Raw genomic sequence first — 56,015 nt, forward strand, 5'->3', positions numbered from 1 at the left:
CGTCCAGCTCGGGCAGCCGCAGGGCGTGGTCGAGGAAGCGGTCCTGCTCGACGCGGTCGACGGTGTCGCGGGCCAGGTCGCGGAACTTGCCGACGTACTGCTCGCGGCCGAACGGGCGGGCGCCGAGCGGGTGCGCGTCGGCGACGGCGATCTCGTCGACCAGGGTCGACCCGTCGGTGAGGGTGATCTCCACCCGGCCGCCGAACGCCTTCTCCGCGGGGTCGTGGGAGTGGTAGCGGCGGGTCCACTCCGGATCCTCGACGGTCGAGATCGCGTGCCACAGGCGGACCAGCTCGCCGTCGGCGGCACGGTGCGGCGGGTAGGAGCGCTCGTGGTGGAAGCCGCCGTCGAGCAGCGCGACCGCGACGATGTAGGGGATCGAGTGGTCCAGGGTCTCCCGGGACGCCTGCGGGTCGTACTTCTGCGGGTCCCCGGAGCCGGAGCCGATCACGTAGTGGGTGTGGTGGCTGGTGTGGATGACGATGCTGCGCACCGCGTCCGGGCCACCGGCCTCGCGCAGCCGCGGGCCGAGCCGGCGGGCCAGGTCGATCAGCGCCTGGCTCTGGTACTCGGCGGAGTGCTCCTTGGTGTAGGTCTGCAGGATCGCCTGCGGCGCCTCGCCCGGCGCCGGGAGCGGCACCGTGTAGCCGGCGTCCGGACCGTCGAGCAGCCAGGCGATCACGCCGTCCTCGCCCTCGTAGATCGGCGACGGCGCGCCCTCCCCGAGCATCGCCCGGTCGACGGCCTCGATGGCGACCTTGCCCGCGAAGGCGGGGGCGAACGCCTTCCACGACGAGATCTCGCCCTTGCGCGACTGCCGGGTGGCGGTCGTCGTGTGCAGGGCCTGCTGCACGGCCTGGTAGGTGACCTCGGTCGGCAGGTCGAGCAGCGCGCCGATGCCCGCGGCGACCGAGGGGCCGAGGTGGGCGACGTGGTCGATCTTGTGCTGGTGCAGGCAGATCCCGGTGACGAGCGCGACCTGCACCTCGTAGGCGACCGCGATCGCCCGGGTGAGCGCGGCGCCGTCGGCACCGGTGTGCTGGGCGACGGCCAGCAGCGGCGGGATGTTGTCCCCGGGGTGGGAGTAGTCGGCCGCCAGGAACGTGTCGTGGAAGTCCAGCTCCCGCACCGCGACGCCGTTCGCCCATGCCGCCCACTCCGGCGAGACCCGCTCCCGGGTGCCGAACACGACCGAGCCCGCACGGTCCGCGGCCGCCGCGTGCCGCAGCGCCTGCGCCCGGGCGGCGACGACCGGGCCGCGGTCCAGCGACGCCGTCGCCACACCGGCGTTGTCGACGAGCCGGTTCACGACCATGTCGGCGACCTCGGCGGGCGGGGCGACCGGGTCGGCGGCCACCTCCGCGATCTTCCAGGCGAGCTGGTCGGTGCGGGCGAGGTTCTCCTCGCTGCGGTGCACCCGGACCTTGTGGTCGACGGTCATGCGGGCTCCTCCTCGTGAACGGCCGGTCGGCCGTGGGACCGACACTCGCGCAGCGGGGAGGTGGGGGGCCAGGACGTGTACGTGGTGAATCCGAACCGGGTAGCCGGGCCGATCTGCGAAGGGTGCGAAGACCCGGCTCAGGAGCGGCGGCCTCCCGGGCGGGGAAGGACCAGCGGGGTCCCGGTGAGCGGGTCCGGCATCACCAGCGCGTCCACCCCGAACACCGAGGAGACGAGCTCCTCGGTCACGACGGCGGACGGCACCCCCTCCGCGACGATCCGCCCGTCGCGCACGGCGATCAGGTGGTCGGCGTAGCGGGCGGCGAGCTCCAGGTCGTGCAGCACCATCACGACGGTGCGGCCCTGCTCGGCGTTGACCACGCGCAGCAGGTCGAGCACGTCGAGCTGGTGGGCGAGGTCGAGGAAGGTGGTCGGCTCGTCGAGCAGCATCGTCCCGGGCCCCTGGGCCAGGACCAGCGCGATCCAGGCCCGCTGCCGCTGCCCGCCGGAGAGCTCGGCGACCGGCCGGTCGGCCAGCCCGGTCAGGCCGGTCGCCGCGAGCGCGCCGGAGACGGCGGCCTCGTCCTCGGCCGACCACTGCCGGAACCAGCGCTGGTGGGGATGGCGCCCGCGTCCGACGAGGTCGGCGACGGTGATGCCGTCCGGGGTCGTCGGCTGCTGCGGGAGCACCCCGAGCCGGCGGGCCAGGTCGGTCGCCGGGAGCCGCGCGATCTCGGCGCCGTCGAGCAGGACACGTCCCGCGGCGGGCCGCAGCAGACCGGCGAGCCCCCGCAGCAGGGTGGACTTGCCCGAGGCGTTGGGCCCGACGATCACGGTGATCCGCGACGCCGGGACGGTCACGGACTGGTCGTCGATCACGACCTGCCCCGGGTGGTGGCCGAGGGTCAGCCGTTCACCGGACAGGGTCATCCGCTCGCTCCGATCCGGTTGGCGCGCACCAGCAGCGCGATGAGTACGGGCGCCCCGACGACGGCGGTGACGACCCCGACCGGCAGCTCCCGCGGCGCGAACACGGTCCGGGCCGCGAGATCGGCGACGACGACCACGAGCGCGCCCGTCCCGGCCGAGGCGAGCAGGCCGGGGCTGCGTTCCCGGAGCACCCTGCGCACGATCTGCGGCGCGACCAGCGCGACGAACCCGACCGGCCCGGCCGACGCCGTCGCCAGCGCGGACAGCCCCACCGCCGCGGCCAGCATCACGGTGCGGGCCCGCCCCGCGCGGGGGGACAGCGACCTCGCCAGGTCGTCCCCCAGCTCCAGGACCTGGAGCCGGCGGGCCGCGGCGAGCACGACGGGCAGCAGCAGGCACAGCCCCGCGGCGACCGGCGCCACGTCCGGCCACGAGCGGCCGGACAGGCTGCCGACCAGCCAGACCGCCGCCGAGTAGGCCACGTTGACGTCGGCGCGGCTCAGCAGGAACGTCGCGGCGGAGCCCAGCATCGCCGCGACGCCGATCCCGACCAGCACGAGCCGGTAGCCGGAGAACCCGCCCCGCCAGGCGACCGCGTACACGGTGAGCGCGGCGAGCAGCGCGCCGGTGAGCGCACCGCCGGTCACCCACGCCGCCGAGGCCCCCCACACGACGATCATCACGACGGCGCCCGCGGACGCCCCCGCGTTGATCCCGATGACGTCCGGGCTGACCAGCGGGTTGTGGGCGAGCCGCTGCAGCACGGCCCCGGCGACGCCGAAGGCCGCGCCGACCAGGACCCCGGTCAGCGCCCGCGGGAGCCGGTGGGTGACGACGAGGTCGTAGGAGATCAGGGTGCCGTTCCCGGCGAGGGTGTCGAGCACGGTCCCGAGCGGGAGCGGGTACTCCCCGACCGTGACCGCGACCAGCCCGACGGCCACCGCCGCCGTCCACGTCGCGAGGCCCAGGACCAGGCCACGGACGCCGATCCGGGCCGACACCGGCCCGCGGCGCAGGACCAGGGTCGCGCTCACAGGGCCGCCACCCTCCGGGTCCGGACCAGGTACAGGAACGCGGGCCCCCCGAGCAGGGCCGCGGTCACCCCGAGGTGGACCTCCTCGGGGGCGATGACGACCCGGCCGACGACGTCGGCGACCAGCGCGACGCCGGCCGCGAGCAGCGCCGACAGCGGCAGCACCCACCGGTGGGCGGCGCCGACCAGCGCCCGCGCCGCGTGCGGGGCGACGAGCCCGAGGAACACGACCGGCCCGGCCAGCGCGGTCGCCGTCCCCGCGAGGACGACGACGGCGACGAGACCGGCCATCCGCGTCGGGCCGGGACGGGCGCCGAGGCCGCGCGCGGCGTCCTCCCCCAGCGCGACGGCGTCGAGGCGCCGGACCAGTGCGACCGCCAGCACGACCCCCACCAGGGCGAACGGCAGCGCCTGGCCGACGGTGGCGAGGTCCGCCCGGGCCAGCGACCCGATCATCCAGTACCGGTAGCGGGCGAACAGGTCCCGGTCCAGCAGCACGAACGCCGAGGTGACGGCCGTGAGCAGCGCGGAGACCGCGGCACCGGCCAGCGCGAGCTTGACCGGTGTCACGCCGTCGCGGCCCGACCCGCCGATCGCGTACACGGCCACCGCCGCGCACGCCCCGCCGAGGAAGCCGAACCACACGTACCCGGTGAGCGACCCGACCCCGGCGGTCATCGTCGCGATCATCGCCGCCGCCGCGCCGGCGTTGATCCCGAGCGTGTCCGGGCCGGCGAGCGGGTTGCGGGTGATGCCCTGGGCCACCGCGCCGGCGAGCCCGAGGCAGGCTCCCGCGAGCAGACCGCACAGGGTGCGGGGCAGCCGGACGTGCCGGACGACGAAGTCGGTCCGGCTCCCGGTGAAGTGCAGCAGGCCGGTCGACAGCTCGGACCAGGTCAGTGGCCGGGCCCCGACCTTCATCGACAGCACCGTGGCCACGAGGACGACGGCCACCGCGCCGGGCAGGGCCCAGGGCGCGGCGGACCGGACCCGGACCGCGGACGCCGGGCTCACTCCGGATGGACGAGGTCGGCGACCCGCTCCGCCGCGTAGGGCCCCCGGATGCCGGCGGCACGGTCGGCGAACAGGAACGGGTACACGCGTCCCTCGCGGACCGCCGTGCTCCCGGCGAGCGCCGGGTCGGCCCGGATCTGCGCCACGTCTGCCTCGCCGTCGGCGACGGTGGTGGCGGCGTCGCAGCAGGTCGAGGTCAGGATGACGTCCGGGTCCCGGGCGATCAGCTCCTCCTTGGACACCGCGACGTGCCGGCGCTCGGTGAGGTCGCCGAAGGCGTTCTCGGCACCGGCCATCTCGAGGACCCGGGTGCCGAAGTCGATGCCCGAGGCGATCCGGTAGCTGCCGTCGTCGTCGTTGAGCAGGATCGCGACGCGGGGCCGCGGCGCCCCCGCCACCCGCTCCTGCACCGCGGTGACCTTGGCCTGCAGCTCACCGACCAACTCCTCGGACCGTTCCGCGGCGCCGAGGACCCGGCCGAGCGAGCGCAGGTCGGCGTAGACCGTCTCCATCGACACCTGTCCCGGGTCGATGGCCTCGTCGGACAGCCCGTCGGCCGACGGGCACAGCGGTGCGTTGACCCAGGTCCGGACGCCCAGCGCCGCCAGGTCGGCCCGGGTGCTGATCGACTCGTCCCCGGTGGTGGCGAACACGTTGTTGTAGCCGGCGAGCACGAAGTCCGGCTCCGCCGCGAGCAGTGCCTCGCGCTGGGGCAGGTCCTGGGTGTAGGGCTTTCCCTGCTGTGCCGCGGCGTACGGCTCGACGACCTGCGCGTCGAGGAACGCGGTGCCCACCAGCCGGTCGGACAGTCCCAGGGCGTGGACGGTCTCGATCGCGGGCTGGTAGAGCGCGTAGATGCGCTCGGGCGGCGCGGGGACCGTCACCTCGATCCCGCAGTTGACCTCGGTGACGGCACCGGCCGCGTCCGGCGCGGCCGCCGGGGCGGGCGGCCCGCCGCAGGCGGACAGGGCGAGCACCGCGGCGGACAGGACGGCGACCGGCAGGACCCGGCGGGGGACGGACATCGCAGCTCCTCGTCGATCGGCGACAGCCAAAGGTTGACGAACTGTTCATATGTCACGGTGTGGTGCGGGCGCCACCGTTCCCGGATGTCCGGAACATCACTCCTGTCCGGCTGCGGTCAGCCGCTGACCCGCGGGTGGACGTCGGTGGGCCAGTTGTCGTCCGCCGCCCCGCGCGCCTCCTGCCGGGTCGTCCCGTCCCGCGACGGGTCGGTGGACGCGGCGTCGGCGTCGGCGTACTGCTCCCGGATCGCCTCCTGCGCCGACTCGGGAAGCTCGTGCATCATCTCCTGGACCCGCTCACGGCGGCGGTGCACGGCCTGCCGGTCGGGCATCCCGGTCGAGGCGACGAGCTGGGGCTTCATCGGCGGGCGGCCCTCGAGCTCGCCGGCCTCCTCCATCTCGCGGGCGGCCTGGGCGGCGTCCTTCTCCTCCGACATCCCGATCGGCCCCTCGCGACGCCCGTTGAGGAACTGGGCGACGACGGGCTCGTCGGAGGTCAGCAGGACCTCGCGGGGGCCGAACATGGCCAGGTGCTTGCGGTAGAGCAGCCCGATGTTGTCCGGGACCGTCTGCGCCGAGTTGATGTCGTGGGTGACGATCAGGAACGTCGAGTCCGTCATCGCGTTCAGATCGATGATCAGCTGGTTCAGGTACGCCGTCCGCACCGGGTCCAGACCCGAGTCCGGCTCGTCGAACAGAATGATCTTCGGATCCAGCACCAACGCCCGCGCCAGCCCCGCACGCTTACGCATACCGCCCGAGATCTCACCCGGCAGCTTGCCCTCGGCACCGACCAGACCGACCATGTCGATCTTCTCCATGACGATGTCGCGGATCGCCGACTCCGACTTGCGCGTGTGCTCCCGCAACGGGAACGCGATGTTGTCGAACAGGTTCATCGACCCGAACAACGCACCGTCCTGGAACAGCACCCCGAACAGCTTCCGGATCTCGTACAGCTCGGACTCCGAGCACTTGCACAGGTCGACGCCCTCGATCACGATCGACCCCCGCTCCGGCTTGAGCAGCCCGATCAGGGACTTCAGGAACACCGACTTACCGGTACCCGACGGTCCGAGCAGCACCGACACCTCGCCCGCGGGCAGCGTCAGGGTCACGTCCGACCAGATGTTGGCCCGACCGAAGGACTTCGTCAGTCCCTCGACCTTCACCTCGACACCCGTCATGGGGTCACGTCTCCTTCTCGCCTAGAAGTTGCGCAGGTCGGACACGAGCCACCGGCCGTCGACCCGCTGGACCGTGACCTCGGCGCGGCCCGCGGTGGTGCGCGGCGGCTCGCCGGTGCGGGCGGCCTCCTGCGTGAAGTAGACCAGGGCGGTGACCCGGTCGGCGTCGGCGGACACCACGCCGGCCCGGGTGACGACGGTCCGTGTCCCCACCCCGCGGTCCAGGGCCGCTCGGACGACGGAGTCGAGCACCGAGTCGAACTGGCGTCCGAAGTCGCCGGTGACCAGGCCGCGGGCGCGTGCGACGTCGGCGTCCTTCGACGCCGGCTGGTAGCTGAGGACCTGCTCCACACCGGTGCGGGCCGCCGCCAGTCCGTCCACCCGGGCCTGTTCGGTCTGCTGCGCAGGCCGGACGACGGCGGCGTACAGCACCGCCGCGGCCACGAGCAGCAGCACGGAGACCACCGTCGTCGTCCACAGCAGCGTCCGGCGACGCCGGGACAGGCCGCGCCGGGCGGCGCCGAGCGCGGCGCGCAGGCGGGCACCGCGGCCGGGCCGGGTCCCGGTGGTGTCCCCGCCCCCGCCGTCGTCCTCGGCGGGGGTCGTGGCGGGCCCGGGGTCGGTCACCGCGACCGCACCGGTGCGGTCCGTGCCGGTCTCGTCGTCGTGCGTCACGGGGCCACCTCCACGGTCGACACCTTCCACGCCCCGTCCTCGTGCCGCAGCCCGAGCAGCAGCCGGAAGTCGCGCGGGGCGCCGTTGGGGACCTCGGTGTTGCGGACCGTGGTGCTGGCGCTGACCAGCACGGTCGCCGTGTCGGCGTCGATGTGCTCGATGCCCACCGCGTCGATCCCTCCCTCGGCCCTGACCTTCCCCTGCGCCAGGATGGCCCCGAACACCTCCGAGAAGCGACCCAGCTCGGTCCGGAACGGGTCGGTCGCGACGGCGAGCATGTTGTCGACGTTGCCCTTCGCGTTGTCGGCGTCGATGCCGATGAAGTCCCGCACGACCTGCGACGCGACGGCGGTCGCCTCGTCCCGGTCGGCGACGGTGCCGGCGGTGCCCCGCCACGCCAACACCGACAGGACCGCCGCGGCGAGGGCGACGACCAGCAGCAGCGCGACGGCCGCCACGGCGAGCCGCCCGCGCCGTCGCGGGGCGTCCGCGGGAGCGGCCCCGTCCGGCTCCGCACCGACCGGGCCGGCGCCGGCGGGCGCGGTGTCCGTCGGGTCGGTGTCCGTCGGGTCGGCGTCCGTCGGGTCGGCGTCCGCCGTGTCGGCGTCCGTCGGGGCGGCGTCCGCCGTGTCGGGGTCGGTCGCCGTGTCGGTCACACCTGGTCCAGTCCGGCGATCAGCCATCGGCCGTCCACCTCCCGCATCGTGAGCGTCGCCTGGACGGTGTCCACGCGCTCGCCGGCGTTCGTCGTCGTGCTCTGGTTCAGGAACACCAGCACCTGGGCGTCCGAGCCGGACCAGCCGACCCAGCCGGCCCCGACGACCCGGGCGATCGTCCGCGCGCCGAGCCGTTCCGCGTTGGGCCGGACCTTCTCGTCGAACAGACGCCGGTAGTCGTCGTGGAAGTTCCCGGTCGTGGTGTCGTCGACGACGGTGGACGCCGCGTCGAGCTTGCGTCCGTCGTAGGACAGCAGGGTCTGGGCGCCGGCCGTGGCCGCGGCCAGGACGTCGTCGCGGGTGCGCTGGTCGTCCGACCGCGCGACGAGCAGCCACGCGCACACCCCGGCGGCGACGGCGAGCAGCGCGATCACCACGAGCAGCGCCACCACGAGGCCCCGTCGCGAGCGCGGCCGCGCCCCCGGGCCCGGGGTGTCCCCGGCGTCGCTGTCCGGCGCGCCCGCGGTGCCCGTGCCCGTCGTGTCCGCGCCGGTCACGGGACGAACTCCAGCCTCGACACCAGCCATCGTCCGTCCTCCTGCTCGACCGTCATCCGCATCCGGTACTGGCGGGGCTCGCCGTCGGGGACCTGCGCGTTGTGCACCGTGGAGTCGGCGGACACCAGCACGACCGCGCGGCCCGGTCCGCGTTCGGCGACGCCGGCCGCGGACACCTCACCGGTCGAGCTCACCTTCGCGTCGCGGATGGTCCCGGCGAAGGTCCCGGACCGGCTGCCCAGCTGCTCGTGGAACTCCCCCGTCGTCCCGTCCTCCAGCCGGCGCAGCGTCGCGTCCGCGGTGTCCGGGGCGATGGTGAGCAGGTCGGTCGCGGTCTGCCGGGCCGCGACCAGTGCCGGCTCGTCGTCGCCGGTCCCGCCGACGAGACGGACGGCCAGCACCGTGACCAGCGCGGCGAGCAGGAGCGCGACCACGCCCAGCCCGATCGGCAGGGCGAGCGACCGCGGCGGCAGCCGGAACCGGGGGCGGCTCATCCCTCCACCCCCAGCGGGTCGAGCACGATGGCCTGCCACCCGCGGTTCGACGACCGGACCCTGTTCCCGTCGACGATCGGGGTGTTGCTGCCGGGGGCGAGGAAGACGCCGTCCAGCGACGCGGCGTCGGAGGGGGTGTAGCCCTCCTCCCCCGGCGAGAACGGCTGGTTCTCCTCCGGGTTCGTGTTCCCGTCACCGGTGGTCGGCAGGTTCCCGGGTCGCAACGGGTTGTCCTCGACCCGGTCGCTCTGGAGGCCCGCCACCTCGAGCTGGGTCGCGACCGCCGCCTCGCGCGCCGCGGCCGCCTCCTCCGGGCTCTGGAAGCGGAAGCCGCAGGACGCGGCGTCGGGGCCGCGGCCGTCGGGGATCGGGGAGCCCGGCGGGCAGAGGTAGGCCTTCCCGCCACGGGCCGCCTTGAGCGGGTCCGGGTCGGTGCAGCGCACGCCCACGCCCGGGCGGGCCGGGGAGACGTCGGTCGGCGGCCGCCGGTCGACGATGAACCCGTCCAGGCAGGGCGCCGGGTCGTTCACCTGCGTCTGCAGGTTGATCATGATCGTGCCCGGGACGGGCGAGCCGCTGACCGCACCGATCGAGGCGTCGAAGGTCGACGGCAGCAGGGTCAGCGTCTGCTCCAGGTGCGGGACGTAGACGCGGGCGACCTCGCCGACCGAGGTCAGGTTGTTCAGCAGGTCCGGGAGCGGGTCCCCGATCTGCTTCACGAACCCGGCCACCTCGTCGAGCGCCGGCGGGAAGCGGTCGAGGGTGCCGCGCAGCGCGGGGTCGGCCTCGGTCAGCCGCCCGGTGAACGACGCCAGGTTCGCGACGTAGGTGCGGATGTCGCCGGAGGTCGCGTTCTGGGTGGCGAGGACCGGGTCGAGGTCGTCGATCAGCCGCACCGTCGGGTCGAGGTTGGCGGTCGCCTCCCGGGTCAGCAGGTCGAAGGAGTCGATCAGGCGGCCGAGGTCCTCGCCGCCACCGGCGAACGCCTCGCCGAGCTCACCGACCGTGGTGTTCAGCTTCTGCCCCGGCACCGACGCGGCGAGCGCGTTGGCCTGCGAGAGCAGCTCCCCCGTCGTCGTCGGGAGGGAGACCTGCTGCACCGGGACGACCGCGCCGTCGGTCAGGAACGGGCCGCCCGTCGTGCGCGGCTCGAAGTTGATGTACTGCTCGCCGACCGCGGAGATGCTGCGGACCTCGACCGCGGAGTCCACCGGGATCGGGTGGTCGTCGAGCACCTGGATGTCGGCCTCGACACCGTCGCGGGTCAGCCGCACCGCGTCGACCTGGCCGACGGTCACCCCGCGCAGGCTCACCACGCCGTTGACGTAGAGGCCCGCGCCGGCGGGGAGCTGGACGGTGACCGCGTTCCGCCCGATGCCCAGCATCCGCGGGACGTTGAGGTAGGTGACCGCGCCCCAGCCGACGGCGATCGCGGCGATCACCAGGAAGGCGACCAGCTTGCGTGCGGTCGTGCGGGAGATCCGCACCGACGAGGCCCTCATCGGCCACCTCCCAGGAGTCCGCCGAGGATGCCGTCGGACCCGGACCCGGACCCGTCCGGCGGGTCCGCGGGCCGGTCGGCGCCCGGCAGCGGCAGCACGCCGTCGAGCGGCTTCGTCAGGTCCTGGAACGGGGCCAGTGGCGCCGTCAGGGCCGGCGGCGCGCCCAGCGGCGGGACGGCCAGCACGCCGGGCCCGTCCGGGCCGGGCAGCTGGAAGCCGTCGAGCAGGTTGCGCCGCAGGACCTCCGGGGTGAGGTCCAGGGTCAGGAACAGGTTGCCGTAGTCGCCCTTGAACATTCCCGGGAACGCGGTCGACGCCGGGAACGGGAAGGTGAGCAGCAGCTCGATGCCCTGGGTGAGGTCGGTGCCCGCGTCGGCCAGCCGGGCGACGGCGGGCCGGATCTGCCGCAGGTTCGCCAGCAGGTCCTCCTTGGACCGGTCGGACAGCGTCCCGACCGCGGAGTCGAGCCGCTGCACCTGCTCCAGGGTGCGGACCAGGTTCTCCCGGTCCTCGTTGAGCACCTTCAGCGCCCCGGGGATCGTGTCGATGCCGCGGGCGAGGGTGGCGTTGTCGGCGTTCAGCGTGCCGCCGAGCCGGTTCACCGCGTCGAGGGCGCGGACGATGTCGTCGCGCTGGGCGTCGAGCCCGCCGACGAACCGCTCCAGGTTCCCCACGAGGGAGCGCAGGTCGTCCTGGCGACCGTCGAACACCCGGTTGAGCTCGGTGGTGATCGTGCGGACCTGCTGCAGCCCGCTGCCGTTGAGCACGACCGACAGCGCGCCGAGGAGCTCCTCGGTCTCGGGGTAGCGCCCCGACCGGTCGAGCCCGATCACGTCGCCGTCGGTGAGGCGGCCCTCGGGGGCGGCCCCGTCCGGCGGGGCCAGCTCGAGGTACTCGGCGCCGAGCAGGCTCTTCTGCGCGACCCGGGCGACGGCGTTGGCCGGCAGCACGGCGGCCTTGTCCAGGCTGACGGTGAGGACCGCCTTCCAGTCCTTCACCTCGGTGCGCACGACCGACCCCACGGGCACGTCGGCGACCATGACCTCCGCGTTCGGGACGAGGTTCGCGACCTGCTCCATCTCCACGGTGACCTGGTAGGCGTCCGGGCCCGTCCCGGCACGCAGCGGGAGGGGCAGCTCGCCCAGGCTGGAGAACCCGCAGGCACTCGTCGCGACGGCGACGGTGGCCAGGGCCGCCACCACCCGGGCGGTGCGCGCGGCTCGGCGCGTCATCAGTTGCCTCCCAGCGACGGGATGGACGGGAGCGCCGGGGCCGACGGGTCGCCGTACTGCAGCGGGTTGACCGCCACCGGCGGCGAGTCGACCCGGGCGAGGTCGAGCAGCGGGCCCAGGCCCGCCCGGCAGGCGTAGGCCGCGGCCGGGTCGGCCTCGCGGGACGGCGCGACGGCGGCCGCCGCGTCGCAGACGAACGCGGCCGGGCTGCGCAGGTTGGTCACGGCGACGTTCGCGGTGACCGCGCCGGTCTTCTCGTCGATGAAGTTGGCGAAGTTCGACACCAGGAACGGCGCCTTCTGCAGGAGGTCGCCCAGCGCCTGCCGGTTCTGCGACACGGTGCGGACGACGTCGTCGGCCTTGCGCAGGTCCTCGGTGAGCTGGTCGCGGTTGTCGGCGACGAAGCGCTGCACGACGGGCGCGGCCCGGTCGAGGCTCTCCAGCACCCTGGCCAGGGCGTCGCGGTTGTCGGCGAGGATCCCCGACACGTCCGCGAGCTGGCCCTGGAAGCGCTGGACCTGGGCGTCGGCGTCCTTGAGCGCGGTGACGAAGGTCTGCAGGTTCCGGACGGTGGCGAAGATGTCCTCGCGTCCGTTCGCCAGCGTCGACGCCGCGTCGGAGAGCTTCCGGATGGTGTCGCGGATCAGCGGGCCCTGGCCCTGCAGGTTCGCCGAGGTCGTGTCGAGGAGCCGGTTCAGCGCACCCTCGGTCTCGGCGGACTGCGGCGCGAGCGCCTTCGCCAGCCCGGCGACCTCGGTCTTGATCCGGTCGAACTCGACCGGGGCGACCGTGCGCTCGCGGGGGATCTCGGCGTCGTCGGCGAGCTGCGGGCCGCCGTCGTAGGGCGGTCCGAGCTGCACGTACCGGACGCCCACCAGGGTCGGGGAGATGATCGCCGCGGTCGCGTCGGCCGGGAGCGGGACGTCGGCGTCGTAGCTCATGACGACCTTCACCGCGTCCGGCCGCGGCTCCACCGACTCGATGGTGCCGACCTGCACGCCGAGGACGCGGACCTCGTCGTGCGGGTAGAGGTTCACGGTCTGGTCGAAGTACGCGGTGACGGTGCGGGTACCGGGGCTCACCAGGGCCCAGACGGCCGCACCGGCCGCGACGACGAGGACCACCACGAGCAGCAGCACGCGGTTGCGGGTCACGAGGGCCATCAGTTCCCGCCTCCCTGCGGGGTACCCGGCGCCGGGCCGACGGCCGGGGAGACCGGGGTCAGCTGGTCGAGCACCGAGGGCAGGTTCTGCTGGGCCAGGTTCGTGGGCACCAGGTTCGGCACGAGGGCGAAGAACCACGGTCCGCTGGAGATCGCCTCGCCGAGGCTGCCGGCGTAGGTGTCCAGGCCGGTGATCGCGGCGGCGAGGTTGCGGTCGTTGGCCCGCAGCAGGTCGAGGGTCTTCTCCAGCTCGTCAAGCATCGGGCGCAGCTGCTGCTGGTTGTCGCGGGCGAGCCCCTCGACCTCCTGGACGGCGCCGGTGACGTTCAGCAGCAGCGACCGGATCACCTCGCGACGGGCCCGCAGCTCCTCGAGCAGCAGGTTCCCGTCCGAGACGAGCGTGGTGATGGAGCTGCTCCGCTCGGCGAGGACGCCGGAGACGCTCGCGGTGTGCGAGAGCAGCTCCTGCAGCTCCGCGTCCCGCGAGGAGATCGTCTTGGACAGCCTGCCCAGCCCCTCCAGCGCCGAGCGCAGCTCCGGCGGGGTGTCGGCGAAGGTGTCGGCGACGGTGTTCAGGGACTCCGCGACGCGGGGGACGTCGAGGTCCTCGGTCTTGCGGGTGAGGGTGTCCAGCAGCTCCTGGACGTCGTAGGGCGCGGACGTCCGGTCGAGCGGGATCTGCGCCCCGTCGTCCAGCCGTCCCGGCCCGGACGGGCGGACCTCGAGGAACTTCGCGCCGAGCACCGTCGCCGTCTTGATCGACGCGCCGGTGGACTCGCCGAGGGTGCTGCCGTCGAAGACGGTGAACCCCACGTCGACGGCCTTGCCGGCGAGCTCGACGGAGTCGACCTTGCCGACGACGACGCCGGCCAGCCGGACCTCGTCGCCGGTCTTGAGGCCCGCGGCCTCGGAGAACAGCGCGGAGTAGGTGCCGGAGGTGAGCTGGCGGTAGAGGTAGCCGGAGTTCAGCGCGGTGACGGTCGCGACCACCGCGATCACCAGCGCGACGGCCCCGATCCTGAGGAGGTTCATCTCCTCGAAGCGGCGGCGGGTCAGAACTGGCATCTCGCCTCCTGGCTCGCGATGGTGTCGGTCATGATCGGCGGGCCGACCCCGGGGTCGAGGCGGACCTGCACGCCGCAGAGGTAGAACTGGAAGCCCTGCTGGTAGATCCCGGCGCGGCCGAGCAGCTGGTAGTAGCCGGGCAGCTGCTGGAAGTAGACGTTGAGCCGGTCGGAGTCGTCGTTGACCAGCCGGGTCAGGCGGTCGAGCTCGTGCACGGTGCCGGCGACGGCGGGCCGGGCCTCGCGGACCAGGCTCTCGACGGTGCCGGCCAGGTGGTCGGCGCGCTCCAGCGACCGCCCGATCGAGCCGCGGTCGGCGGCGAGCCCGCTGACCAGCGTCTGCAGCTGGGTGACCAGCTCGTGCACGTTGTCCTTGCGCGCGTCGAGCGTGCCGAGCACACCGTTGAGGTTGGTGACGACCTCGCCGATGACGCGGTCGCGGTCGGCCAGGGTGCCGGTCAGCGTGCCGATCTGGCCGAGCAGCGTGCGGACGGAGCCGCCCTGCCCCTGCAGCACCGAGATCAGCGACTCGGCGAGCTGGTTGACCTGCGCCGGCTGGAGGCCCTCGAACAGCGGGGTGAAGCCGTTGTAGAGCTCGTCGAGGTCGATCGCGGGCCGGGTCCGGGACGCCGGGATCACGCCGCCGTCGGCCAGCTGCGGGGTCGGCTGCGCGCCCCGCAGCAGCTCCAGGTAGCGCTGCCCGAGCAGGTTCTTGTAGCGGACCGCGCCCTCCGACGCCTGCTCGACGGGGACGTCGGAGCGCAGCGAGAACTCGACCCGAGCGAGGTTGTCGGCGCCGACGTCGACGGACTCGACACGACCGACGGTCACGCCGGCCACCCGGACGTCGTCCTTGGCCTTCAGGCCGGAGGCGTCGACGAACTCGGCGGTGTAGCGGGCCGTCTCGCCGAACCGGACCGAGCCGTAGGCGACGACGACGAAGGCCGCGCACAGGGCCGCGACCACGGCGAAGACCACGACCCGGACGAGGTTGCCCCGGATGCCGCTCATCGGCCTCCTCCTTCCGCGGTCGGGCCGGCGGGGGCGGTGAGCGCACCGAGTGCGGCCGGGGCCCCCCCGAGGCGTTCCTGGATGGTCGGGCCGAGCTCGTCGCCGCCGATCAGGACCGCGATCGGGGTGTCCCGGACCTGCACCGGTGCGTCGCGGGTGTCCAGACGCGGGGAGCCGTCGGGGTAGAAGGCGTGCCGCGGGAACGTGCCCGGTGCGGGGATCCCGGTGCCGCAGTTGGGCTGGTCGATGCCGAGGGACGGCGCGTTCTCGGGGGTGTAGCCCTGCTCGCCCGGCTGGAACGTGGTGAGCGAGCGCAGGCCCGGCTGGGCGCCGCCGAAGGTCGGCAGCAGCAGCTTCTGCAGGTAGTTGAGGCTGTCGAAGGTGCAGGGGAAGGTCGGCGCGTAGCGGCCGAGCACCTCGGTGGTCGGGCGGAGCGTCTTCAGGGTCCGGTCGAGGCCGTCGGTGTTGGCCTCCAGCACCCCGGAGACGTCGGTCGCGAACATCGACAGCGACGCGAGCGTGGCGTCGATCCCCGCCTGCTTCTCCACGATGGTGCCGCCGGTGGTCGTGACGTTGCGGACCACGTCGAGCAGCTGCGGGCTGACGTCGGCGTAGGTGTCGAACACCGGGGCCGCGGCCTGCAGGTCGCGCTGCAGCGCGGGCAGCGACGGGTTGATCCGCTCCAGGTACCGGTTGAACGACACCAGCGTGGCGCCGAGCTTGTCGCCGCGGCCGTTGAGCGAGGTCGACAGGGCGCCCAGCGCCGTGTTGACCTTCGCCGGGTCGATCGTGGTGAGCAGCCGGTTCAGGTTGTCGAAGACCAGGTTGGCCTCGGTCTGCACCGCGGCGGCCGGGACGACGGCACCGGCGGCCAGGGTCGTCGTCGACGGCGAGGCCGGCGGGACGAGGTCGACGTACTTGGGGCCGAACACCGTCGGCGAGATGATCTGCGCGGTCACGTCGCCCGGGATGAGGTCCAGCTTGGACGGGTCGATCGCGAGGCTGACCACCGCGCCGCCGTTCCCGTCCGGCTCGACGGCCGAGACGCGCCCGACCCGCACGTCGCGCAGGGCGACGTCGGCGTCGGGCTGCATCAGCAGACCGGCCCGGTCGGTGCGGACGGTGGCGGGCACACCCGGGGTGAAGACGTCCAGGTAGGACGCCACCACGAGCGCGGCGCACAGCAGCAGCACCCCGATCGCGGCGAGGCCGCGGACCTCGTGCCGTGTCTCCGCCCCGCTCATCGGGACAGGTGGAGGGTCTCGGGGTCCGCGTAGAGCAGGACCGCGGTCACCAGCGCCGTCACCATGACCGCGATCAGCGACAGCCGGACCGCGCGCCCGACCGCGGCGCCCACCCCGGCGGGACCGCCGGAGGCGGTGAAGCCGTAGAAGGCGTGGATCGACATCACCACGAAGGCGATCAGGGTGACCTGCAGGACCGAGGTGAGCACGTCGGTCGGGACCAGGAAGGTGGAGAAGTAGTGGTTGTAGGTGCCGACCGACTGGCCGTAGCCGAGCACCACGATCAACTGGGTGGTGGCGAAGCAGGCGATCAGCGCCAGCGCGTAGAGCGGGACGATCGCGATCGTGCCGGCCAGGATCCGGGTCGTGACCAGGTAGGGCACGGCGGGGACCGCCATGACCTCGATCGCGTCGATCTCCTCGCTGATCCGCTGGGCGCCGATCTCGGCGGTGAACGCGGCACCGATGGTGGAGACCAGGGCGACCCCGCCGATCAGCGGGGCGGCCAGCCGGATGTTGATGTAGCTGGCGAGGAAGCCGGTCAGGGCGTCGGTGCCGACGGCGTTCAGGGCCTCGTAGCCCTGGAGGCCGACGATCGCGCCGGCGCTCGCGGTCAGGATCGACACGACGACGACGCTGCCGCCGATCAGGACCAGCGCGCCGGTGCCGAAGCTGATGGCGGTGAGCTGGCGCAGTACCTCGCCGAGGTAGCGGCGGACCACGACCGGGATGCCGGCGTAGGCCTTCAGGTAGAACTCGACCTGCTCGCCGACGACGCGCAGGCCGGCCCGGGGGCGGTCCACGGCGCGCCGCAGGGCGGAGCCTTCGGATGTGTTCACGAGCGGGTCCTCAGATCCTTTCCAGCTTCAGCTGGATGTCGACCGCGGTCAGCAGGGCGTTGATGATGAAGAGCAGGACGAAGGAGATGACGACGGTCTCGGTGACGGCCTGGCCGACGCCCTTCGGGCCGCCCTCGGTCTTGAGCCCGCGGTAGGAGGCGACGAGACCGGCCAGGGTGCCGAACAGCAGCGCCTTGAACGAGCTGACCAGGAAGTCACCCTCGTCGGTGAGCAGCGTCAGCGTCGCGACGAACTGCCCGGCCGAGGCGCCCTGCAGCCCGACCGACACCACGTAGGCCACGATCTCGCCGACCACGGTGATCACCGCGTTGAGGCAGAGGGCGACCACCGCCGAGGCCAGCACGCGGGGCATCACGAGCCGGTGCAGCGGGTCGATGCCCATGACGTTCATGGCGTCGATCTCGTCGCGGATCTTGCGGGCGCCCAGGTCCGCCGCGATCGCGGTGGCGCCGGCGCCCGCGGTGACGAGCACCGCGGCGACGGGTCCGATCTGGCGGAGCACCGCGAGGCCGGTCACCGCGCCCGCCACGTCCAGCGCGCCGATCTCGGCGAGCAGCTGGTTGATCAGCAGGATGACGACGCCGACGAACGGGATCGTCACCATGATCGCCGGCGCGAGGGACACCGAGGCGATGAACCGCGTCTGGGACAGGAACTCGCCCAGCGGGAACGGCCGCTTGGTCACCGTGCGGGCGGTGTCCAGGACGAACGCGGTGAAGCTGCCGGTCGTCTGCACGATCCCCCGCAGCGACGGCGCCCGGGTGCCGCTCACCGGCGACCCCCCGTCGTCGCCCCGTGGGGAGTCCCCGTGGGGGCGGTACGCGTCCTCGTCATCGAGTGACCTCCGTCATCGGCCCGGCCTAGTCCTGACTTCTTAAACGAGGATTAGATTCGGGGGTTACGGCGGCCGCGGAGGTTTTTCCGTGCGACCGCTTGTTCACCCGACGGTGTCGCGCGACGGGCCGCCGGTCCGGCGGAGCGGACCCGGACATCCCGGACCCCGCGCCGCACGAGGGCACGTTCCCGCAGCTCGGAGCCCCTGCCCGGAACGGAGGCCGGGACGGCGGCCCACGGCGACGGGCGGCACGGCGGGGCACCCGACCGGGGCCGCGCCGGCACCGGCGTCGGTCCCGCGCGGACGCGACACCCTCCCGCCACCTACCTAGTGAGGATTCACCTACGAGCGATCAGAGCAGGACGAGCAGACCGAGCGCGACGCCGAACACCAGCACCCAGGCGTCGAAGGCGCGGCGCAGCGCCACCGGTGCGTGCCGCAGCTCCATGAACTCCCGTCCGACGACCCAGGCCTTGCCGAACGCCACCGCCAGGACGAGGGCGAACACCGCACGGGCGCCGTCGCCGCCCGCCGGGTGGTGCGCCCCCGCCCACCAGGACAGCAGGGTCACCACGACCAGCCCGGCCCACACGAGTGCCGGTCGCACGGCGCTCATCGCGGGAAGCCCAGGTAGAGCAGGGCGAACAGCACGAGCCACAGCAGGTCGACCATGTGCCAGTAGGCCGCGGCGCCCTCGGTCGTGCGCACCCGGCCCGCGGTCCCCGCGCGCAGCCGCCACCACACGACGCCGAGCAGCACCAGCCCGACCGCCACGTGGAACAGGTGGATCCCGGTCAGCACGAACCAGTAGGTGAACAGCAGCGACGTGGTCGGGGTGTTCCCCGCGGCGACTTCGGCGGCGTACTCACCGGTCTTGAGGACGGCGAAGCCGGCACCACAGGCGACGGTGCCCGCCAGCAGGACACGGGCGACGCCGGCCCGCCCCTCCCGGACCGCGCGCACCGCGTAGGCGACGAGCAGCGAGCTCGTCAGCAGGACCAGCGTGTTGACGCCGCCGGTCGTCGTGCCCAGCGCGGCCGCGCCGTCGGCGAACCCGGCCGGGTCGGCGCGGCCCTGCACGACGAAGGCCACGAAGAACGCGCCGAACAGCGTCATGTCACCGAGCAGGAACACCCAGAGCCCCGCCTCGCCGGGCACGTGGCCGTCCGCCCGGGGCGCCTCGGCGGGCGCCGTCGCCGGGGCGGCGGCCCGGGCCGGTGGGGCTCCGGCCGGGAGGAGGAAGTCGGGCAGGTCCGCGGTCACGACGCGGGCGCCGTCGCGACCGGGGCGGGCGCCACGACGCCGGTCGGGTCGGTGAGCACGGCCCGGCGGACGAGCAGGAACATCCCGGCCAGCCAGGCCCCGTAGACGACGGTGCCGAGCCAGAAGACGAAGACGCCGTTCCAGGCGAACGGGCCGCGGAGGAAGAAGAACGCGAGCACGGCGGGGCAGAACAGGAACGCCGCCCAGAAGTTCGCGTACGCGCTCCACCGCGGGAAGACCTGCACCCCCGAGCGGTCACCGAGGACGGCGAGACCGATCGTGATGTTCTGCAGGGCGAACGGCGCGACCGGGGTGAGGAATAGCAGCCAGGCCGTGTCGTGCAGCAGCTGCACCAGCTCCGGCGCGCGGTCGGCGCGCAGCCCGGCGACACCCAGCAGCAGCATCGGCACGAGCAGCAGCACGACCGTGACCGCGCCCAGGAGGAGCTGCAGGAACGACAGGATCGGCACCCGCCCCTCCATCCGCAGCATCTGCACCGAGATCGCCGCCAGCAGCGGCGCGGGCAGGCACATCCCGACCGAGGTCACGACCAGCCCGGCCCGGGTCGTCGGCGAGCCGTAGAAGGCCACAATCCCGGCGAGCCCGTCGGTGGGCCCGGGTGGCAGCGGGAGGATCCCTGCCAGCGCCCAGCCGCCCAGCGCGACGACCAGCGTCGCCGGGCCGGCCCAGGCGCACAGCAGCTGCACGCGTCGCACGTCGGTCATGGCGGTCACGCCTCCCCGCTCCGGACGGGCCCCGGCACCGTCGCCGACGATCGACCCTTTGTTAACCTACATTAGAATAGCGACGCTCCGGTTCGCCGGATCGGGTGCCGGCGCCCCGGCCCGGCCGCGTCACCACCGGGCCCCGCCCGCCGACCGAGGAGACCCCATGCGCCGAGAGCTCTACACCGACGACCACGAGCAGTACCGCGCCACCGTGCGCGAGTTCCTGGCCCGCGAGGTCGAGCCGCACTACCTGGACTGGGAGCGCGCGCACGCCATCGACCCGGCGGTGTTCCGCACCGCCGCCGAGCAGGGCGTCTACGCGCTCTCCGTGCCGGAGGAGTTCGGCGGCGCGGGCGAGACCGACTACCGGTACCGGATGGTGGTGAACGAGGAGGTCGCGCGGGTCGGCGCGACCTCCTTCGGGATGACCCTGGGCCTACAGGACGACCTGGTGCTCGCCTACCTGCTCGACCTCACCACCGACGAACAGAAGAAGCGCTGGCTGGTCCCGTTCGCCCGCGGCGAGATGCTCGGCGCACTGGCGATGACCGAGCCCGGCACCGGCAGCGACCTGCAGGGCATCCGCACCTCGGCCCGCCGCGACGGCGACGGCTGGGTGCTCGACGGCTCCAAGACCTTCATCTCCAGCGCCCTGTCGGCCGACTTCGTGATCGTCGCCGCGCGCACCGACCCGGAGGCGGGCTCGCGCGGGTTCAGCCTGTTCGTCGTCGAGCGGGACATGTACGGCTTCCGGCGCGGGCGCCGTCTGGAGAAGGTCGGCCTGCACGCCCAGGACACCGGCGAGCTGTTCTTCGACTCCGTCCGGCTGCCCGCCGAGAACCTGATCGGCACCGAGGCCCACGGCCTGATGCACCTCATGAGCCACCTGCCGCAGGAGCGGCTCGGCCTGATCTCCTCCGCGGTGACCGCGGCGCGGGCGGTCTACGAGCACACCGCCCGCTACTGCTTCGAGCGCCAGGCGTTCGGGCAGGCCATCGGCGACTTCCAGAACTCGCGGTTCGTGCTGGCCGAGATGGAGACCGAGCTCGAGGTCGCCGAGTCGTGGACCGACCGCGCGGTGCTGGCGTTCAACCGGGGCGAGCTGACGCCGGTCGAGGCCGCGAAGGGCAAGTGGTACCTGACCGAGCTGCAGAAGCGGATCACCGACCGGTGCGTGCAGCTGCACGGCGGCTACGGCTTCATGCTCGAGTACCCGGTGGCCCGTGCCTTCGCCGACGGCCGCATCCAGACCATCTACGGCGGAACGACCGAGATCATGAAGGAGATCGTCGGGCGGGACATCGCCGCCCGCTACCGCGGCTGAGCGGGTCGCCGGCGGCCGGTCCTCCGGCCGTCGGCGACACCGGCCGGGTGCGCCGAACCCGGCCCGCGGGAACGGCTCGGACTATCCTTCCCCGGTGGCACGGAAGACGAACGCGGTCGCACCGGCCGAGCCGGACGGCACCGACAGCAGCGACAGCAAGTCGGCCCGCACCCGGGCCCGCCTGCTGGACGCCGCGGCACAGGTGCTGAGCCAGAAGGGCTTCGCGGGGACCCGGCTGTCGGACATCGCGCAGGTCGCGAAGATCCAGGCGCCGGCGATCTACTACTACTACCCCTCGCGTGAGGACCTCATCGAGGACGTCGTGGCGACCGGGGCGGCGTCGATGCGCGAGCACCTGACCGCGGTGCTCGGGGCGCTGCCCGACGGCACCCCGCCCGCCGACCGGCTCGCCGCCGCGGTCGAGGCCCAGCTCCGCCACGAGCTGCAGCTCTCGGACTACGCGCGGGCCGTCGTCCGCAACGCCAACCAGCTGCCCGAGCACCTGTCCGCGCGGGCCCGGGAGCAGATCGCCGAGTACCACGAGATCTGGCGCGGGCTGATCGAGGACCTGCGCGCGGCCGGGCAGCTCCGCCCGGACGTCGACCCGTCGATCGGCCGGATGCTGATCATGGGGTCGCTGAACTGGACCGTGGAGTGGTGGGACCCGGAGCGCGGCGAGATCGACCGGACCATCGCCGTCGCCCAGTCGATGATCCTCTACTCGCTGCGCCCCTGATCCCACCTCCCCGGTGGAGCGGGGCCGCTCAGGTGGTCGCGTAGCGGGCGCGCAGCTCACCCTTGACGAGCTTGCCGGTCTCGGTGCGCGGCAGGTCGTCGACGAACCGGACGCTGCGCGGGGCCTTGTACCCGGCGATCCGCGACTTCACGAACGCGATGATCTCCTGCTCCAGCTCCGGGCCGGTCGCGACGCCGGCGCGCGGCTGGACGAACGCGGTGACCCGCTCCCCCATCTCCGGGTCCGGCAGCCCGATCACGGCGACGTCGTGCACGGCCGGGTGCAGGGCGAGGGCGTTCTCGGTCTCCTGCGGGTAGATGTTCACACCGCCCGAGATGATCATGAACGACTTGCGGTCGGTGAGGAACAGGAAGCCGTCCCCGTCGACGTAGCCGATGTCGCCGAGCGTCGTCCAGGTCTCGTGCTCGGGGTGCTGCGAGGCCTTCGTCTTCTCCGGGTCGTTGTGGTACTCGAAGGGCACGGTCTCGCGCTCGACGTAGACCGTGCCGATCTCACCGGTGGGCAGCTCGCGGCCGTCGTCGTCGCAGATGTGCAGGACACCCAGCAGCGGCCTGCCGACGGTGCCCGGCTTGGTCAGCCAGGTCTTGCTGTCGGTCATGGTGAGGCCGTTGCCCTCGGTCCCGGCGTAGTACTCGACCAGGATCGGGCCCCACCAGTCGATCATCGCCTGCTTGACGTCGACCGGGCACGGCGCCGCCGCGTGCACGGCCACCCGCAGCGAGGAGACGTCGGCCGCGTCCCGCTGCTCCTGCGGCAGGTGCAGCATGCGCACGAACATCGTCGGCACGAACTGGGCGTGGGTGACGCGGTGCCGGGCGATCGCGTCCAGTGCGGCGGCCGCGTCGAAGCGGCGCAGCATCACCACGGTCCCGCCGTGCGCGTGCACGGCGCCGCACCAGCGCAGCGGCGCGGCGTGGTAGATCGGGGCCGGGGTGAGGTAAACGGTGTCCGGGCCGACGCCGAACGCCTGGCCGATCAGGCCGACCAGCGGGTCCCCGATCTCGGTGAAGGGCACCGGCGGCAGCGGCGGGCGCACGCCCTTCGGGCGCCCGGTCGTGCCCGACGAGTAGAGCATCGGGGCGCCGTGCGGCTGCTCGGCCGGTGCGACGTCCGACGCCGCGGCCAGCGCGTCCTCGTAGGAGCCGAAGCCGTCGACCGGGCCGTCGTAGGACAGGAGCAGCCCGGGCCGGACGCCGGTGGCCAGCACCGCCTTCGCGACGTCGGCCTTGCCCGCCGAGACGACGAGCGCGGCCGCCCCGGAGTCGGCGACGATGTAGCCGGCCTCCTCGGCGACGAGGTTGTGGTTGATCGCGGTGACGTAGAGCCCCGAGCGCATCGCGGCCCAGTAGACCTCGAAGACCCGCAGGTTGTTCTCGCTCAGCAGGGCGACGACGTCGCCGGGACGCAGGCCGGCCTCCCGCAGGACGTTCGCGAGCCGGACCGAGCGCTCCTCCAGCTCCGCGTAGGTCACCCGCTCGCCCGTCTCGGCGAGGATCGCGGCGATCTTGTCCGGGTTCTGTGCGGCATGGGCGCCGGGATGGGTCACGGATCCTCCACGTCGGTGTGGTCGCCGTCGACGACGACAGTTTCTAATTCGGATAAAATAGTGTGGACGGGCCGCACCGGCAACGGTCCGGCGGTGCCGGGTCTTCTAGAGTCGTCCCGGCCGGAGGGGGGTGGGACGTGGCCGCACCGCATGCAGCACCGCGGCGCCGGATGCAGGCCGACGCACGTCGTGCCCAGCTCGCGCGCACCGCGGCCGCACGCTTCCACCTGCTCGGGTACCACCAGGTGTCCCTCGGCGACGTCGCCGCCGACGTCGGGCTGACCGGCCCGGCCGTCTACCGCCACTTCCGCAACAAGGAGGCGCTGCTCGTCGCCGCCCTGGAGAGCGGTCTGGACGAGGTCACCGCCGCGCTGGACGAGCACCTCGACGGCCCGCTCGACGTGCTGGTCGCGGCCCTGGCCCGGGTGGCGACCGAGCGGGCGGACCTGTGGACGCTGCTCCAGCGCGAGAGCCGCTTCCTCGGCGACGACGCCCGCGACGCGGTCCTCGGCCGGCTCCGCAGCGGGCTCGAACGGCTGTCGCGGCGGTTGCGCCGGGCCCGGCCCGAGCTGACCGACCGGGCCGCCGGGGTGCTGGTGACCGGCGCGCTCGGGGCGATGGCGACGCCGTCGTCGACCGGGACCAGCCTCGACGACGACCAGGTCCGCACCGTCCTCGCCGCCGCGGCACTGGCCTGCCTGCTCTCCGACCCACCGGACCCGGCGACGGCCGCCGCCGAGCCGCCCGGCGACGTGGTCGCCGACCCCGGGCCCGGGTCGCGCCGGGAGGAGATCGTCGCCCGCGCGGTGGAGCTGTTCCACGTGCACGGCTACGCCGGGGTCAGCCTCGACGACATCGGCGCCGCCGTCGGGATGGCGGGCCCGAGCCTGCTGCACCACTTCGCGACCAAGGCCGACATCCTCACCGCCGCCTTCGACCTGGCCTCGGAACGGCTGCACGCCGAGCAGCGCTCCCGGCGCCGGCACCCCGGCTCGGTCGACCTGACCGGGATGCTCGACCGCTACGTGGGGTTCTGCCAGGCCAACCGGTCGCTGCTCGGGGTGTACGTGACCGAGTTCCACCACCTCACCGACGACGCCCGGCGCCGGACCGCGACGACGATCCGCACCGAGCTGCAGGACTGGACCCGGTCGCTGCTGGCCTACGCGCTCGACCTCGACGAGCCGACCGCCCGGCTGCGGGTGCGGGCCGCGCTGTCGGTGGCCCACGACCTGACCCGGCTCGCGTCGTCGTCGCACGACCGGCCGGCCACCCGGGCGGAGGTCACGGCGGTCGCGCTGGCCGTGCTCCGCACCGGCTGACCGGTCGTCGCTCAGCGGGGCGTGAACACGCACCGCTGCCGTCGGATCCCGTTGATGAACGTGCTGACCAGCCGGTCCGGCTCGCCGTCGGCGCGCAGGTCGGGCAGCCGGTCGTAGAGCTCGCGGACGATCCAGCGCAGCTGGGCCTTCGCCAGGTGCGAGCCGAGGCAGAAGTGCGGCCCGCCGCCGCCGAAGGCCACGTGCGGGTTCGGCGTGCGGGACAGGTCGAACTCCAGCGGGCGCTCGAACACCTGCTCGTCGCGGTTGCCCGAGCCGTAGAACAGCGTGACCCTGTCCCCGGGCTCGATCACCTGTCCGCCCAGCTCGAAGCGCTCCAGCGCGGTCCGCCGGAACGTCATCACCGGGCTCGCCCAGCGCACGAACTCCTCGACCGCCGTCCCGATCCGGGCGTCGTAGTCGGCGAACAGCCACTCCCGCTGCTCCGGGTGCTCGGTCAGGGCGCGGACCGTGTGCGTGGTGGTCTGCTTGGTGGTGTCGTTGCCGGCCACGCACAGCAGCACGAAGAACGACCGGATGTCGTCGTCGGTGAGGTGCTCGCCGTCGACCTCGGCGGCCACCAGCGCCGAGACGAGGTCGTCGCGGGGGCTCACCCGCCGGGCGTCGATGACGTCCTGGCAGGCGCCGTGCAGCGTGACGATGCCGTTGAGCATCACCGTCGCCGCGTCGGAGCCCTCGGTGCCCTCGTCGTCGCCCCAGGCGACCATCGACTCGGCGGCCGCGGCCACCTCGTCGCGGCGGTCGGGCGGGATGCCGATCATCTCCGAGATCGTCCACATCGGCAGCCGCGCCGACACCGCGGAGACCAGCTCGACCTCGCCCCGGTCCCCGAGGTCCGCGACGATCTCGCGGGCCTGCCGGGCGATCTGCTCCTCGATCCGCTGCACCCGTCGCGGGGTGAACACCGACGCGACCAGCCTGCGGATCTTGCGGTGCCGGGGGTCGTCCATGGTGAGGATCGAGGTGGCCATCTCCAGGACCTCCTCGGGGAACTCCTCGACGAGCACCCCGCCGGTGGCCGAGGAGAAGACGTCGGCCCGGCGGCTCACCGTCGCGATGTCCGCCGCCCGCACGACCGCCCAGTAGCCGGGCGAGCCGTCGTCGCCGTCCATCATCGGGCTGTGCACCGGTCGCTGCCAGGAGACCGGCGCCTCGGCGCGCAGCCGGGCGAAGGTGTGCTCCCGCTCCTCGGGGGCCAGCCGCCAGAACTCCTCGGACGAGACGTCGAGCGGGTGGTGGGCGCGCCCGGTCGCGGGCGCGGCGGTGCCGCCCACCTCAGCCCACGACCAGGTCGGCGCGCCCGCGGTCGGTGAGCATCGCCGTGTAGCGGGGGTAGAGGCTCTTCGCGATCGGCGAGAGCTTCAGCAGCTGCGCCGCCGAGCCGCCGACGGTGATCTTCCCGCGGGCCATCGCCAGCGGCAGGCTGACCTTGCCCTGCCAGTACTGGTTGGCGGTGTCGGCGCTCATCGACAGCGTCGCGTCGGAGTCGACCGCGGCCGCCGGGCCGGTGGTGATCTCCTTCGTCGCGAAGTCGACACGGACCGTCGTCTCCGGGTCGGTGTAGTCCATCCGCAGGCTCATGCCGGTCGCGGCCAGCTTCGGTCCGATGGTCTCGTCGGCCATCGCCTCCTCGAAGATCCCACCCAGGAACTCGTGCACCTCGTCCGGCGACCGGAACCCACCCATGACGTCTCCTTCGACATCTCTGCGGCTGTGACCTAGCGGAAGTTAACATAGAGGCTTCTATGTCGGAAGGGTCCGCGCGCGGCTGCGATGCTGACCCGGCCCGACCCGCACCCGAGGAGCCGCCCGTGCCGCAGTACGTCGGCCGCGAGGACTACTACGCGGCAGCCGTCGAGATCCTGTCCGGATCCGGCTCCCGCGACCTGTCGATGACCGCCCTGCACCGCCGCCTCGGGGTGTCGAGCGGGTCGTTCTACAACTGGTTCCGCAACTGGCCGGACTTCGTCGCGCAGTTCCTGGAGCACTGGGCCGCGCGGACCGAGGAGATCGCCCGCGAGGCCGCGGCACCGCTCGCGCCGCTGGAGCGCCTGGAGCTCCTGCGCCGGCTCGCCCGGACGGTCCCGCACGACGCGGAGGCCGCGATCCGGGTATGGAGCACCGGTGACCCGGCCGTCGCGGCGGCACAGCGGGAGGTCGACCGCCGCCGCCGGGAGGTCGTCCGGGCCGCCGTCGTCGAGGCCGGGGCGGGCGCGGACGCCGACGAGCTGGCCGAACTGTGCCTGTCGATGATCGTCGGCGCCCAGCTGCTGCACCGCCCGGTCGACGTCGACGCGCTGGACCGGCTGCTCGCCCGGTTCGTCGAGCTAATCCGCACTTCCGCCGGAAGTTAATCACCGCTAGGGTGGTGTCACGCGGCCCGCATCGGCGCGGGCCTCCGAGCCGACGAGGAGCCATCGTGCCGGCACCCCAGACCGAGGCCTTCCTGCGCGACTTCTCCCGCCGCTGGCTGGCGGCGTGGAACTCCCACGACACCGAGCGCGTGCTCGAGATCCTGCACCCCGGCATCCGCTGGGAGGACACCGTCTTCTGGCCGGAGGTGATCGACGGGCGTGACGGCATGCGCGCCTACGTCGACCGGATCTGGGAGGTCATGCCCGACGTCGCCTTCGACGAGGTCCAGACCTTCACCGCACCGGAGGACGGCCGGGCCCTGTGCCTGTTCCGCCAGTACGGCCACGGCCCGGCGAAGCTCGCCCCCGACGCCACCTTCAGCACCTACGGCTGCGACATCTTCCTGGAGTTCACCGACGGGCTGCTGTCGTCCTACCTCGCCCAGTACGAGATCACCGAGATGATGCGCCAGCTCGGCGCGCTCCCGCCCCGCGAGGACCGCGTCGGCGGCGCCTACCTGATGTCGCTGCTGGGCCGCAGCCCCGCGGCCACCCGCTGACCCGACCCCTCCCCCACCGTTCCCCGCACCCGAGGAGTACCCCCATGGCCGACGACGAGGCCGTCCGCACCACCGTCGCCGACGGCGTCGGCACCATCACCTTCAACCGCATGCACCGGCGCAACGCGCTCAGCCTGGAGCTGTTCGCCGCGCTGGGCGACCAGCTCGACGCGTGGCGGGCCGACGACGACGTCGCCGCCGTCGTGATCACCGGCGGCGAGGAGGCGTTCTCCGCGGGCCTCGACCTCGACCTGCAGTCGGCGTTCACCGAGGACTCCCGCGACGAGTACTCCGCCATGTGCCTGCGGGTCTACGGCGCGCTGCTCGACTACGCCAAGCCCACCATCGCCGCCTGCGCGGGCCCGACCCTGGGCGGCGGCTGCGACATCGCCGTGTTCTGCGACATCCGGATCGGCGCGGAGAACGCCGTGTTCGGGTTCCCGCAGATCAAGTTCGGGCTGACCCCGTACTTCTCCCCGCTGTGGAAGATCGTCGGGCTGAGCCAGGCCAAGCTGCTCACCTTCTCCGGGGACCGGATCGACGCCGCGGAGGCGCTGCGGATCGGACTGGTCGACCGCCTGGTGCCCACCGGTGGCGTGGTCGGCGCCGCGACGGAGCTGGCCCGGTCGATCGCGGCCACCACCACGCGCTCGGCGATGATCAACAAGGAACTGGCGCTGCGCTCGCCCACGATGGACCCGATCAGCGCGCTGTCGTTCGAGACCTCCGCCTACCGGGAGGTCATCCGCCACCCCGAGGTGCTGGAGCGGATCGGCGAGGCGTTCGGTCGCCTCCGCCGCCGCTGATCGGCCGTTCGAACCCTGACCGAGTGATCCGTCACTAGATACGGTGACGGATCACGTCGGTTCGAGCCGTAGGAGCACGTCGATGACGACTGCCACCCCCTCCGCCAGCACCGCCTACCGGTACGCCGGCTATCGCGCGTCGGGTCTGTGGACCGCGACCACACTGGCCGACCTCGTCCCCACGGCGGCCGCCCGCCACCCCGAGCGGGAGCTGTTCTGCTTCAAGGGCCGCCGTGTGAGCTACGGCGAGTTCGAGCGCTGGACCCGCGCGATCGCCCAGGACCTCGTCCGGCGCGGCGTGGCCCCGGGCGACCGGGTCCTGGTCCAGCTGCCCAACCGGCTCGAGGCGCTCGCGGTGCAGGTCGCGGCGTTCCGGGCGGGCGCGGTGGACGTGCCCGTCATCCCGATCTACCGCGAGCACGAGATCCGCCAGATCGTCGCCGACTGCCGCCCCGCGGTGGTGTGCACGGTCGACGCCCTCGGCCCGCGCGACCCGGCCGCCGAGCTCGACGGGCTGCTCGACGAGGCGGGCCTGGACCCGGTGGTGCGCTACCTCGTCGGCGGCGGGCGCCCCGGCTGGGTCGCGGTCCCCGACGCGGCGACGGCCGTCGACGAGCCGCTCACCGTCACCCGCGGGCCCGCCGACCCGGCGCTGCTGCTCTACACCTCCGGGACCACCGCGGCGCCGAAGGGGGCGCTGCTGTCGCACCGCGCCGTCGTCGCGCACCTGGTGAACTTCCGCGACGCGCTCGGCGCCGGGGAGCACACCGTCACCCTCGCCGCGACGCCGCTGTCGCACCTGGGCGGCTTCGTCGCGGCCGTGGTGTTCCCGGTCTTCCTGGGCGGCCGCTCGGTGGTGATGTCCGGCTGGCGGCCCGACGACGCCGTCGAGCTGATCGAGGCCGAGCGGGTCACGCTGATGATGGGCGCGACCGTGTTCGTCGCCGACCTCGTCGAGCGCTACCGGACCCGCCCCGAGGGCCACCGGCTCGACACCTACGCCTGCGCGGGCGCCGCGATCGCCCCGGAGATCGTCGACCGGGCGTCGGAGGCGGGTGTGCGGGTGGTGCGGGCCTACGGGATGACCGAGACCGCGGGCGTCCTCGCGATCGCCGCCGCGGACGACCCGCTGGAGCGCAGGCGGGCCTGGGACGGTCGGCTGCTGCGCGGGATGGAGATGACCGTCGTCGACGAGGACGGGGCGCTCGTCCCGCCCGGCACCGTCGGCAGGCTGCGGATCCGCGGCCCCCAGCTGCTGGAGTGCTACACCGACCCGGTCGTCACCGCCGAGCAGGTCGACGACGACGGCTGGTTCTCCCCCGGCGACGTCGGCCGGGTCGACGACGAGGGCTGGGTCCAGATCGTCGGGCGCACCAAGGACATCGTGAACCGGGGCGGCGAGAAGTTCTCCACGATGGACATCGAGCTGGCGATCGCCTCGGCCCCCGGGGTCCGGCGGGTCGCGGTCACCGCCGTGCCCGACGAGCGTCTCGGGGAGGCCGTCGGCGCCTGGGTGGTCCTCGACGACGACGCCCGCGCCGCCGGCGTCGACCCGCTGCTCGACCACGTCGCCGGGCAGCGGCTCGCGCGGGCGAAGACCCCCGTCGAGTGGCACGTCGTCGCCGACATCCCGGTCACCGCGACCGGCAAGATCCGCAAGCACACCCTGGCGGGGCTGCCCGACCTCGACCTCTGGCTCGCCCACCGCACGGCGCCCGCGTGAGCACGACGGACTCCGCCCGGTTCGCCGAGGGCACGGTCGCGCTGGTCACCGGCGCCGGCCGGGGGCTGGGCGCGGAGTACGCGACCGCGCTGGCCGCGGCCGGCGCCACGGTCGCCGTGCACGCCCGCGCCGCCGACGCGGCGGGCGCCGTCGTCGCGCGGATCCGCTCCGGCGGCGGCCGCGCGCACCCGGTGACCGGCGACGCCCGTGACGGACGCGCCCTGGTCGCCGACACCGTCGACGCGCTCGGCCGGCTCGACGTGCTCGTCGTCAACGCCGGGGCGACCCGCGACCACGCGGTCTCCCGGCTCACCGACGACGACTGGGACGCCGTCGTCGACGTGCACCTGCGCGGCAGCTGGACGGCCTGCTCGGCGGCCTGGCCGCACCTGCGGCTCCGGGGCGGGTCGATCGTGCTGACCACCTCGGGCGCCGGGCTGCACGGCAACCCCGGCCAGGCCGCCTACGCCGCGGCGAAGGCCGGGGTCCTCGGGCTGGCCCGGACGCTGGCCGCCGAGGGCGACCGGTTCGGGATCCGGGTCAACGCCGTCGCCCCGATGGCGCTGACCTCGATGACCGAGGAGGTCTTCCGCGACCGCCCCGCGCAGGCACTGCGGGCCGCCGACGTCGCCCCGGTCGTCGTCGCCCTGGCGCTGCCGTCGTGCCCGCTGACCGGCGAGGTCGTCGAGACCGGCGGCGGCTGGGCCTCGGTGCTGCGCTGGGAGCGCTCGCACGGCGTCCGCCTCACCGGCCCCGACGGCCGGCCGCCCGGACCGGCCGACGTCGCCGCGCACTGGGCCGGGGTGACCGACTTCGCCGGTCGCCCGCCCGACCACCCCACCGGCACCGCCGACTCCCTCGCCGCCGCCTGCGACGCGGCCCGCGGGACCGGCGCCACCCGACCCGGAACCGAGGCCTGCTGCTGAGCGCGGCGGGCGACACTGGAAGGACACGCGTGACCGAGTACCGCTACCTGAGGACCTCCGTCGAGAACGGGGTCGGCATCCTGCAGCTCGACCACCCGGAGAAGCGCAACGCGCTGGGCTGGGAGCTGCACGAGGAGATCGTCGCCGCGCTCGCGGCCTGGGCCGAGGACGACGACGTCGCCTGCGTCCTGTTCATCGGCAACGAGGACTTCTTCTGCGCCGGCTGGGCGCTCGACGTCCTGCAGGACACCACCGGCGACGACCGGACCCGGTTCACCGACCTGGCCTACAAGCTGATGGTCGCGATCTACGACTACCGCAAGCCCACCGTGGCGGCGGTCGCCGGCGTCGCCCCCGGCTACGGGATGGACCTGGCCAACATGTGCGACATCACGATCGCCTCGGAGAACGCCGCGTTCGGGTCCACGCAGGTCAAGTACGCGATGAACGGCTTCTACCACGCGATCCTGCGCAAGACGAACACGCAGCGGGCCCGCCGGATGTTCTTCACCGGCGACCCGATCGACGCCCAGGAGGCGCTGCGCTGCGGGCTCGTCGACGAGGTCGTGCCGGTGGGGACGCTGCGCGAGTCGGCCCTGACGCTGGCGACGCAGATCGCCGAACACGGCAGCGAGCTGACCACGGTGCTCAAGGAGGTCGCGCTGCGCGCGTCGCACATGGACCACGTCGCCGCGACCGCCTACGAGCTGCGGGTCACCCACGACCTGCTCCAGCGCGGGCTGTTCACCCGGCGGATCGCCGAGGGCCTGGACCGGCTGCGCTCGGGCACCAGCAAGGCCACCGAGCGGCTGGCCCGGCCGTGAGCTCCCCGCACCCGGCCGACCCGGCCTTCGCCTCGGCCTACGGCGCCGCGTGGACCGCCGACCCGGACGCGCTGCTGTCCTTCTTCGCCCCGGACGGCGTGTACCGCGACATCGCGCTCGACGGCACCTACCGCGGCCGCGACGAGATCGCCCGGTTCCACCGGTTCATGCTCGTCTTCGCCCCGGACTCGCACATCGAGTTCGGCGAGACCTGGGCGGGCGACGGACGGCTCACCTCGCGTTGGGTGTGGTCGGGCACGGTCCGCGGGCCGCTGAAGCTGCGGTCCGGGGAGCTCGTCGACGTGGCGGGCGCCCGGTTCTCCGTGCCGGGCGTCGCCGTCGGCACCTACGACGACGACGGCCTGCTCACCTCGCACGACGACTACTGGGACCTGGCGAGCGTGCTGCACCAGGTCGGGGCGCGGATCGGGTCACCGACGCGGTCGCCGGCAGCAGGCTGAGGGAGCCCTCGACCAGGTCGCGAACGGACCGCTCCACCGCGGCCGGGTCGAGCACCCCGTGCCCCCCGAGCGCCCCGGACCGCCGCCGGACGAGGACCCCCTGCAGCAGCGTCGCCGCCGTCCAGTGGGTCAGCGCCCGGTAGCGGTCCAGCCCGGACAGGTCCAGGCCGGTGCGGGCGGCGTAGTCGGCCGCGAGCTCCGCGCGGTCGCCGAAGCCGCCGGCCCGGGTCGGGCTCGGGATCGCGACGGCGGCCTCGCCGGAGCCGCGCCAGTCGTCGAGGAGCCAGGCGAGGTCGACCAGCGGGTCGCCGTGGGTGCACAGCTCCCAGTCCAGGACGGCGGTGACCCGGCCGCCGTCGACGAGCAGGTTCGCGAGCCGGTAGTCCCCGTGGACGACGGTGAGCCGCTGGGCCCGCGGCGGCGCGGCGGCGATCCGCCGGTGCGCCTCCCGCCAGGCGGCGTCGACGCTCCCGGGCGCCGACCCCGCCCAGGCCTCCCAGTTGCGGGCGGCGCGCCGGACGCGGCGCGCGAACAGGTCGTCGGCGTCGCCGCGGACCGGCCCGATCCGCTCCGGGTCGACGCCGTGCAGCCGGGCCAGCACCGCGACCACGTCACCGGCCAGCGCGCGCCGCCGCGGCACGGGCAGCGCGTCGGCGTCGGCCTCCCGGGCCAGGACCGTGCCCGGCGACCGTTCCATCACGAAGAACTCCCCCGGCACGCCGTCGACACCGGATCCCGACGCGACGACGGCCGGGACCGGGACCGGCCCGCCGGCCAGCCCGCGCAGGACCCCGGCCTCCCGCAGCGCGTCGTCGGCGGCCGCCCCGGCCGGGCGGTGGCGCAGGACCCACGCGCGACCGGCCGCGTCGGTGACCAGGCTGGTGACGTTGGACTGGCCGTCGCCGATCCGGTCGACCCGCAGCGGCCCGGTGACCTCGACCCGGTCCCCCAGCCACCGCGCGAGCGCGGCGGGGTCCTGTCCGCTCACGACGTGCCCGCCCGCCGGCCGAAGCCGAACAGCTCGCGGGCGATGGTGCGGACCTGGATCTCCTCGGTGCCCTCGGTGATGCGGTACCGGCGGTGGTGGCGGTAGATGTGCTCGAACGGCACGTCGCGGGTGTAGCCGAGCCCGCCGTGCACCTGCATCGCCCGGTCCGCGGCCTCGCAGGCGAGCCGGTTGGCCCGCAGGTTGCACATCGACACCTGCTCCGACAGCGCGACCTTGCCGTCGGTGTCCATCGCCGCCGCGGTCGCCCGGACCAGCGCGCGCACCAGGGTGGCCTCGGTGTGCAGCTCGACCAGGGGCCACTGGACCGCCTGGTTCGACGCCAGCGCGCGCCCGAAGACCTCCCGCTCGCGGGCGTAGGTCACCGCCGCGTCGATGCAGAACCGGGCCGCGCCGAGGCTGGACGCGGCCTGCCGGATGCGGTTCTCGTGCACGAACAGCAGCGCGAGGTCGAGCCCGGCGCCCGGCTCGCCGAGCACCGCGGAGTCCGGGACGCGGACGCCGTCGAGGGTCACGTCGGAGTGGTCGGTCGGCATGGCCATCGTCCAGGCGTGCCGCTCGACCCGGAACCCGGGTGTGTCGGTCGGGACGACGAACGCGGTGATGCCGCGGGCGTCGCCGGGCTCGCCGCCGGTGCGGGCGAAGACGACGTCGATCCCCGGGCGGTGCATGCCGGTGTTGAACCGCTTCGCCCCGTCGATCACCCAGTCGCCGGCGCGGCGCACCGCGCGGGTGCCCATCCAGGTCGCGGCGCTGCCGTGGCCGGGCTCTGTCAGCCCGAACCCGCCGCTCACCTCGCGCCGGACCAGCGGCTCGATCCAGTCGCGCTGCTCGGCGGTGCCCGCCCGCCACAGCAGCTCCACCAGCGGGAAGTTCCCGACGCAGCTGGTCTCGGACTGCAGGTCGCTGTGCAGCCCGACGGGCCTTGCCGCGAGGTGCTCACGGACCTGCGCCATCGCGAGGTTGGCCCCGTCGGCGCCGCCGAGTGCGGCGGGCAGCGCGAACCGGTACAGCCCGGCCCGGTCCGCGCGGCGGGTCATCTCGGTCAGCAGCTCCTCCCACTCCCGCGCCGGGACACCGCCGTGGTCGAGGTCGGTGCGGGCGAACTCGCGGCGGTGGTCGAAGAACTGCGGGTGCTCGCGTTCGAGCGGGGCCAGCTCGTCGGCGGCGAAGCGGTCGATCCGGTCGAGCAGGTCCTGCGTGGCCGGGTCGGGCGTCGGGGTCATGGTCGAGGTCTAGCGGCCCGGAGCACCGGCGACGCACCATCGTCCGGTTATCCCGGACGGCGCTCGTCGTCGCCGGTCCGGTTCCGCCACGCTCCGCAGCGCCGGCTCGACGCGGAGCCGTACCGCCAGGGAGGACCCGTGCTGAGCACGATCGCCAGAGCCGGATCGGTGCTGGGGCTGTTCACCCACGACCGTCCGGAGTGGGGTCCCCGCGAGGTCGCCGCGCGGCTGGAGCTGCCGCGCTCCACCGCGCAGGAGCTGCTCGCGAGCCTCGCCGGGATCGGGCTGCTGGAGCGCACCGCCACCGGCCGCTACCGGCTGGGCTGGCGGCTGCTGGCGCTGTCGCGCACCCTCGTGCACGGCGCGGGCTTCGACGGCGGCGCCGGTGCGGTGCTGCGCGAGCTGGCCGCGGCGACGGGTGCGACGAGCCGCCTCGGCGTCTGGGACGGCCGCTACGTCGTCCCGGTGTCTGCGGTGCACCCCGAGGGCGGGGTCCGGCTGCCGGGCGTCGGCAACGGCGGCCGGCTGCCCGCGCACTCCACCGCGCTGGGCAAGACGATCCTCGCCCACCGCCCGCGCGGCGAGGCGGTCGAACGCGCCCACCAGGGTTTCTCGGTGTTCACCCCGCACACGATCCACCGGCTGGACGCCCTGCACGCCGAGCTGGACCGGATCGTCCGCGACGGCGTCGGCGTCGACGCGCAGGAGACCTTCCTGGGCGTCGGCTGCGTGGCCGCCCCGGTGCGCGACGGCTCCGGGCGGGTCGTCGCGGCCGTCAGCGTCTGCGTCGCCGACGACCGGCTCGCCGCCCGCAGGCCCGCCCTCGCCACCGCCGTGCTCGGCGCCGCCCGGCGCCTCGGCTCCGTCCCGTGGGACACCGGCCCCGAGCTCGGGCCGGTCATCCGCGAGGTGGTGCGCACGCTCCCCCGCCCCGACGACCCCGAACCGCCTCCGGAGGACCCCCGATGACCAGCCCCCTGACCGACATCGCCGGCTCGATCGGCCGCGTCGTCGTCCACATCACCCGCGAACGGCTCGGCGCGGACCGCCGGACCTCGGACCCCGCCGTCGTGCCGCCGTCGGCGCGGGCGGTCACCCCGCGGTGGCTGACCGGCGTGCTCTGCCGGGACGTCCCGGGCGCGATGGTGATCGACGTCGAGGCGGGCGAGGGCCACAACGGGACCAGCGCCCGGCTGCCGCTGCGGGTCGTGTACAACTCCGTCGGCCAGGCCGCGGGCCTGCCGACCAGCCTGTTCACCAAGGCCACGTCGACGTTCACCTCGCGGCTGCTGATGGGCGTCACCGAGATCGTCGAGGGCGAGGCGATCTTCTACAACCGCGCCCGGCCGACCCTGGACCTGCGCAGCCCGCGCGCCTTCTACGCCGGCTACGACCCGCACACCTACCGCTCGCTGCTGCTGGAGGACCTCGGCCCGCAGGGCTGGACGTTCCCGGCGCCGATGACCAACACCGTCACCCGCCGCGACGCCGAGACGATGGTGGAGCAGCTCGCGACCTACCACGGCGGGCTGTGGGACAGCCCCCGGCTGCGCGCCGGCGGGGACCTCGCCGGGCTGCGCGGGGCGACGGCGTGGCAGGAGAAGCTGAACCCGATCTCCTACCGCAAGCGCACCCTGGTCGGCCTCGAACGCGCCCGGCACGTGGTGCCCGACGAGGTGTACGCCCGGCGCGGCGGGATGCACGACGCGTTCATGCGGGCGCTGCACCTGCACGACCTGGCCCCGCAGACGCTGCTGCACCAGGACGTGCACCTGGGCAACTGGCTGCGGGACCCGGACGGCGCGATGGGTCTCTACGACTGGCAGTGCGTCGCGCGCGGGAACTGGGCCCTCGACGTGTCCTACGCGCTGAGCGTCGCACTGCCGATCGAGGACCGCCGCGCCTGGGAGGCCGACCTGCTGCGGCACTACCTCGACCGGCTGCGCGCGCACGGGGTGGCCGAGCCGCCGTCGTTCGACGAGGCGATGCTCGCCTACCGGCGGCAGCCCCTGCACGCACTGACCCTGGCGCTGTTCTCGATCGGCGGGACCCGGTTCGAGAACAAGCTCCAGCCGCAGGGCTACATGATGTGGGCGATCGAGCGGATCGCCCGCTTCGTCGCCGACATGGAGACCTTCGACGTGCTGCGCTGAGCCGGGCGGGGCCCGCTCAGCGGGCCCCGGCCATCCCGGCCAGCCGACCGGCGATGATCTCCTCCGCCTCGGCGACCATCCGGCCGATCAGCTCGGCGCAGGTCGGCACGTCGCGGATGATCCCCTGCACCATCCCGACCGACCAGATGCCCGCGTCGAGGTCGCCGGTCTCGTAGACGGTGGCGCCGCGGCTGCCCGCGACCAGGTGCCGGATGTCGTCGAACCGGGCACCCGCCGCCAGCTTCTCCACGACCTCGGCGGACACCGCGTTGGCCGCCACCCGGGCGGTGTTGCGCAGCTGCCGGAAGATCAGCGCCGTGTCGCGCTCGCCCGCCTCGACGATGCGGGCCTTGACCGCGTCGTGCACACCGGACTCCCGCGTGCACAGGAAGCGGGTGCCCATGTTGACCCCGTCCGCGCCGAGCGCGAGCGCCGCGACCAGGCCGCGGGCGTCGGCGATGCCGCCGGAGGCGAGGAACGGGACGTCGAGGACGTCGGCCGCGGCGGGCAGCAGCACCAGCCCGGGGACGTCGTCCTCGCCGGGGTGCCCGGCGCACTCGAAGCCGTCGATCGACAGCGCGTCGACGCCGAGGTCCTGGGCCTTCTGCGCGTGCCGGACCGAGGTGCACTTGTGCACGACGACGATCCCCGCGTCGTGCAGCGGCCCCAGGTGCGCGACCGGGTTGGCGCCCGCCGTCTCCACCACCGGGACACCCTCGTCGATGATCACCTGGCGGTACTCGTCGTAGGGCGGGGCGTCGATGGTCGGCAGGATGGTCAGGTTCACCCCGAACGGCTTCGCGGTCAGCTCCCGGCAGCGGCGGATCTCGGCCCGCAGGTCCTCCGGGGTGGGCTGGGTGAGGGCGGTCAGGAAGCCCAGCCCGCCCGCCTCGGCGACCGCCGCGACCAGCGGCGCCCGGCCGACCCACTGCATGCCGCCCTGGACCACGGGGTGTTCCACCCCGACGAGCTCGGTGAATCGCGTCCGCATCGACGTCTCCCTCGGTGGGTCGTGGTCGAGGGTCGTTGACCCTCCTCGCCGGTTAATCTAGTTTAAAAACAACGGACGTCACCGGCGACATCGGAGGGATCACATGGACGTACAGGGACTGCGCTGCCTGGTGACGGGCACCGCGTCGGGGATCGGCGACGCCGTCACCCGACGGCTCGTCGAGGGCGGCGCGACCGTCGTCAGCCTCGACCGCAACAAGCCCTCCGCCACGGTGGACCAGCACGTCGAGGTCGACCTGGCCGACCCCGCGAGCATCGACTCGGCGCTGGAGCGGATCGAGGGCACCTTCGACGTCCTCGCCAACATCGCGGGCATTCCCGGCACGGCCCCGGGCGACGTGGTGTTCAAGGTGAACTTCCTCGGGATGCGGCACCTGACCGAGTCGATGTTCGACCGGATGAACACCGGCGGGTCGATCGTCGTGGTGTCCTCGACCGCCGGTTTCGGCTGGCCGGCCCGGCTGGAGACGATCCGCGAGGTGATGGCCACCGACACCTTCGACGAGGGCGCGGCCTGGTTCGCGGCGCACCCGCAGCAGGGCAACGCCTACAACTTCTCCAAGGAGGCGGCGACCGTCTACACCCTGGCCATGGGCGGGGCGGTGCGCGAGATGAACGAGCTGCGCATCAACGCGCTGCTGCCCGGCCCGGTGGAGACGCCGATCCTCGCCGACTTCGAGGAGAGCATGGGCAAGGACACCCTCGACGGGGTGCGCGAGTTCCTGGGCCGGCACGCGACGGTCGACGACATCGCGCCCGCCGTGGTCTTCCTCGCCTCGCGCGACTCGCGCTGGCTGAACGGGTCGACCGTCACCGCCGACGGCGGCATCACCGGTGCGGTCGCGGCCGGGCTGGTGCCCGCGCCGGAGATCTAGCCCGTGTGCTCGCCCAGCCCCAGGGCGTGGCCCATCCGCTGCTGCTTGGTGCGCAGGTAGCGCAGGTTCTGTGCGGTGGGCTCGGACGGCAGCTCCATACGTCCGACGATCTCGAGGCCGTGCCCGTCGAGCCCGCCGTACTTGGCCGGGTTGTTGGTGATCAGCCGGAGCCGGGTGATCCCCAGGTCGGCGAGGATCTGCGCGCCGACGCCGTAGGAGCGCGAGTCGACGGGCAGGCCCTGGACGGTGTTGGCGTCGAGGGTGTCCAGGCCCGTCTCCTGCAGGGCGTAGGCCCGGATCTTGTGGGCCAGGCCGATCCCCCGCCCCTCGTGTCCACGCAGGTAGACCACGGCTCCCGCGCCCTCGTCGGCGATCGCGCGCAGCGCCCGTTCCAGCTGCTGACCGCAGTCGCAGCGCAGCGACCCGATGATGTCGCCGGTGAGGCACTCGCTGTGCACCCGCACGAGCGCGCCGCCGGGGCGGCGGGACGCCTCGGCGACGTCACCGTGGACCAGCGCGAGGTGCTCGGTGCCGTCGACCAGGGAGCGGTGGGCGACCGCGCGGAACTCGCCGAACACGGTCGGCATGGCGGCCGACGCGACCTGCTCGACCAGCCGCTCGGTCGCCCGCCGGTGCCGCACGAGATCGGCGATCGCGAGCACCGGCAGGTCGTGCTCGGCCGCGAACGCCCGCAGCACCCCGCCCCGGGCCATCGACCCGTCCGGGGCGACGATCTCACCGATCACCCCGACCGGCTCCCGCCCCGCGAGCCGCAGCAGGTCGACCGTCGCCTCGGTGTGCCCGGCCCGGACCAGCACCCCGCCCGCGCGGGCGCGCAGCGGGAACACGTGCCCCGGCCTGCGCAGGTCCGCGGGCCGGGTCGCCGGGTCCGCCAGCGCCCGCAGCGTCGCCGCACGGTCGGCGGCCGAGACCCCGGTCCCGGCACCGGTGTGGTCGACCGACACCGTGAACGCGGTGCCGTGGGCGTCGGCGTTGTCCTCGACCATCGGGGGCAGCGCCAGCGCGTCCGCGCGCTCCGCGGGCATCGGGGCGCACACGATGCCGGTCGTGTGCCGGACGACGAACGCGAGCTGCTCGGCCGTCGCGGTCGCCGCGGACAGCACGAGGTCGCCCTCGTCCTCCCGGTCGGCGTCGTCGGTGACGATCACCATGCCGCCTGCCGCGAGCGCCGCCACGGCGCGCCGGACGGCGGCGGCACCTGGCAGGGACATCGGGTTCGGGTTCACGTCCGGCTCCTCACATCGGGCACGTCATCGGGCCGGGCGACCGTAGGACGCGACGGCGACGGACCGATATCCGCAGGCGGACGGCGCACAGCCGCTGCGCGCGGCCTGCGGTCGGCGGCTGTACCGCGGCCACGCACGGATATCGGGCGGCCGCGCCGCGGCCCTACCGTTCGCTCCATGGACGAGACCCCGCACACCGAGGTGCCCCCGATCGACCCCGGCCGCATGCGCTCGGTGCTGGGTCACTTCGCGTCGGGGATCGTGGTGGTCACCGCGCTCACCGCGGACGGGCCGGTCGGGTTCACCTGCCAGTCCTTCAGCTCGCTGTCGCTGGAGCCACCGCTGGTCAGCTTCTGTCCGGCCCTGACCTCGACCACCTGGCCGCGGATCCGTGAGGTGGGTGCGTTCTGCGTGAACGTGCTGGCCGACGGCCACCGCGAGCTGAGCTCCGCCTTCGCCCGCTCGGGCACCGACAAGTTCGCCGGCGTCACCTGGGACCCGGCGCCGTCGGGTGCACCGGTGCTCGCCGGTGTGGCCGCGTGGATCGACTGCACCCTGCAGGAGCAGTACCCGGGCGGGGACCACACGATCGTCGTCGCCCGGGTGCACGACCTGGGCGCCGACCCCGTCCGCGCGCCGCTGCTGTTCCACCGCGGCGGCTACGGCGCCCTAGCCCCGTAGCGTGTCGCGCGGGAGCTCCCCGAACCGTTCCCGGTACTGCTGGGCGAACCGGCTCGGGTGGAAGAAGCCCCAGCGCAGCGCGATCTCCTTCACCCCGGTGACGGTGGGGTCGCTGCGCAGCAGCTCCCCGCGGACGTGGTCGAGCCGCACCCGGCGCAGGTAGGCCATCGGGGACTCCCCGAGCTCCTGGGCGAAGGACGCGTGCAGCGTGCGGACGCTCATGCAGCCGACCCGCGCGAGCTCCTGCGGGGTGAGCGGCTCGTCCGCGTGCTGCTCCATGTAGTCGAGCACCGGGCCGAGCCGCCCCCGGCGGACCGGGTCGTCCGGCGCGGCGAGGGCGTCGGAGTACTGGTGGCGGCCGGCGTACAGGAGCTGGCTCATCACGAACGCCTCGAGCTGCTCACGGGCGATCGGCATCTCGGCCAGACCCCCCGGCCGGTTCAGCTCCTGGGCCAGGAACTGCACCGAGGACAGCAGGGTGCGCCCCGCGGGCGAGGAGAAGTCGAGACCGAAGTCGAACTCCACCACGTCGTGCACCGGCTGGTTCAGCTGCTCGCTCAGGTGGGTCTCCAGGCTGCGCCGCGGGATCTTGAGGATGTACTGCTCGGCGTCGGGTGACCAGCGCACCGTCGTCGTCCGGTCCGGCAGCAGCGTGACCCCGGACGCGCCGGCGGCCGTGGCGGCCCGCGACCCGTCGCTGCGCTGGGCGATCGTGTTCCCGGCGACCGTGAGGTTGATGTGGTACGCGTCCTCGGTCGGCGGCATCACGAGCTTGGCCGCGGACTTGTAGGTCAGGAAGCCGAGGGTGAACATCCGGTCCGAGGTGGCGTTCAGCGTCATCTCGAGCTGGTCGGTCGGTGCCGTCAGGTCGTGGTCGAGATAGACCCGGGACACCGCCTCGCGCGCCTGCTCGAGGTTGCGCGTGTCGAGGACCGGGTAGCGGCCGAGGTGGTGAGCGGCCGCGCGTGCGTCGAGGGCGTCCATCGGCTCCTCCTGATGCCGTCCCGTCACCGGTGGCGAGCGGTCGAAGAGTTCCTTGACGATAGTGCCCGACCGGCGGGCCGCCCAGCCGCTGAACGCAGGCCCCGATCCGTTCCGTGCAGCTCGCGCGGAACGGCTGCACGCGTGCCACCTACGGCTAGTCGGCCACGGAGACCCGCTCGTAGCGTCGCCACCCATCAGACGGCACGCGCCAGGAGGTCGACGATGACATCGCCGCTGCAGGAGTTCCGGCAGTTCGTCCACGGGAAGGCGGTGGACGCCCGGTCCGGTGCGACGTTCGAGTCGCTGAACCCGTACACCGGGGAACCGTGGGCGCGGCTGGCCGACGGCGGCGCGGACGACGTCGACGAGGCCGTCGCCTCGGCGCGCGCCGCGTTCGAGGGCGAGTGGGGCGCCATGACCGGCTTCCAGCGCGCCGCGATCCTGCGCCGGTGCGGGGACGCGATCGCCGCGAACGCCGAGCGCCTGGCCCGCCTGGAGGTCAACGACTCCGGCAAGCTGCTGCGCGAGATGCTCGGCCAGCTCAACGCCCTGCCCCAGTGGTACAACTACTTCTCCGGGCTGGCGGACAAGATCGAGGGCCGCACCGTCCCGCCGGTGAACCCGAACTACTTCGGCTTCACCACCCGCGAGCCCGTGGGCGTCGTCGCCGCGATCACGCCGTGGAACAGCCCGCTGCTGCTGCTGACCTTCAAGCTCGCCCCCGCGCTCGCCGCGGGCTGCACGATGGTCGTCAAGCCGTCCGAGCACGCCCCGGCCTCCACCGTCGCGTTCGCCGAGATCCTGCACGAGGCCGGGCTGCCCGCCGGGGTGCTCAACGTCGTCACCGGCTGGGACCGCGCCTGCGGCGAGGCGCTGGCGTCGCACCCCGGGGTGGACAAGGTCGCGTTCACCGGCTCGTCGGCGACCGGGGCGAAGGTCGCGCAGGCGGCGGTGGCCAACTACAACCGGGTCACCCTGGAGCTGGGCGGCAAGTCCCCGCAGATCGTCTTCCCCGACGCCGACCTCGACGCCGCCGCGAACGGCCTGGTGGCGGGCGTTTTCGCGGCCACCGGGCAGACCTGCATGGCCGGCTCCCGGCTGATCGTGCACGCCGACGTGCACGACGCCCTGGTGGAGAAGGTCGTCGCGCGGGCCGAGGCCATCGTGCTCGGCGACCCCACCGAGGCCGGCACCGAGATGGGCCCGGTCGCGAACCGGCCGCAGTACGAGAAGGTGCTCGGCTACCTGCAGGGCGCGGCCGCCGAGGGCGCGACCTTCGCCTGCGGCGGCGAGCCCGACGCCGAGCGCGGCGGGCTGTTCGTCCGGCCCACGGTCGTCACGAACGTGTCCCCGGAGAACACGATCGTCCGCGAGGAGGTGTTCGGGCCGGTGCTCGCCGCCTACACCTTCACCGACGAGGACGAGGCGCTGAAGCTCGCCAACGACACCCCGTACGGGCTCGCCGGCGCCGTGTGGACCAAGGACGTCCACCGCGCCCACCGCGTCGCGAAGAAGCTGCGCGCGGGCACCGTCTGGGTCAACGCCTACCGCGTGATCGCCCCCAACATGCCGTTCGGCGGCTTCGGTGCCTCCGGCATCGGCCGGGAGAACGGCGTCGACGCGGTCAACGAGTACACCGAGAACAAGTCCGTGTTCGTCGAGCTGACCGGCGGGACGCGCGACCCGTTCCAGCTCGGCTGACACCCCTCCCCGCGCACGACTCCCCCCGCACGACGTCGAAGGAGACGACCATGACCGTGACCGCCAACGAGCGCCTCGGGCTCGCCCCCACCGATCCCCGCCCCGCCTCGGAGACCCGGCCCGCGGCCGACCGCACGACGACGAACCCGCTGTTCGGCGACCAGAAGATGAAGCTGGGCCTGTTCGGCAGCAACTGCTCGTACGGGCTGATCATGAGCCACGCCCCGTCCAGCTACGAGATCACCTGGGAGCACACCAAGGAGATCGCCCAGCGCGCCGACCGGCTCGGGTTCGACGTGCTCGTCCCCGTCGCCCGCTGGAAGGGCTTCGGCGGGTCCACCAACTTCAACGGCAACTGCTTCGAGACCTACACCTGGGCCGCCGGGATCGCCGAGGCGACCGAGCGGATCGCCGTCGCCGCGACCTCGCACCTGCCGACCATGCACCCGATCGTCGCGGCCAAGCAGGCGACGACCGTCGACCGCATCTCCGGCGGCCGGTTCGCGCTGAACATGGTGATGGGCTGGGTGCCGCCGGAGATGGAGATGTTCGGCTCCGAGCAGCGCGAGCACGACGAGCGTTACGCCTACGGCCAGGAGTGGCTGGACTTCGTGAGCAAGCTCTGGACCGAGGAGGGCACCTTCGCGATCCACTCCAAGTACTTCGACGCCGAGCTGCTCGAGGCCTACCCCAAGCCGCACCAGGGGCCGCGGCCCGCGCTGATCAACGCGGGCAACAGCCCGTCGGGCATCGAGTTCTCCGCCCGCAACGTCGACTTCAACTTCGCCTCGCTCGACACCCTGGAGAACATCAAGGCCTACACGACGGCGCTGAAGGAGAAGGCCCGCACCGAGTACCAGCGCACGATCCACGCCATGACCTACGGCCTCGTCGTCTGCCGGGACACCGAGGCGGAGGCGAAGCGCGACTTCCAGCAGGTCGTCGACGAGGGCGACTGGGGCGCGGCGGGCAACGTCATCAAGATCGCCGGCTCCGGTGCGTCGCAGTCCTTCGACCACGCGGTGAAGAAGATGCAGGAGCGCTTCATCGCCGGGTGGGGCGGCTACCCGATCGTCGGGACCCCGGAGCAGGTCACCGAGGAGCTCGGCAGGCTCAACGAGGCGGGCATGGAGGGCATGATCTTCGGCCTCGTCGACTACAACGAGGAGCTGAAGTACTTCGGCGACAACGTCATGCCGCTGCTCAAGCAGGCCGGCCTGCGCCACTGACCGGTCCCGGCACCTCCGCCGCCCGGGCCGCACGGTCGGCCCGGGCGGTGAACCGCAGGACCAGCGACGACACCAGCCGGGGCGCGTCGCCCATCGGCACGTGCCCGACGCCCGGGACGCGGACGAGCTGCGCGCCGTGCACGGCGTCGAGCATCGGCCGCCCGTAGCGGGCGAAGGGCAGCATCCGGTCCCGCTCGCCCCAGGCGATCAGCACCGGACAGTCCGGGGTGAACGGGCGCAGCGCCCCCGCCCGCGACGCCCCGGCGAGCAGGTCGGCCAGCACCTCGCAGCCGGCGAGGTCGTCGACCAGGTCGTCGACGTCGAACCGGGTGAGCAGCTCGGGGTGCTCGGCGACCTGCCGCAGCAGGAGCCGCCGCAGCGGCCGCACCCCGAGCACGACCCGGGCCCCCGGCACGCGGCCGAGCCGCCCGCCCGCGCGGAACAGCCGCAGCAGCCGGTCCAGGTCGGCCGGTTCGGCCCACGCCCCGGCGGGCGAGAGCGCGACGACCGAGCGTGCCCGGCCGCGCCGGGCGAGCTCGAGCGCGACCCAGCCGCCGAGCGAGTTGCCGACCAGGTGCGCGGTGCCGACGCCGGCGTCGTCCATCGCGGTGGCGACGGCGTCGACGATGGCGGGGACCACCTGGTCCGGGGGCCCGGTGACGGCGGGCCCGCCGTGGTGACCGGCCAGGTTCGGGGCCAGCACCCGGTGCCGGCGCTCCAGCGCGGGCAGCACCGGCCGCCACGCCCGCCAGGACGACGTCGCCCCGTGGAGCAGGACCAGCGGGGTCCCCGCCCCGCCGACGTGGACGGCCTCGATCACGGTGTCCCCCCGGTCAGAAGAAGCGGCGCAGCAACGCCATCTTCCGGTCGGTGTAGGGCGGGTACATCAGCGCGGGGTCCGGCTTCGCGGGCTTGGCCAGCACCGCCTTGCGGTGGCTGAACGCGTGGAAGCCCCACTCGCCGTGGTAGGCGCCCATCCCGCTGGTGCCGACGCCGCCGAAGGGCAGCTGCGGCACCAGGCAGTGCATGGCCAGGTGGTTGATCACCACGCCGCCCGAGCTGGTGCCGGCGAGCACCTTCTCCTGGGCGGCCCTCGACCCGGTGAACAGGTACAGGCCCAGCGGCTTGGGCCGGGCGTTGACGAAGCGCATCGCCTCGTCGAGCGAGCCGACGGTGAGCACCGGCAGGATCGGGCCGAAGATCTCGTCGGCCATCACCGCGGAGTCCGGGTCGGGGTCGACGACCACGGTCGGCTCGATGGAGTGCGTGGCCGCGTCGGTGCCGCCGCCGGCCGCCACCTCGCCGCCGTGACCGTCGAGCAGGGCGGCCAGGCGGCCGAACTGCCGGTCGTCGACGATCGGCTGCGCGGCCGGTTCCCCGGCCCGGAACTCCCTCAGCGTGGCGACGATGCCGGCGACCAGACGGTCGCGCACACCGGCCTCGACCAGGACGTAGTCGGGGGCGATGCAGGTCTGCCCGGAGTTGAGCAGCTTGACCCAGGCGATCCGCCGGGCCGCGACGTCGATGTCGGCGTCCGCGGTCACGATCACCGGGCTCTTGCCGCCCAGCTCCAGCACCACCGGGGTGAGGTGCGCCGACGCCGCCTCCATCACCTTCTTCCCGATCCCCGGCCCGCCGGTGAAGAACGCCAGGTCCAGGCCCTGCGCCAGCAGGTCCTGGGTGACCACGGCGTCGCCCTCCAGCACGGCGACGGCCTCCGGGTCGAGGTACTCCGGGATCAGCCGGGCGAGCAGCGCCGAGGTCGCGGGCGCGTGCTCCGACGGCTTGACCACGACGGTGTTCCCGGCCGCGACGGCGGCGACCAGGGGGCCGAGGGTCAGGTAGACGGGGTAGTTCCAGGGGCCGATGACCAGCACCGTGCCGAGGGGTTCGTACTGGTAGAAGCCGCGACCGGGCAGCATCGACAGCGGGAGCGAGGTCCGCCGCCTGCGCATCCACCGCTTCAGGTGCTTGCGCGCGAAGGCGGCCTCGGCCGCGGTCGAGGCGATGTCGCCGAGCCAGGCGTACGGGGCGGGTCTGCCGAGGTCCTGCGCGAGGGCCGCGGCGATGTCCGGCTCCCGCTCGGTCACCAGACGCTCGATGCCGCGCAGCTGGCGCAGCCGCCAGGCCAGGGGCCGGGTCCGCCCGGAGGAGAAGGTGCGGCGCAGCCGGGCCACGGTGGCCGCGGCGTCGCCCTCGACGTGGGTCACGGTGCTGGTCACGGCGGGATCAGCCGACCGGGTTGGTGCCGGGGACGGCGCCGTCGAGGTCGACGATCTCGGCGAACCGGTCGCCGACCTGGTCGATCGTGGGCACCTCGGCGAAGGTGACGCCCTTGGTGCGGAACTGGGCGACCCGGTGCACCTCGCCGCCGCCGGCGACCAGGACGCTGCCGGTCTCGGTGCACTCGTCGCTGACCAGGTGCCCGACGACCGGTGCGACGTGCGCCGGGGAGAGCTTCGCCAGCATCTCCGGCGGCGCGATGTCCTCGGTCATCCGGGTCGCCGCCATCGGCGCGATCGCGTTGGCGGTGATGCCGCGCTTGCGGCCCTCGATGGCCAGGGTGTTGATCAGGCCGATCAGCCCGCCCTTGGCGGCGCCGTAGTTGGCCTGGCCGAAGTTGCCGTAGATCCCCGAGGTGGAGGTGGCGACGACGACGCGGCCGTGGCTCTGCTCGCGGAAGTGCGGCCAGGCCGCGTGGATCACGTGGAACCCGCCGTAGAGGTGCACGCGCTGGACGGCGTCCCAGTCGTCGTCGGTCATGGTGTGGAACGACCGGTCCCGCAGGATGCCGGCGTTGGCCACCACCCCGTCGATCCGGCCGTAGGCCTCCAGCGCAGTGGCCACGACCGCCGCGCCGCCCTCGGGGGTCGCGACGCTGTCGTGGTTCGCCGTGGCCTCGCCGCCCTCGGCCCGGATCTCGGCGACGACGGCGTCCGCCGCGGTCGACCCGCTGCCCGTGCCGTCGCGGGACCCGCCCAGGTCGTTGACGACGACCTTCGCGCCCGCCCGGGCCAGGACCAGCGCGTACTCACGACCGAGGCCGTTGCCCGCCCCGGTGATCGCGACGACGCGCCCCTCGACTCCTGCCATGCCTGCCGTACTCCTTCGTCGTGGATGGATGGATGGATGCGGCCGCGTCAGCGGCCGGTGAAGCGCGGGCTGCGCCGCTCCAGGACGGCGGCCAGCCCCTCGCGGGCGTCGGCGGTGCCGGACAGCTCGGAGACCGTGCGGGCCTCCTCCGGCAGCTGGGCCTCGACCCGGTTGCCGAGCCCGGACCAGACCAGGCGCTTGACCGCGCCGAGCGCGCGCGGCGCCCCGGCCGCCAGGGTCCGGGCGACGGCGAGTGCCTCGTCGTGCAGCGCGTCGTCGGCGACGACGCGGGTGATCAGGCCGATCTCGGCGGCCTCGGCCGCGGTCAGGGTCGGGTTGAGCAGCAGGATCTCCATCGCCTTGCGCAGCCCGACCAGCTGCGGGAGCGTCACCGACGACCCGCCGTCGGGGGCCATCCCGACCCGGGCGGCGCCGGACATGAACTTCGCCGTCTCCCCGGCGAGCACGATGTCCGAGGCGCACACCAGGCCCAGTCCCCCGCCGCCCGCGGCGAAGCCGTGCACGGCCGCGACGACCGGGACGGGCAGCGCGAGCAGGGCCGCCGCGACGTTCTGCAGCCAGGCGGTGGCCTCGCGCAGGTAGTCGGGCAGCGCCTCGCCCTTGGCGGCGAAGGTCTTGACGTCGCCGCCCGCGCAGAAGTTCTTCCCCTCCCCGGTCAGCAGGAGCACCCGGAGCTCGGGGCGGCCGGTGGCGGTCATGACGGCCTCGTGCAGCGCCCGCAGGAACGGCACGTCCATGCCGTTGGAGGCCTCGGGCCGGTTGAGCCGCAGCCGGCCGACGCCGTCGTCGTCGAGGTCGAAGAGCACCTGTGCGGTGCCGGTGTGGGTCGTGTCGGTGGTCGTCACGTCCGTGTCCTTCCGGTGAACCGGTCGATGCCCGCGCCGGCCCGTTCCCCGCCCAGGTGGGCGAGGGTCGAGGAGAGCTCGGCGGCGAGGCCGTCGGTCAGGGTCCCGTGCAGCCCGCCGCGGACGAGCTGCTTGATCCGGGCGAGCGCGTCGCGGTCCTTGCCGAGCAGGTTGGCGACGGTGCGCTCGACGAGCGCGTCGAGCTCGGCGGCCGGGGCGCAGGCCCAGGCCAGCCCCCAGTCGACGGCGTCGCGGCCGGAGAGCCGGTCGCCGAGCAGGATGTGGCCGAGCGCGCGGGGCGTCCCGACGATGCGGGGCAGCCGCTGCGACCCGCCGCCGCCGGGGATCATCCCGAAGTTCGCGTGGTTGTCGGCGAGCACCGCGTCGTCGCGGACGAGGGCGATGTCGACGGACTGGAGCAGCTCGAACCCGCCCGCCATCGCGTACCCCTCGACGACGGCGACGACCGGCACCGGCAGCGTCGCGATCAGCTCGCAGGCGCCGACGAAGGTCTCGAACAGCGGCCGCAGCGCCTCGGGTCCCTGCTCGCGGAGCCGGGAGACCTCGTGGAAGTCCCCGCCCGCGCAGAAGTGGCCGCCCGCGCCGCGGACCACGACGACGTCGGCGGTCTCCGCGGCCGCGGCGAGCCCGTCGTGCAGGGCGCGGGCCAGCTCGACGGTGATCGCGTTGCGGGCCTGCGGCCGGTTGAGGGTCAGGGTCGCGACGCGGCCGTCGGCACGGTCGTCGAACCGGGTCAGGACGGTGCTCACGTGTCCTCCCGCCAGCGGTCCGCGGACGGGTCGAGCAGCTTGTGCAGGTGCCCCTCGGGCAGCCACACCAGCGTCTCGAGCTCCAGGGCGTCGAGGAAGCGGACGCGGCCGGTGCGCAGGTCCTCGATCCGCAGGCGACGGCTGTTGGCGTCGTCGTCGACCCGGATGCTGACCTCGGCGAACTCGTTGCCGACGATGTCGGGGGCGATCTCCATCAGATCAGGAACGACAGCGTCGCGATCGCCCTGGCGTTGTCGACCAGGGCGACCTTCTTGTAGGACAGGGCGAGCTCGCCGTCGACGACGCGGAGCCGGTAGGTGGTCCGCCCGGCCCACAGCCGGTTGCCCCGCTCGCGGGACTCGACGAGGACGAAGTTGGCGCCGACCTCGGTGTCCCCGGTCTCCGGGACGGTCCCGATGATCTCCACGTTGGACACCACGCGCCGCAGCCGGGACGCGGGCACCTGGGAGTGCCGGCGACCGGTGCGGTACTGCTTGATGCGGGTGGCGATCCGGTTGCGGTTGTCGTGGATGATCGACATCTGCGTCATGCGGTCGGCGTCGTCATCGTTGGCGGGCACCCAGTAGAGGGCGTCCGGGGTCCAGAGCGCCTCCCAGTCGGAGTAGCGGTGCTCGTCGGCGTAGCGCGCCTCGCGGTAGAGGAACTGCTCGACGGTGCGCAGGTCCAGCTCGGTGGTGGTCATCGGCCCTCCGTCATCAGCCGGGTGTAGTGCTGCCAGAACCCGCGCATGCCGGTCTCGTCGGTGGCACCGCCGACGGTGAGTCCGCGCTCGTCGACGTGCTCGCGGTCGGCGCCGCGGCGGATGTCGAGCCACTCCGGGCGCAGCTCGGCGACGCCGGCCTGGTTGCGCTCGTACATCTCGGTGTCGTCGGCGAGCAGCATCCCGGCGGGCCCGACCGAGCCGATGCACTGCTGCAGCATCCGCCGGTTCATCTCGGGGGCGCCCTTGAGCTGCACGGCGGTGACGTGCTGGACGGTGAGGTCCGCGGCCAGCGGCTGGATCGTGAACAGCTGGATCTCGGCGATGAACAGGTTCGGGAAGATCATCACGTGCGGTCCGCCCTCGACCAGGATGTCGTGGGCGTCCGGGCCGTAGGTCTCGCGCATCCGGGCGGAGTAGCCGGGCACCTTCTCCTCGGTGGTGCCGAACCAGCCCAGCGGCGTGCCGAGGCGCCGGAACTCCGGGCGCAGGTCGTTCTCGCTGTGGCCGCCCCCGAGGTCGCGGGTGACCGCCGTGGACTTCTCGCCGTAGAGGGCGCCGATCCCGCTCTCGGCGACGCTGAAGATCGACGCGTGCACGAACTGCGGGTGGTAGCCGTCGGTCTCGTTCTCCGCGAGGAGCTTCCAGTTGGCCTGCGCCCGGTGCTGCAGGAACCCGGCGGTCAGCTCGATCTCGCCGTCCGGCGAGAGCCGGACCAGCCGGTCGATCTCGCCCTTCGCCTCACCGAGGTGCTCGTCGAGCGTGGGGCCGTCGGGGGCGAAGCTGCCGAACACGAAGCCCTGGTGGACCCCGACCCGGGCGACGCGGCCGAGCCCGAGGTCGAGCTTGCCGCGGCCGCCGTAGCCCTGCGGGAACGGGTAGCCGAGCATCCGGCCGTCGTTGCGGTAGGTCCAGCCGTGGTACGGGCACCGGAACGAGCTGGAGTTGCCCGCCGAGGCCTCGCAGACCAGGTTGCCGCGGTGCGCGCAGCGGTTGAGCAGCAGGTGCACCTCGCCGTCGGCCGTGCGCGTCATGATGACGTCCTGCGGGCCGATGGACTTGCGGACGTAGTCGTTCGGTGCGGCGATCTCGCTGACGTGGCCGACGTAGACCCAGGTCCGGTACCAGATGCGCTCCAGCTCGTCGGCGAAGATCTCCGGCGAGGTGTAGAGCGAACCGTGCACCCGCCGGGGCTCGATCAGCTCCTCGTAGGGAGCCGCGGGGGGACGCGGCGCGCCGGCGGGGGCGGTCGGGGTCACTGTCGGTTCCTCTCGTTCACAGCTGGTCAGGGGTAGAGCCGGCCGACGCTCTCGATGACGCAGGCGGGCTTGGCCGAGCCCTCGACCTCGAGCGTCGAGCGCACGGTGACCTCGACGAAGCCCTCGCCACGGCGCACCGACGCGATCTCGGCGGCGAGCCGGACCTTCGAGCCGACCGGGACGGGGGCGGGGAAGCGGACCTTGTTGAGCCCGTAGTTGATGCCCATCCGGACGTTGTCGACGGTGTAGAGCTCGTTCAGCAGCCGCGGCAGCAGCGACAGGGTCAGGAAGCCGTGCGCGATGGTCCGGCCGAACGGGCCGGACGCGGCCCGCTCCGGGTCGGTGTGGATCCACTGGTGGTCGCCGGTGGCCTCGGCGAACAGGTCCACCCGGCGCTGGTCGATCTCGGTCCAGTCGGTGGGCCCGAAGGACTCGCCCTCGGCGGTCAGCAGCTCCTCGACGGAGTCGAACACCCTGGTCATCGCACTCATCCCTCGATCCGCAGCGCCTCGGTGGGGCAGGCCCGACAGGCCTCCTCCAGCTCCGAGCGCTGTGCCTCGTCGGCCTCGGCCTGCAACAGGTTCAGCGAGCCGTCGTCGGCGACCTCGAAGAAGTCGGGGGCCAGCGACTCGCACAGTCCCAGCCCGGTGCACTTGTCGTAGTCGACCACCACACGCATCGGTGGTTCCTCCTCACAGGTTGAGCGTGCACGGCATGGACTTCACGCCGTCCACGAAGTTGCCGACGAGCTGCACGGGCTCGCCGGTCCGCAGGTCGGGCACCCGGTGCAGCAGCTCGCCGAACAGCGCGCGCAGCTGGGTCCGCGCCAGCATGTTGCCCATGCAGAAGTGCGGCCCGCCGCCGCCGAACCCCACGTGCGGGTTCGGCGAGCGGGTGACGTCGAAGACGTGCGGGTCGGTGAACACCCGCTCGTCGCGGTTGCCCGAGGCGTAGAACATGACGACCCAGTCGCCCTCGCGGATCTGCTGCCCGTGCAGCTCGACGTCGCGGGTGGCGACCCGGCGGAAGGTCATGACCGGGCTGGCCCAGCGGACGAACTCGTCGGTCGCGGTGCCGATCGTGCCGTCGAAGTCGGCCTGGAGGATCTTGCGCTGGTCCGGGAACCGGGTCAGCGCCTCCATCGTGCGGCTGATCGTGTTGCGGGTGGTGTCGTTGCCCGCCACCGACAGCAGCACGAAGAACGCGGCGATCTCCTCCTCGCTGAGGCTCTCGCCGTCGACCTCGGCCTGCACGAGGCTGGTCATGAGGTCGTCGCGGGGGTTCTCGCGCCGGTCGTCGGCGAGCTCCAGCCCGATCGTGATGAGGGTGACCAGGGACTGGTTGAGCAGGTCGGCGGGCTCCAGCCCGGCGCGGACATCGGCGTCCGACCAGGACACCATGCCGTCGGCGGCGTGCGCAGCGGCGTCGCGACGCTCCGGGGACAGGCCGCACATCTCGTAGATCGTCCACATCGGCAGCCGCCGGGAGACCTGGTCGACGAAGTCGCAGTCCCCGGTCGCGATCAGCTCGTCGACGATCCGGCGGGCCTGGTCCGCGATCTGATCCTCGATCTTCTTGACCTGGCGCGGGGTGAACGCGGCGCTGACGAGCCGGCGCAGCTGGGTGTGCCGTGGTGCGTCGGTCGCGAGGAACGAGCTGGCCGCCTCCAGGATGTCGCTCGGGACGTCCTCGATCATCACGCCCTGCCCGGAGCAGAAGGTCGCCGGGTCCTTGCTGACGGCCTGGATGTCGGCGTGCCGGGTGATCGCCCAGAAGCCGGCGTCGTCCTCCTGCGGCAGCATCGACCCCTCGGCCGGGCGCTGCCAGCTGACCGGACGCTCGTCGCGCAGGATCCGGAGTCGCTCCTCGCGCCCCTCGGGGGTCAGCGACCAGAACTCGAGCGACCCCACCGATACCGGGTCGTGGTCGGGCCGGGACTGCACCATTGCTCCCCCAGGACGGTCTCGTTTTTAACATTGATTAATCTCGCGCAAGAGGACATCACGGCCGTCCGTCCGGTGTCAAGACGGCGACGCCGCGGCCGTACCGGTGTTTAATCCCGCGTCGAAAGACCGGGCCGGAGAACGGGAGGCACAGTGGATCTGGGACTGCGCGACGCACGGGTCGTCGTCACCGGGGCGGGGGCCAACATCGGGCGGGGCATCGCCCGGGTCCTGGCGGCGGAGGGGGCGCGGGTACTGGTCGTCGACATCGACGGCGAGCAGGCCGAACGGGTCGCGGGCGAGCTGCGCGACCTCGGCGCACCGGACGCGGCCGCGTGCGCGACCGACCTGACCGCCGAGGGCGCGGGCGCCCGGGTGACCGCGCAGGCGGTGGCGGCCTGGGGCGGGGTGGACGTGCTGGTCAACAACGCCGGATGGAGCAGGCCCGGCTGGTTCGCCGAGCAGACCGACCGGGACCTCTGGCGGCGCACGGTCGAGGTGAACCTGTTCGCCGCGATCGACTGCACGCAGGCCGTGCTCGGCCCGATGCGCGAGGCCGGCCGGGGCGCGATCGTGTTCCTGTCCAGCGACGCCGCCTACGGCGCCGTCCGCCAGGGCATCTACGGCGGCACCAAGGCTGCGCTGATCTCGCTGGCCCGCACGGTGGCGCGGGAGAACGGCCGGTTCGGGATCCGCAGCAACGTCGTCGCCCCCGGGCTGGTCCTGCCCCCCGAGGACGACCACGTGGGCCCGAGCTCGGTCTGGGCGGGCGGGGCGGACGCGCTGTTCGCGCCGGACCAGGTCGACGCGATCGTCCGCACCCAGGCGCTGCGCCGGCGCACCACCCCGGCCGACGTCGGCAACGCGGTCGCCTGGCTGGCCTCGGAGACCGCGGCGCACCAGGTCACCGGCCAGGTCGTGGCCGTCGGCGGCGGCTCGTCGATGCCCTGAGCCGCTCCGGCCGCGTTGACGGAGCCCCACCCTTTTACCTATTCTGAATTAGAAAAATATCCGGGCCCCCGAGGAGACACCGATGCCCAGCTCGCTGATCGTCGCCGACACCGAGGAGCGCGCGGCACTGCGCGACGCGGTGGCGACCCTGGTCGGTCGCTACGGCCACAGCTACTTCATGGAGAAGGCGAAGGCCCACGAGGAGCCGACCGAGCTGTGGAAGGAGCTCGGCGCGGCCGGGTTCCTGGGCGTGCACCTGTCCGAGGCCTACGGCGGTGGCGGCGGCACCATGAGCGACCTCGCCGTGGTCGTCGAGGAGGCCTCGTCGCAGGGCGTCCCGCTGCTGATGATGGTCATCTCCCCCGCGATCTGCGGGTCGATCATCGACGCGCACGGCTCGCACGAGCTCAAGGAGCGCTGGCTGCCGGGGATCGCCGACGGCTCGCTCAAGATGGCGTTCGCGATCACCGAGCCGGACGCGGGCTCGAACAGCCACGAGATCACCACCACCGCCCACCCCGACGGCGACGGCTGGCGGATCCGCGGGCAGAAGTACTGGACCTCGGGCATCGACGAGGCGGACGCCGTCCTGGTCGTGACCCGGCAGCCCGAGCCGGGGCCGGGCGGGCGCCACCCGCTGTCGCTGTTCGTCGTGCCGACCGACGCCGAGGGACTGACCTGGCAGACCATCCCGGCGGCGCTGCAGCAGCCCGAGCACCAGTTCACCGTGTTTCTCGACGACGTGCGGGTCGGCCCCGAGGCGCTGATCGGCGACGAGGGCAACGGCCTGCGCCAGGTGTTCGCCGGGCTCAACCCGGAGCGGATCACCGCGGCCTGCATCTCCAACGGGATCGCCCGCTACGCGCTGGACAAGGCCACCGGCTACGCCAACGAGCGCCAGGTGTGGGGCGTGCCGATCGGCTCGCACCAGGGCGTCGCGCACCCGCTGGCCGAGGCCTACATCGGGACCCAGCTGTCGCGGCTGATGACCTACCGCGCCGCCGAGCTGTTCGACGCGGGCGCCGACGCCGCGGAGGCGTCGAACATCGCGAAGTTCGCCGCGGCCGACTCCTCGCTGCGCACCCTGGACCAGGCGATCCAGAGCCACGGCGGGAACGGCCTGTCGCTGGAGTACGGCCTGGCCGACCTGTGGTTCGTCGCCCGGATGCTCAAGACCGCGCCGGTCAGCCGGGAGATGGTCCTGAACTTCGTCGCCCAGCGCAGCCTGGGCCTGCCCGCGTCGTACTGACGTCGTGCCCCGCGCCCACACGGTCCGGACGGCGGGCGTCCGGGGCCCCGGCGAGAAGTCGGCGCGGACCCGGCGCCGGATCCTGGACGCGACGGCGTCGCTGCTCGCGACGCGCGGGTACGCCGGGACCCGGCTCGCCGACGTCGCGCGGCTGGCCGGGGTCCGGCCGCCGGCCGTCTACTACTACTTCGACTCCCGCGAGGACCTGGTCGAACAGGTCGTGGTGGCGGGCATGGTGCGCAACCTGGAGCACGTGCGGGCGCAGGTGCAGGAGCTGCCGGCCGGGGCGACGGCGATGGACCGCATCTGCTGCGCGGTCGAGGCCCACCTGCAGGTCGTGCTCCGCATCTCCGACTACACGGTCGCCTCGATCCGCAACACCCAGCAGCTGCCCCCGGAGGTCCGCACCCGGCAGCTGGCGGAGCAGCAGCGCTACAGCGATTTCTGGCGCGAGCTCGTCGAGGCCGCCCGTGACGCGGGCGAGCTGCGGGACGGGCTCGACCCGCGGGCGGCCCGG

Annotated in this window: 59 protein-coding genes (2 of these 59 running past the window's edge); 19 read left to right on the forward strand and 40 right to left on the reverse strand. The window is 73.6% G+C overall.

Features of this window, described 5'->3' with window-relative positions; translation table 11 throughout:
• From DMP17_RS38860 to DMP17_RS38960, 21 genes are all read right to left on the reverse strand, one after another.
• Positions 1-1,441 carry the 5' portion of an MmgE/PrpD family protein gene (locus DMP17_RS38860; RefSeq protein ID WP_226366537.1) on the reverse strand. 71 nt of this gene lie to the left of the window's left edge, so only the first 1,441 of its 1,512 coding nucleotides appear in the window; the start codon lies at positions 1,439-1,441; its stop codon lies off the left edge, out of view.
• A gap of 137 nt (positions 1,442-1,578) precedes the next feature.
• The gene (locus tag DMP17_RS38865; RefSeq protein WP_226366538.1) at positions 1,579-2,370 is read right to left on the reverse strand and encodes an ABC transporter ATP-binding protein; all 792 of its coding nucleotides are present in this window, start codon (positions 2,368-2,370) and stop codon (positions 1,579-1,581) included.
• Entirely contained in the window at positions 2,367-3,404 is a 1,038-nt protein-coding gene (locus DMP17_RS38870) for a FecCD family ABC transporter permease (RefSeq protein ID WP_226350414.1), read from the reverse strand. Before DMP17_RS38870 ends, DMP17_RS38865 begins: the two co-directional genes overlap by 4 nt.
• Positions 3,401-4,417, reverse strand: coding sequence for a FecCD family ABC transporter permease (locus tag DMP17_RS38875; RefSeq protein ID WP_337832128.1), 1,017 nt, complete (start codon positions 4,415-4,417; stop codon positions 3,401-3,403). The genes DMP17_RS38870 and DMP17_RS38875 overlap by 4 nt, the downstream gene beginning before the upstream one ends.
• Positions 4,414-5,442 (reverse strand): ABC transporter substrate-binding protein, encoded by a 1,029-nt coding sequence (locus DMP17_RS38880; RefSeq protein ID WP_337832129.1) that lies wholly within the window; start codon positions 5,440-5,442, stop codon positions 4,414-4,416. The genes DMP17_RS38875 and DMP17_RS38880 overlap by 4 nt, the downstream gene beginning before the upstream one ends.
• A 116-nt stretch (positions 5,443-5,558) precedes the next feature.
• A complete protein-coding gene (locus tag DMP17_RS38885) occupies positions 5,559-6,629 on the reverse strand; it encodes an ABC transporter ATP-binding protein (RefSeq protein WP_337832130.1) in 1,071 nt (356 codons plus the stop codon).
• Positions 6,630-6,650: 21 nt separating this feature from the next.
• Positions 6,651-7,304 carry a hypothetical protein gene (locus DMP17_RS38890; protein ID WP_337832131.1) on the reverse strand — a complete coding sequence of 218 codons (654 nt, stop codon included), beginning with the start codon at positions 7,302-7,304 and terminating at the stop codon, positions 6,651-6,653.
• Complete coding sequence (locus tag DMP17_RS38895) at positions 7,301-7,960, reverse strand: hypothetical protein (protein ID WP_337832132.1); 660 nt, start codon at positions 7,958-7,960, stop codon at positions 7,301-7,303. Before DMP17_RS38895 ends, DMP17_RS38890 begins: the two co-directional genes overlap by 4 nt.
• Positions 7,957-8,517, reverse strand: a complete 561-nt coding sequence (locus DMP17_RS38900; RefSeq protein ID WP_337832133.1) for a hypothetical protein — start codon at positions 8,515-8,517, stop codon at positions 7,957-7,959. The genes DMP17_RS38895 and DMP17_RS38900 overlap by 4 nt, the downstream gene beginning before the upstream one ends.
• A complete protein-coding gene (locus DMP17_RS38905; RefSeq protein WP_337832134.1) occupies positions 8,514-9,011 on the reverse strand; it encodes a hypothetical protein in 498 nt (165 codons plus the stop codon). Before DMP17_RS38905 ends, DMP17_RS38900 begins: the two co-directional genes overlap by 4 nt.
• Complete coding sequence (locus tag DMP17_RS38910) at positions 9,008-10,513, reverse strand: MCE family protein (RefSeq protein WP_337832135.1); 1,506 nt, start codon at positions 10,511-10,513, stop codon at positions 9,008-9,010. Before DMP17_RS38910 ends, DMP17_RS38905 begins: the two co-directional genes overlap by 4 nt.
• Positions 10,510-11,745 (reverse strand): MCE family protein, encoded by a 1,236-nt coding sequence (locus tag DMP17_RS38915; protein WP_337832136.1) that lies wholly within the window; start codon positions 11,743-11,745, stop codon positions 10,510-10,512. The genes DMP17_RS38910 and DMP17_RS38915 overlap by 4 nt, the downstream gene beginning before the upstream one ends.
• Positions 11,745-12,908, reverse strand: coding sequence for an MCE family protein (locus tag DMP17_RS38920; RefSeq protein ID WP_226366543.1), 1,164 nt, complete (start codon positions 12,906-12,908; stop codon positions 11,745-11,747). Before DMP17_RS38920 ends, DMP17_RS38915 begins: the two co-directional genes overlap by 1 nt.
• Positions 12,908-13,972, reverse strand: coding sequence for an MCE family protein (locus tag DMP17_RS38925; protein ID WP_337832137.1), 1,065 nt, complete (start codon positions 13,970-13,972; stop codon positions 12,908-12,910). Before DMP17_RS38925 ends, DMP17_RS38920 begins: the two co-directional genes overlap by 1 nt.
• Positions 13,960-14,982 carry an MCE family protein gene (locus tag DMP17_RS38930; protein ID WP_226366544.1) on the reverse strand — a complete coding sequence of 341 codons (1,023 nt, stop codon included), beginning with the start codon at positions 14,980-14,982 and terminating at the stop codon, positions 13,960-13,962. The genes DMP17_RS38925 and DMP17_RS38930 overlap by 13 nt, the downstream gene beginning before the upstream one ends.
• A complete protein-coding gene (locus DMP17_RS38935) occupies positions 14,979-16,226 on the reverse strand; it encodes an MCE family protein (protein ID WP_178373042.1) in 1,248 nt (415 codons plus the stop codon). Before DMP17_RS38935 ends, DMP17_RS38930 begins: the two co-directional genes overlap by 4 nt.
• Positions 16,223-17,065 (reverse strand): ABC transporter permease, encoded by an 843-nt coding sequence (locus tag DMP17_RS38940; RefSeq protein WP_178373043.1) that lies wholly within the window; start codon positions 17,063-17,065, stop codon positions 16,223-16,225. The genes DMP17_RS38935 and DMP17_RS38940 overlap by 4 nt, the downstream gene beginning before the upstream one ends.
• Before the next feature lie 10 nt (positions 17,066-17,075).
• A complete protein-coding gene (locus DMP17_RS38945) occupies positions 17,076-17,858 on the reverse strand; it encodes an MlaE family ABC transporter permease (RefSeq protein ID WP_202968228.1) in 783 nt (260 codons plus the stop codon).
• A gap of 415 nt (positions 17,859-18,273) precedes the next feature.
• Entirely contained in the window at positions 18,274-18,537 is a 264-nt protein-coding gene (locus DMP17_RS38950; protein WP_062396831.1) for a cytochrome C oxidase subunit IV family protein, read from the reverse strand.
• A complete protein-coding gene (locus DMP17_RS38955) occupies positions 18,534-19,184 on the reverse strand; it encodes a cytochrome c oxidase subunit 3 (RefSeq protein ID WP_226366546.1) in 651 nt (216 codons plus the stop codon). The genes DMP17_RS38950 and DMP17_RS38955 overlap by 4 nt, the downstream gene beginning before the upstream one ends.
• Entirely contained in the window at positions 19,181-19,909 is a 729-nt protein-coding gene (locus DMP17_RS38960) for a hypothetical protein (protein WP_337832138.1), read from the reverse strand. The genes DMP17_RS38955 and DMP17_RS38960 overlap by 4 nt, the downstream gene beginning before the upstream one ends.
• Before the next feature lie 166 nt (positions 19,910-20,075).
• Between DMP17_RS38960 and DMP17_RS38965 the strand changes: the two genes are divergently transcribed.
• Both DMP17_RS38965 and DMP17_RS38970 read left to right on the forward strand, forming a co-directional pair.
• Positions 20,076-21,236: an acyl-CoA dehydrogenase family protein gene (locus DMP17_RS38965; RefSeq protein ID WP_337832139.1), complete on the forward strand. Its 1,161-nt coding sequence runs from the start codon at positions 20,076-20,078 to the stop codon at positions 21,234-21,236.
• Positions 21,237-21,330: 94 nt separating this feature from the next.
• Positions 21,331-21,972, forward strand: a complete 642-nt coding sequence (locus DMP17_RS38970) for a TetR/AcrR family transcriptional regulator (RefSeq protein WP_226366549.1) — start codon at positions 21,331-21,333, stop codon at positions 21,970-21,972.
• Between the two features lie 28 nt (positions 21,973-22,000).
• Here DMP17_RS38970 and DMP17_RS38975 read toward each other — a convergent pair whose 3' ends face one another.
• On the reverse strand, positions 22,001-23,539 hold the full coding sequence (locus DMP17_RS38975; RefSeq protein ID WP_337832140.1) for an acyl-CoA synthetase: 1,539 nt from the start codon (positions 23,537-23,539) through the stop codon (positions 22,001-22,003).
• Positions 23,540-23,676: 137 nt separating this feature from the next.
• On the opposite strand from DMP17_RS38975, the gene DMP17_RS38980 reads away from it, so the two are divergent.
• The gene (locus DMP17_RS38980) at positions 23,677-24,861 is read left to right on the forward strand and encodes a TetR/AcrR family transcriptional regulator (RefSeq protein ID WP_337832141.1); all 1,185 of its coding nucleotides are present in this window, start codon (positions 23,677-23,679) and stop codon (positions 24,859-24,861) included.
• An 11-nt stretch (positions 24,862-24,872) separates the two neighbouring features.
• On the opposite strand, the gene DMP17_RS38985 is transcribed toward DMP17_RS38980, so the two are convergent.
• Together DMP17_RS38985 and DMP17_RS38990 are read right to left on the reverse strand one after the other, a co-directional pair.
• Positions 24,873-26,153: a cytochrome P450 gene (locus DMP17_RS38985; RefSeq protein WP_226350395.1), complete on the reverse strand. Its 1,281-nt coding sequence runs from the start codon at positions 26,151-26,153 to the stop codon at positions 24,873-24,875.
• Position 26,154: 1 nt separating this feature from the next.
• Entirely contained in the window at positions 26,155-26,565 is a 411-nt protein-coding gene (locus DMP17_RS38990; protein ID WP_226350394.1) for an SCP2 sterol-binding domain-containing protein, read from the reverse strand.
• 125 nt (positions 26,566-26,690) lie between these two features.
• Here DMP17_RS38990 and DMP17_RS38995 point away from each other — a divergent pair, with 125 nt between their 5' ends.
• The 7 genes from DMP17_RS38995 (at position 26,691) to DMP17_RS39025 (ending at position 32,533) form a co-directional block, all read left to right on the forward strand.
• Positions 26,691-27,233, forward strand: coding sequence for a TetR/AcrR family transcriptional regulator (locus tag DMP17_RS38995; protein ID WP_337832142.1), 543 nt, complete (start codon positions 26,691-26,693; stop codon positions 27,231-27,233).
• Positions 27,234-27,298: 65 nt separating this feature from the next.
• Positions 27,299-27,793 carry a nuclear transport factor 2 family protein gene (locus tag DMP17_RS39000; RefSeq protein ID WP_226350392.1) on the forward strand — a complete coding sequence of 165 codons (495 nt, stop codon included), beginning with the start codon at positions 27,299-27,301 and terminating at the stop codon, positions 27,791-27,793.
• A 44-nt stretch (positions 27,794-27,837) separates the two neighbouring features.
• Positions 27,838-28,599, forward strand: a complete 762-nt coding sequence (locus DMP17_RS39005; protein WP_226350391.1) for an enoyl-CoA hydratase/isomerase family protein — start codon at positions 27,838-27,840, stop codon at positions 28,597-28,599.
• Between the two features lie 82 nt (positions 28,600-28,681).
• The gene (locus DMP17_RS39010) at positions 28,682-30,322 is read left to right on the forward strand and encodes a class I adenylate-forming enzyme family protein (RefSeq protein ID WP_337832143.1); all 1,641 of its coding nucleotides are present in this window, start codon (positions 28,682-28,684) and stop codon (positions 30,320-30,322) included.
• A complete protein-coding gene (locus tag DMP17_RS39015) occupies positions 30,319-31,248 on the forward strand; it encodes an SDR family NAD(P)-dependent oxidoreductase (RefSeq protein WP_337832144.1) in 930 nt (309 codons plus the stop codon). Before DMP17_RS39010 ends, DMP17_RS39015 begins: the two co-directional genes overlap by 4 nt.
• A gap of 29 nt (positions 31,249-31,277) precedes the next feature.
• On the forward strand, positions 31,278-32,072 hold the full coding sequence (locus tag DMP17_RS39020) for an enoyl-CoA hydratase/isomerase family protein (protein ID WP_178373052.1): 795 nt from the start codon (positions 31,278-31,280) through the stop codon (positions 32,070-32,072).
• Positions 32,069-32,533, forward strand: coding sequence for a nuclear transport factor 2 family protein (locus DMP17_RS39025; protein WP_178373053.1), 465 nt, complete (start codon positions 32,069-32,071; stop codon positions 32,531-32,533). Before DMP17_RS39020 ends, DMP17_RS39025 begins: the two co-directional genes overlap by 4 nt.
• Here DMP17_RS39025 and DMP17_RS39030 read toward each other — a convergent pair.
• Entirely contained in the window at positions 32,439-33,521 is a 1,083-nt protein-coding gene (locus tag DMP17_RS39030; protein ID WP_337832145.1) for a phosphotransferase family protein, read from the reverse strand. The genes DMP17_RS39025 and DMP17_RS39030 overlap by 95 nt on opposite strands.
• The gene (locus tag DMP17_RS39035; protein ID WP_337832146.1) at positions 33,518-34,765 is read right to left on the reverse strand and encodes an acyl-CoA dehydrogenase family protein; all 1,248 of its coding nucleotides are present in this window, start codon (positions 34,763-34,765) and stop codon (positions 33,518-33,520) included. The genes DMP17_RS39030 and DMP17_RS39035 overlap by 4 nt, the downstream gene beginning before the upstream one ends.
• 138 nt (positions 34,766-34,903) lie before the next feature.
• Between DMP17_RS39035 and DMP17_RS39040 the strand changes: the two genes are divergently transcribed.
• Both DMP17_RS39040 and DMP17_RS39045 read left to right on the forward strand, forming a co-directional pair.
• Positions 34,904-35,734, forward strand: a complete 831-nt coding sequence (locus DMP17_RS39040; protein ID WP_337832147.1) for an IclR family transcriptional regulator — start codon at positions 34,904-34,906, stop codon at positions 35,732-35,734.
• On the forward strand, positions 35,731-36,918 hold the full coding sequence (locus DMP17_RS39045; RefSeq protein WP_337832148.1) for an aminoglycoside phosphotransferase family protein: 1,188 nt from the start codon (positions 35,731-35,733) through the stop codon (positions 36,916-36,918). Before DMP17_RS39040 ends, DMP17_RS39045 begins: the two co-directional genes overlap by 4 nt.
• Positions 36,919-36,934: 16 nt before the next feature.
• On the opposite strand, the gene DMP17_RS39050 is transcribed toward DMP17_RS39045, so the two are convergent.
• The gene (locus DMP17_RS39050; protein ID WP_226350385.1) at positions 36,935-37,909 is read right to left on the reverse strand and encodes an NAD(P)H-dependent flavin oxidoreductase; all 975 of its coding nucleotides are present in this window, start codon (positions 37,907-37,909) and stop codon (positions 36,935-36,937) included.
• Positions 37,910-38,012: 103 nt separating this feature from the next.
• Here DMP17_RS39050 and DMP17_RS39055 point away from each other — a divergent pair, with 103 nt between their 5' ends.
• A complete protein-coding gene (locus DMP17_RS39055) occupies positions 38,013-38,804 on the forward strand; it encodes a coniferyl-alcohol dehydrogenase (RefSeq protein ID WP_337832149.1) in 792 nt (263 codons plus the stop codon).
• On the opposite strand, the gene DMP17_RS39060 is transcribed toward DMP17_RS39055, so the two are convergent.
• Positions 38,801-40,051: a bifunctional 3,4-dihydroxy-2-butanone-4-phosphate synthase/GTP cyclohydrolase II gene (locus DMP17_RS39060; protein ID WP_337832150.1), complete on the reverse strand. Its 1,251-nt coding sequence runs from the start codon at positions 40,049-40,051 to the stop codon at positions 38,801-38,803. The genes DMP17_RS39055 and DMP17_RS39060 overlap by 4 nt on opposite strands.
• 177 nt (positions 40,052-40,228) lie before the next feature.
• On the opposite strand from DMP17_RS39060, the gene DMP17_RS39065 reads away from it, so the two are divergent.
• Entirely contained in the window at positions 40,229-40,732 is a 504-nt protein-coding gene (locus tag DMP17_RS39065) for a flavin reductase family protein (RefSeq protein WP_337832151.1), read from the forward strand.
• On the opposite strand, the gene DMP17_RS39070 is transcribed toward DMP17_RS39065, so the two are convergent.
• Positions 40,721-41,716, reverse strand: coding sequence for a helix-turn-helix domain-containing protein (locus DMP17_RS39070; RefSeq protein ID WP_226350383.1), 996 nt, complete (start codon positions 41,714-41,716; stop codon positions 40,721-40,723). The two genes, DMP17_RS39065 and DMP17_RS39070, sit on opposite strands and share 12 nt — an antisense overlap.
• 222 nt (positions 41,717-41,938) lie before the next feature.
• Here DMP17_RS39070 and DMP17_RS39075 point away from each other — a divergent pair, with 222 nt between their 5' ends.
• Together DMP17_RS39075 and DMP17_RS39080 are read left to right on the forward strand one after the other, a co-directional pair.
• Positions 41,939-43,417, forward strand: a complete 1,479-nt coding sequence (locus DMP17_RS39075) for an aldehyde dehydrogenase (protein WP_337832152.1) — start codon at positions 41,939-41,941, stop codon at positions 43,415-43,417.
• Between the two features lie 50 nt (positions 43,418-43,467).
• Positions 43,468-44,646 carry an LLM class flavin-dependent oxidoreductase gene (locus tag DMP17_RS39080; RefSeq protein ID WP_178373061.1) on the forward strand — a complete coding sequence of 393 codons (1,179 nt, stop codon included), beginning with the start codon at positions 43,468-43,470 and terminating at the stop codon, positions 44,644-44,646.
• Here DMP17_RS39080 and DMP17_RS39085 read toward each other — a convergent pair.
• From DMP17_RS39085 to DMP17_RS39135, 11 genes are read right to left on the reverse strand one after another with little or no spacing between them, the layout of a single operon-like run.
• Positions 44,621-45,466 (reverse strand): alpha/beta fold hydrolase, encoded by an 846-nt coding sequence (locus DMP17_RS39085; RefSeq protein WP_226350381.1) that lies wholly within the window; start codon positions 45,464-45,466, stop codon positions 44,621-44,623. The genes DMP17_RS39080 and DMP17_RS39085 overlap by 26 nt on opposite strands.
• Before the next feature lie 13 nt (positions 45,467-45,479).
• On the reverse strand, positions 45,480-46,868 hold the full coding sequence (locus DMP17_RS39090; RefSeq protein ID WP_226350380.1) for an aldehyde dehydrogenase family protein: 1,389 nt from the start codon (positions 46,866-46,868) through the stop codon (positions 45,480-45,482).
• Between the two features lie 7 nt (positions 46,869-46,875).
• Positions 46,876-47,739, reverse strand: a complete 864-nt coding sequence (locus DMP17_RS39095; RefSeq protein ID WP_337832153.1) for an SDR family oxidoreductase — start codon at positions 47,737-47,739, stop codon at positions 46,876-46,878.
• Between the two features lie 47 nt (positions 47,740-47,786).
• A complete protein-coding gene (locus DMP17_RS39100; RefSeq protein ID WP_337832154.1) occupies positions 47,787-48,605 on the reverse strand; it encodes an enoyl-CoA hydratase/isomerase family protein in 819 nt (272 codons plus the stop codon).
• Positions 48,602-49,375 carry an enoyl-CoA hydratase/isomerase family protein gene (locus DMP17_RS39105; RefSeq protein ID WP_337832155.1) on the reverse strand — a complete coding sequence of 258 codons (774 nt, stop codon included), beginning with the start codon at positions 49,373-49,375 and terminating at the stop codon, positions 48,602-48,604. Before DMP17_RS39105 ends, DMP17_RS39100 begins: the two co-directional genes overlap by 4 nt.
• Positions 49,372-49,590 carry a hypothetical protein gene (locus DMP17_RS39110; RefSeq protein ID WP_178373065.1) on the reverse strand — a complete coding sequence of 73 codons (219 nt, stop codon included), beginning with the start codon at positions 49,588-49,590 and terminating at the stop codon, positions 49,372-49,374. The genes DMP17_RS39105 and DMP17_RS39110 overlap by 4 nt, the downstream gene beginning before the upstream one ends.
• Positions 49,590-50,078: an aromatic-ring-hydroxylating dioxygenase subunit beta gene (locus DMP17_RS39115; RefSeq protein ID WP_337832156.1), complete on the reverse strand. Its 489-nt coding sequence runs from the start codon at positions 50,076-50,078 to the stop codon at positions 49,590-49,592. Before DMP17_RS39115 ends, DMP17_RS39110 begins: the two co-directional genes overlap by 1 nt.
• Complete coding sequence (locus DMP17_RS39120; RefSeq protein WP_337832157.1) at positions 50,075-51,355, reverse strand: aromatic ring-hydroxylating oxygenase subunit alpha; 1,281 nt, start codon at positions 51,353-51,355, stop codon at positions 50,075-50,077. The genes DMP17_RS39115 and DMP17_RS39120 overlap by 4 nt, the downstream gene beginning before the upstream one ends.
• 26 nt (positions 51,356-51,381) lie before the next feature.
• The gene (locus tag DMP17_RS39125) at positions 51,382-51,837 is read right to left on the reverse strand and encodes a MaoC family dehydratase (protein ID WP_178376532.1); all 456 of its coding nucleotides are present in this window, start codon (positions 51,835-51,837) and stop codon (positions 51,382-51,384) included.
• A 5-nt stretch (positions 51,838-51,842) separates the two neighbouring features.
• Positions 51,843-52,034, reverse strand: coding sequence for a ferredoxin (locus DMP17_RS39130; protein ID WP_178376531.1), 192 nt, complete (start codon positions 52,032-52,034; stop codon positions 51,843-51,845).
• A gap of 13 nt (positions 52,035-52,047) precedes the next feature.
• Positions 52,048-53,301 (reverse strand): cytochrome P450, encoded by a 1,254-nt coding sequence (locus tag DMP17_RS39135; protein WP_226350374.1) that lies wholly within the window; start codon positions 53,299-53,301, stop codon positions 52,048-52,050.
• Positions 53,302-53,451: 150 nt separating this feature from the next.
• Here DMP17_RS39135 and DMP17_RS39140 point away from each other — a divergent pair, with 150 nt between their 5' ends.
• The 3 genes from DMP17_RS39140 to DMP17_RS39150 all read left to right on the forward strand — a co-directional run.
• Positions 53,452-54,249, forward strand: a complete 798-nt coding sequence (locus DMP17_RS39140) for an SDR family NAD(P)-dependent oxidoreductase (RefSeq protein WP_208823282.1) — start codon at positions 53,452-53,454, stop codon at positions 54,247-54,249.
• 82 nt (positions 54,250-54,331) lie between these two features.
• Complete coding sequence (locus DMP17_RS39145; RefSeq protein ID WP_226350373.1) at positions 54,332-55,498, forward strand: acyl-CoA dehydrogenase family protein; 1,167 nt, start codon at positions 54,332-54,334, stop codon at positions 55,496-55,498.
• 4 nt (positions 55,499-55,502) lie between these two features.
• On the forward strand, positions 55,503-56,015 hold the 5' portion of the coding sequence (locus tag DMP17_RS39150; RefSeq protein ID WP_226350372.1) for a TetR/AcrR family transcriptional regulator. The gene runs 129 nt beyond the window's last position; the window shows 513 of its 642 coding nt (coding positions 1-513); its start codon is at positions 55,503-55,505; its stop codon lies beyond the right edge, outside the window.

Source organism: Pseudonocardia sp. TMWB2A (assembly GCF_017312135.1).

Coding starts and splice junctions, on each gene's coding strand:
- DMP17_RS38865 (WP_226366538.1), bottom strand. CDS start 2,370: ATGACCCTGTCCGGTGAACGGCTGACCCTCGGCCACCACCCGGGGCAG.
- DMP17_RS38880 (WP_337832129.1), bottom strand. CDS start 5,442: ATGTCCGTCCCCCGCCGGGTCCTGCCGGTCGCCGTCCTGTCCGCCGCG.
- DMP17_RS38885 (WP_337832130.1), bottom strand. CDS start 6,629: ATGACGGGTGTCGAGGTGAAGGTCGAGGGACTGACGAAGTCCTTCGGT.
- DMP17_RS38905 (WP_337832134.1), bottom strand. CDS start 9,011: ATGAGCCGCCCCCGGTTCCGGCTGCCGCCGCGGTCGCTCGCCCTGCCG.
- DMP17_RS38910 (WP_337832135.1), bottom strand. CDS start 10,513: ATGAGGGCCTCGTCGGTGCGGATCTCCCGCACGACCGCACGCAAGCTG.
- DMP17_RS38915 (WP_337832136.1), bottom strand. CDS start 11,745: ATGACGCGCCGAGCCGCGCGCACCGCCCGGGTGGTGGCGGCCCTGGCC.
- DMP17_RS38920 (WP_226366543.1), bottom strand. CDS start 12,908: ATGGCCCTCGTGACCCGCAACCGCGTGCTGCTGCTCGTGGTGGTCCTC.
- DMP17_RS38925 (WP_337832137.1), bottom strand. CDS start 13,972: ATGCCAGTTCTGACCCGCCGCCGCTTCGAGGAGATGAACCTCCTCAGG.
- DMP17_RS38930 (WP_226366544.1), bottom strand. CDS start 14,982: ATGAGCGGCATCCGGGGCAACCTCGTCCGGGTCGTGGTCTTCGCCGTG.
- DMP17_RS38935 (WP_178373042.1), bottom strand. CDS start 16,226: ATGAGCGGGGCGGAGACACGGCACGAGGTCCGCGGCCTCGCCGCGATC.
- DMP17_RS38950 (WP_062396831.1), bottom strand. CDS start 18,537: ATGAGCGCCGTGCGACCGGCACTCGTGTGGGCCGGGCTGGTCGTGGTG.
- DMP17_RS38960 (WP_337832138.1), bottom strand. CDS start 19,909: ATGACCGACGTGCGACGCGTGCAGCTGCTGTGCGCCTGGGCCGGCCCG.
- DMP17_RS38965 (WP_337832139.1), top strand. CDS start 20,076: ATGCGCCGAGAGCTCTACACCGACGACCACGAGCAGTACCGCGCCACC.
- DMP17_RS38990 (WP_226350394.1), bottom strand. CDS start 26,565: ATGGGTGGGTTCCGGTCGCCGGACGAGGTGCACGAGTTCCTGGGTGGG.
- DMP17_RS39005 (WP_226350391.1), top strand. CDS start 27,838: ATGGCCGACGACGAGGCCGTCCGCACCACCGTCGCCGACGGCGTCGGC.
- DMP17_RS39010 (WP_337832143.1), top strand. CDS start 28,682: ATGACGACTGCCACCCCCTCCGCCAGCACCGCCTACCGGTACGCCGGC.
- DMP17_RS39035 (WP_337832146.1), bottom strand. CDS start 34,765: ATGACCCCGACGCCCGACCCGGCCACGCAGGACCTGCTCGACCGGATC.
- DMP17_RS39045 (WP_337832148.1), top strand. CDS start 35,731: ATGACCAGCCCCCTGACCGACATCGCCGGCTCGATCGGCCGCGTCGTC.
- DMP17_RS39050 (WP_226350385.1), bottom strand. CDS start 37,909: ATGCGGACGCGATTCACCGAGCTCGTCGGGGTGGAACACCCCGTGGTC.
- DMP17_RS39055 (WP_337832149.1), top strand. CDS start 38,013: ATGGACGTACAGGGACTGCGCTGCCTGGTGACGGGCACCGCGTCGGGG.
- DMP17_RS39065 (WP_337832151.1), top strand. CDS start 40,229: ATGGACGAGACCCCGCACACCGAGGTGCCCCCGATCGACCCCGGCCGC.
- DMP17_RS39070 (WP_226350383.1), bottom strand. CDS start 41,716: ATGGACGCCCTCGACGCACGCGCGGCCGCTCACCACCTCGGCCGCTAC.
- DMP17_RS39075 (WP_337832152.1), top strand. CDS start 41,939: ATGACATCGCCGCTGCAGGAGTTCCGGCAGTTCGTCCACGGGAAGGCG.
- DMP17_RS39080 (WP_178373061.1), top strand. CDS start 43,468: ATGACCGTGACCGCCAACGAGCGCCTCGGGCTCGCCCCCACCGATCCC.
- DMP17_RS39095 (WP_337832153.1), bottom strand. CDS start 47,739: ATGGCAGGAGTCGAGGGGCGCGTCGTCGCGATCACCGGGGCGGGCAAC.
- DMP17_RS39110 (WP_178373065.1), bottom strand. CDS start 49,590: ATGGAGATCGCCCCCGACATCGTCGGCAACGAGTTCGCCGAGGTCAGC.
- DMP17_RS39115 (WP_337832156.1), bottom strand. CDS start 50,078: ATGACCACCACCGAGCTGGACCTGCGCACCGTCGAGCAGTTCCTCTAC.
- DMP17_RS39125 (WP_178376532.1), bottom strand. CDS start 51,837: ATGACCAGGGTGTTCGACTCCGTCGAGGAGCTGCTGACCGCCGAGGGC.
- DMP17_RS39130 (WP_178376531.1), bottom strand. CDS start 52,034: ATGCGTGTGGTGGTCGACTACGACAAGTGCACCGGGCTGGGACTGTGC.
- DMP17_RS39135 (WP_226350374.1), bottom strand. CDS start 53,301: ATGGTGCAGTCCCGGCCCGACCACGACCCGGTATCGGTGGGGTCGCTC.
- DMP17_RS39145 (WP_226350373.1), top strand. CDS start 54,332: ATGCCCAGCTCGCTGATCGTCGCCGACACCGAGGAGCGCGCGGCACTG.